The sequence below is a fragment of the Streptosporangium sp. NPDC050284 genome (genome assembly GCF_044459525.1).
Classification (GTDB): domain Bacteria; phylum Actinomycetota; class Actinomycetes; order Streptosporangiales; family Streptosporangiaceae; genus Streptosporangium.
Genome location: NZ_JBITIZ010000020.1, coordinates 1 through 57,671, shown reverse-complemented (window position 1 = coordinate 57,671; position 57,671 = coordinate 1). Strand labels below are relative to the sequence as shown.

The following is a 57,671-nucleotide window of genomic DNA, read 5'->3' as shown; positions in this document are numbered from 1 at the left end:
ATGACCGCGACCCGGTCGGCGATGTGCCGGACCACGGCCAGATCGTGCGCGACGATGAGGTACGACAGGCCCAGGCGATTCCTCAGCTCCTCCAGCAGGTTGAGCACCCCCGCCTGGATGGACACGTCGAGCGCCGAGACCGGCTCGTCCAGCACGACCAGCCGGGGCTGCGGGGCGAGGGCACGTGCGATGCCGATGCGCTGACGCTGGCCCCCGGAGAAGTCCTGCGGGTAGCGGGCGGCGTGGCCGGGTTCCAGGCCGACGAGGTCGAGCAACTCGCCGATCCTCGGCCCCGGGTCCCGTTCGCCGTGCGCGCGCAGCGGCTCGGCGAGAATGTCGTAGACGGTCATCCTCGGATCCAGCGAGGCGAGCGGATCCTGGAAGACGACCTGCATGTCGCGCCGCACGGCCATCCGGTCGCGGGCGCTCATTCCCGTGGTGTCGTGGCCCAGCACCGTGATCCTGCCGCGCTGTGGTGCGGCCAGTTCGAGGATCTCCATCAGGGTGGTCGTCTTACCGCAGCCCGACTCGCCGACCAGGCCGAGCGTCTCGCCCTCGCGGACGTCGAAGTCGACGCCGTCCACCGCGCGGACCGTGCCGACCCTCCGCCGCAGGAGCGTCCCGGTGACCAGGGGGTAGTGCTTGACCAGGTCCTCGACCCGCAGGACCACGGCGCGCTCCTCGCGCGGGCGCGGCGGCTCCTCGACACCGGGAGCGGCGAGGCCGGTGGAGCTCACGGGGCGCCGGACGGGACCGGCGGCGGCACGTGTGGCGGCGCCCGTGGCCGGTCCGCGCACGCCGTAGACCTGGTCCGGCGACCATCCCGCCGCCTCGATCTCGCCGGAGCGCACGCACGCCGCGAGGTGGCCCGGCGAGTCCACGGGCTCCGGCTCCGGCTCGGTCTTCGCGCACACCGGGACGGCGATCGGACAGCGCGGCTCGAAGGGGCAGCCCGGCGGCAGCGCCGCCGGTGACGGCGGGCTGCCCTTGATGGGCACCAGCGGGCGTCCCCGGCCGCGATCGAGACGCGGGACCGAGCCGAGCAGGCCCATGGTGTACGGCATGCGGCTGCGGTAGTAGACCTCGTCCACCGAGCCGACCTCGACGGAGCGCCCGGCGTACATGACGAGGACCCGGTCGGCGAACCCCGCCACCACCCCCAGATCGTGGGTGATGAGGACGATCGCCGCGCCGGTCTCGCGCTGCGCCGTCTTCAGCACCTCCAGCACCTGCGCCTGGATGGTCACGTCGAGCGCGGTGGTCGGCTCGTCGCAGAGGATCACGTCGGGGCCGTTCGCGATCGCCATCGCGATCACCGCGCGCTGGCGCATGCCACCGGAGAACTCGTGCGGGAACGCCCTGGCCCGCTGCGCGGCGTTGGGGATGCCGACCAGGTCGAGCAGCTCGACCGCGCGCCTGGCCGCCTGGGCGGCGCCCACCCGCTGGTGGACGCGGATCGCCTCGGCGACCTGGTCACCGACCCGGTACACGGGGGTGAGCGCGGAGAGCGGATCCTGGAAGACCATCGAGACGGTCTTGCCGCGGAACGCGGTGAGCGTCCTCTCCGGGGCGCCCAGGATCTCCTGCCCGAGCAGCCGGACCGAGCCGGTGACGCGGGCGTGCGCCGGGAGCAGGCCCATCACGGCGAGCGAGGTGACCGACTTGCCGGAGCCGGACTCCCCCACGACACCGAGCACCTCTCCTGGACGGACCGCGTAACCCATGCCCCTGACCGCGCGGACCGCCCCCGGCCCCGAGCCGAAGGTGACGTCGAGGTCACGCACCTCGAGCACGGGGGCGATCGGGTCGGGCACCGGCTTGCGCTCGCCGGTCCTGGACGTCGTGCCCGGGAATCGCTCGCCCGTCACCGGTCACCCGCCCTGTGGGACGTGGGGTCGAAGGCGTCGCGCAGGGAGTCGCCGACCAGGTTCACCGCGAGCACGGTGACGATCAGCAGACCCGCGCAGAACCAGAACGTCCAGGGGGCGTACAGGGCCGTCCGCGCGCCGTCGGCGATGAGGCTGCCCAGCGAGACGTCGGGCGGCTGGATGCCGAAACCGAAGTAGGACAGGGACGTCTCGGTGAGGATCGCGGCGCTGACGTTGAGCGTGGCGTCGACGACCAGCAGCGAGGACATGTTGGGGATCACGTGCCGGAAGATGATCCTCGTCGAGGGCACGCCCATGAACCTGGCCGCGTGGATGAACTCCCGCTCCCTGAGGGAGATGGTCATGCTCCGGACGATCTTCGAGGTGACCATCCAGAGGAAGAGCGCCAGCACCAGCACGAACACCGGCCACTGCCTCCCGGCGAAGAGCGGGGACATGATCGCCAGGACGAGGAAGGCCGGGAGCACGAGCAGCAGGTCGGTCAGCCAGGTCAGCGCCCGGTCGGTCCAGCCTCCGAAGTATCCGGCGAAGGCGCCCACCACGGCCGCGAGCGCGGTGCCGACCACCGCGGCGAGCAGGCCCACGATCAGGGACCTGCGCAGGCCGCGCAGCGTGACCGCGTACACGTCGGCGCCGGTCTGCAGGGTCCCCCACCAGTGATCGGTGGAGGGAGGCGCGAGGAAGGCCGTGTAGTCCTTCGAAACGTACGTCCAGCGGGTGAGGTACGGCCCGGCGAAGGCGAGCAGGAAGATCAGCACGAGCAGAGCTAGGCCGACCCTGCCCCGTCCCGAGCGCAGGAGGCGGCCCGCGACCACTCGCAGCCGCGAGGGTGCCTTGATCCTGTCGACGGACGACTGCTGCTCGGCGAGTTCCTCGTCGGCGATGGCCATCTCGGGCTCACCCCACCCGGACGCGCGGGTCGAGGACGGCGTGGAGCATGTCGGAGGCGAGCGCGGCCAGCAACACGGCCAGTGCGGCGAAGCAGCTGATCGCCGCGACGGTGTTGACGTCGTTGGTGGAGATCGAGTCGACCAGTTGCTCCCCCAGGCCGTGCCAGCCGAAGATCTTCTCGGTGAAGGTGGTGCCGACCAGCAGCGCCCCGAAGGTGAAGGCGAAGTAGGTGACCGCCGGGATGAGCGCGGTGCGCAGCGCGTGCCGGGTCAGCGCGGCCCTGCGGCTCAGCCCCTTGGCCATGGCCGTACGGATGAAGTCGGCGCCGAGCACGTCGAGCATCATGTTGCGCTGGTAACGGCTGTAGACGGCGACGAGTCCGAGCGAGAGCGACAGCGTGGGCAGGACCAGGTGCCGGATCCTGTCGAACACGGCGGCGGCGAGCCCTCCCTGGAGGCCGGGGGTCGCCTCTCCGCTGACGAGGACGATCTGGGTGCCGGCCGCCTCGTTGAGCCGGATGGCGGCGATGATCAGCATGTTGGCCAGCACCACCGTGGGGATCGCGAGCACGACGAAGGACAGGACGGTCGCCGATCGGTCGAAGAGGCCGTACTGCCTGACCGCTGCGTAGGCTCCGATGAGCACACCGGCGACGCTGCCGAGGACGAGTCCGATCGTGATCAGGCGCAGGGTGACGCCGACGCGGCGCCCGAGGTCGTCGTTGACCGACCCTCCCCCCACCGTCTTGCCGAAGTCTCCGCGCACGACACCTCCCGCCCAGGTCAGGTAGCGCTCGAACAGCGGGGTGCGGTCGTTCAGGTTGAGGTCGGTGAGGTGCGCGTCGACGACGGCCGACGGGAGCGGGGGGTTGCGGCCCTCGTAGTTGGATCGCGGGTTGAGCGCGGAGGCGGCGAGCATGTAGGCCAGGCTGGTGGCCACGACGATCAGCACCAGATAGTTGAGCAGCCTGCGGGTAAGGAATCCCGCCATCTTTCCTCCTCCGGAGCCCCGCCGCTGTCGGTGACCATCTTGCTACACTCGGCGACCGACGGGCTGCACAGCGTACCGAATCGGAGGGATCTCGATGGGAGATGGCGGGGCCGAGGTCACTTCCCCGCGAGCTCGTCGACGGCCGCGCGCAGGTCGGCACCGGTGATGGTGGTCAGGTCGGCGGCGCTCGCGGTGGCTCCGCCGAGGGCGGCGAGGCGGACGTCCCTGCGCATCGCGGCGCGCTCGAAGAGCGAGCGCGCGAACCTGCCGTTGCCGAGTCCGTCGATCAGGCCCTCGTCGCAGACCCAGGTGAAGACCTCGGCCAGGTCGCGGCGGGCGTCGTCGTCGAACCGGTCTCCCGACTCGTCGGCGAGCAGCACCGCGATCTCGGTGAGCTCCCCCGGCGAGTACGAGGGAAACTGCACCCGCTGGTTGAACCTGCTGCCCAGGCCCGGGTTGGAGGCCAGGAAGACGTTCATCTCCCGCTCGTATCCGGCCAGGATGATCACCAGCCGGTCGCGGTCGTCCTCGGCTCGCTTGAGCAGTGTCTGCACGGCCTCGGTGCCGAAGGCGTCGCCCCCGCTGTAGCCGGAGTTGACCAGACTGTACGCCTCGTCGACGAACAGCACCCCGCCGAGCGCCCGGTCGACCAGCTCGTTCGTCTTGATCGCGGTGGCGCCGAGGTGCTGGCCGACCAGGTCGGCCCGCTGCGCCTCCACCACGTCGGGCTGGGTGAGCAGGCCGAGCGCGGCGAAGATGCGGCCCAGGATGCGGGCCACGCTGGTCTTACCGGTTCCCGGCGGTCCGGCGAAGACGAAGTGCCGCATCTGCGGCGGGGTCGGCAGCCCTCGCTCCTCGCGCATCTTGGCCACCCTGAGCTGCGCGGCGATCGCGTGCACCTGCCGCTTGACCGGTTCCAGCCCCGCCATGCGGTCGAGGTCGGCGAGCGCCTCCTCAAGGGAGGGGGCCGCCTGGTAACCCCGGTAGCGGGCGGTGAGCTCGTCGAAGGCCTTGACGACGTCGGCCTCGATCGTGGTGACCAGGTCCTCGGTGGTGGGCGCGCCGCCCGCTCCCACCACGCGCACGTCCCTGGCCTGTGCGACGGCCTCCACGAGGCTGCGGACGAACCGGGCGTTGCCCAGGTCGTCGACGATCGCGCGCCGGTGGATGTCCTCGAAGCGGGCGAGCAGGGCGGACGCGGCCTCGGGCGCCATCCGGTCGCCCCTGCGCCGCTGCAGCAGCTCGGTGATGCGGAGCAGCTCGTCGGGGGCGTAGCTGGGAAAGCGGACCCTGCTGGAGAACCGGCTGGACAGGCCGGGGTTGGACGACAGGAAGGTGCCCATCTCCTTCTCGTATCCGGCCAGGATGACGATCAGCCGGTCGCGGTCGTCCTCGGCCCGCTTGAGCAGCGTCTGCACGGCCTCCGTGCCGAACCTGTCGGGCTGGCCGTCACCGGAGTTGATCAGGCTGTACGCCTCGTCGACGAACAGCACCCCGCCGAGCGCCCGGTCGACCAGCTCGTTCGTCTTGATCGCGGTGGCGCCGAGAAACTCCCCCACCAGGTCGGCCCGCTGGGCCTCCACCACGTAGGGGGTCTCCAGCAGGCCGAAGGAGTAGAAGATCTTCGCGACGGTCCTGGCCACGCTGGTCTTGCCGGTGCCCGGAGGGCCGACGAACACGAAGTGCCGCATCGGCGGCTCGGTGGAGTATCCGGCCTCCCTGCGCAGCCTGGCCGCCTCGATCGAGGCGGCGATCGAGCGGACCTGCTCCTTCACCGGGGCCAGGCCGATCATGGCGTCCAGCTCGCCGAGCGCCTCCTCCACCGAGATGGGCGGAGGATCGTCGCGCTCGCCGGCTCCCTGGGCGGGGGCGGGGTGGCCGCCCTCGCGGACCCGGAGCCCGGCTGGGCGCCGCTCCCCCGCCTCCAGCGCGGCCCGCACCCGGCGGGCCTGCAGGAACCGGTGGACCAGCACCCCGGCCGCCACGGCGTACGCGGCCCAGATGGCGACGGCGGGCACGAACCCCGTGATGACCACGCCGAGCAGGAGGGCCGTCAGCCCTGCGGGCACCAGTGCCATGACCGTGGTCACCCACGGTGGGACCCAGCGGATGAGGTGGGCGGCCCCTGCGACCAGGAGGCCGAGGAGCATCAGCGCCGAGGGGATCGGCGAGTGCAGGCCGAAGAGGACGGCCCGGAAGATCAGGACTCCTCCCAGCCAGCCGAGCACCACGAGCAGGGTCGCGGCGGCGCGGGGGAAGTTCAGGGTCAGTGCCGCGAAGCCGAGCAGCACCAGCGTGGAGAAGAACGTGTTGAGGACCGACCAGCCGAGTCCGAACGCCAGCGCGACCGCTCCGACCAGCACCGCGACGTAGATCAGCCTGCGCAGGGGCGGCGAGAGCCGAAAGTAGCCCAGCCGAACCTGCTCGAACAGATCCCGTGCCGCCGCGCGCCCCGCCGGACGGGCCCTGCTGGATTCCCGCATCACGCCTCCCCGGTCCGCCCCTGGTTATACCGCAACAAGGGGGCGTTTGCGCGTGCCTGAGGGTCGCGCCACGCCGTCGTGTGGGCAGGATCAGATATCCGGATGAGAGTGGATGAAACCAACGTTCGAGGTAGCAAGCTCTTTCCGCACCGTCCCTCCGGCCACGCCCCTCCCTGTGCCGCCCCCGCGCCCCGCGCGCGGCGACCCTCGCCCGCGTTCCCCCGAGGCGGTACGGCCCGGTCCCGGCCGCCCCCGCCGCTCGCCCGCCTGGGGAAGCGCGCCGGGGACGGGCAGGGAAATGTCACCGCCCGGCAAGACGGTCCACGGCTCCCCGCCCTGCGGGTCGCGCGGCCCTTGAACGCCCCGGTTCCGGCATGGACGCCGCCCGCGGGTCGCGTTGCGGGCGAGGGCGTCCCGCGCTCCGGGGAGAACCGGATCCCGGCACGTGCCGCGTCGCGCACCGCAGGGCGGTCCCGCGCTCCGGGGAGGACCTCTCAGCCGCGGCGGGCGCGGCCCTGGTGGCGGCCGGGATACTCGCCGACCACGACCTCCTTGGGAGTGATTCTCAGCAGGTCGGCCTCGGTGTCGCCGATGGCGACGCCCCGTACCTCGGCCCAGAACCGGCGGTCGAGCGGGTCGGCGACGAAGACCGCCACCCTGGGATCGCGCTCGGCGGCCTCCCAGGCGTCGGAGGCGGCGATCAGGCGCAGCTCGCCGCTCGGGCCGACCGAGCTGACCGCACCGACGGCGAGCGCGCGCGGACCGCTGGGATCGGCGTACGCGAGCACCACCTCCCGCGCGTAGGTGAAGGCCGCGCGCACCTCCCCGCTGAGACCCACCGGCGCTCCCGCGTCGCCGGGGAGGCGGCTCCCGCAGCCGTCGCACATGACCAGCGAGGCCCGCCACGGCCCCGGCGCGCCGTGCCACCACGCCCGCACCGACCTCGTGGCGAATACCGCCACCGGTCCGGCGAGCAGTGCGATCCCCGCCCACCAGGCCCACTCTCCCAGTGGGTCGAGCCCGAGAGCCGGTGCCGCTCCGGCCACGCCGAGCAGGATCGACGCCGAGGCGGACAGCGCCAGGACCGCCACCAGCGCGCGGTCGGAGGCCGACGCGCGGGCGAGTCCGAGGGGCAGACCCACCCGGACTCTCAGCCGGCCGAGCGCGAGCGGTACCGCGAGGGCGGCCAGTGCCCAGCTCCGCTCGTCCAGGACGATTACCGCCACCGCGACCGCCGCCGGCACCGACCAGACCCTGACCGCGACGAGCCAGAGCGTCACGTTCACGTCGCGTCTGGCCGTGCGATCGTCACCCGCGGCGACGAACTCGGCCAGCGCCCTGAAAGGCCGCCCGCGCCACGCCTCGACGAGGACGCGCAGGACGAGCAGCACCACCCCGTTGAGGAGCACCAGTCCGGCGAGACTCGCCCAGAGCGCACCCGGTACGCCCGGCACCGGGCCGGAAAGGGGTGGCGGGATCTCCGCGGGGAGGATGGCGACGACCGCGACGTACGCGGCCACGGCGACCAGGGTGATCGAGACCGACGTGCTGAGCCACAGGTCGCGGGCGAGCATGCCCGGCACGTACGACCAGAGCCTGACCCGGTGCGCCCGCCTGAGGGTGATCGCCAGGACGGCGAGCAACACCAGCCCGCCGCCGACCCTCGCCACGGAGGCCAGGCCGAACCCGAACTCCGTCGCGCAGACCGCGACGAGGGCGACGGCGAGCAGGGTCCGGATCTGCCGCGACCATGTCGCCAGGGCACGTCTGGCCCGGCCGGTCTCGCGGGGGTCGACCGGCCAGGCGGGGTCGTGGTGGGCGCGCGGGTGCTCCCAGCGCAGCCGGGCCAGGCCGAGGTTCACCCTCGCGCCCGGGTGGCCGGGCAGCAGGCGCAGCGCCTCGCGGTAGGCGGCCTCCGCGGAGGCGTACTCACCCCGCAGCAGCGCGAGGTCACCGGCGAGAACGTGCGGGTCCGGCTCCTCCGGCGCGTAGCGCACGGCCCTCGCCGCCTGCGCCCGCGACTCGCGCCAGCGTCCCGGCACCCTGCGCAGCGCGGCCCCCAGCCGCATTCGCGCGGCCCAGGAGCCCGGTGCGAGGCGTACGGCCTCCTCGGCCGCGGCCACGGCCTCCGCGTCGCGGCCGAGCCGCTCGAACGCGAGGCTCGCGAGGCGGTATCCCCAGTCGGCGCCGGACTCGGACCTGGGGTCGAGGTCCAGCGCCTTGCGTGCGGCCTCCAGCGCGGCCTCGGGCCGGTCATGGCCCAGCCACGCGGCGGCCACCGCGCACCACTGCCGGGGGTCGGCGGGATCCCGGGGCGGCGGCACAGGTCCCGAGGCGAGGTCGTTTCCTGACCGGGAGCCATGGAGGTCCTGCGGCGACACGGGGACCCGGCCGGAGGCGTTCCCTGACCGGGAACCGACGCGATCTTCCGGAGGGACAGGAACCCGGCCGGGGGCGTTCCCTGACCGGGAACCGACGGGGTCCCGCGGTGGCGGGATCGAGGCGGGATCATCCCCACCGGGCCCGCTCACCACGGCGGCTCACGGGCCTCGCGCTGGCTCCCCACGATCGCCATGGTCGGTGCGAGATCACATTTTGCCTAGATGGCGGTATATGCCTGTATCTCTCTAGAGAGGTCGCTCACAGTGGCCCGAGAACCGCCGAACACCGCCCCACCCAGGGCACAAAACGGACATTCCCCTGTGAATCAATCGCCCAATGCAGCCCCGGGCACTGCCCGGCTTCGCCTAAGCTGCGACGCATGTTCGTCCAGGCCGACAGATCCTGAGCGGCTCATGACCACCGTCATGGCCAGGCGCGCGGACGGCGACCCACGGGCATCAGGGGCCGGCCGGTGGTCGGTCCTCGCCATCCTCTGCTTCAGTCTGCTGCTGATCACGGTGGACGCCACGGTGCTGCACATCGCGGTACCGGCGCTGACGGCCGCCCTTGAGCCGTCCTCCGTGGAGCTGTTGTGGATCATCGACGTCTACTCGCTGATGGTCGCGCCACTGCTGCTCACCTTCGGCACGCTCGGTGACCGCTACGGACGCAAGCGCCTGGTGCTCGCCGGATACCTGGTCTTCGGTGTCGCCTCGGCCGCGGCGGCGTTCGCGCCGACCCCGCTCGCGCTGATCTCCGCACGCGCGCTGCTCGGCCTGGGCGGAGCGATGATCATGCCCGCCACCCTCTCCATCATCCGGCAGGTCTTCACCGACCGGCACGAGCGGGCGATCGCGCTGGGCGTGTGGAGCGCGGTGGCCGCTGCCGGGGCCGCGGTCGGCCCGATCATCGGCGGGGTGCTCGTCGAACACTTCTGGTGGGGCGCCGTCTTCCTGATCAACGTCCCCATCCTGCTGGTCCTGCTGCCCGCCGCGGCCAGGATCCTGCCCGAGTCCCGCAGGCGCACCGGTCAGCCGTGGGACACGCTCAGCGCGGCGCTGTCGGTGCTGGGCATCCTCGGGGTGGCCTTCGGCCTGAAGGAGGCGGGGGCCGGGCATCCGGGCGGGGTGGTGGCGTTCCTGGGCGGGGTCTGGCTGCTGGTGTGGTTCGTCCGCAGGCAGCGCTCACTCGCCGTCCCGTTGCTGGACCTGAGCCTGTTCCGGAGGCGGGCCTTCTGCGCGGGGGTGGGCGGCGTGCTGCTCACGGTCTTCGCCCTGGTCGGGCTGCAGCTCATGCTCGCCCAGTATCTCCAGCTGGTCCTGGGTCACAGCCCGATCCAGGCGGCCGTACGGATGCTCCCCCTCATGATCGCCGCGATCGTGGGCGGTCTGGCCGGGGCACGGCTGCTGCGCTGGTTCGGGCTGCGCGCCACGATGGGCGGCGGGCTGGCACTGACCGCCCTCTCCCTCGCCCCCACCCTGACCTGGCACACCGAGGGACATCCGGTGGCCCTCACGCTCTGTTTCATCGGCATCGGCTTCGGCATCCAGGTCACCCTGCTCGCCGCCTCCGACACGATCATGTCCTCCGCCCCCGAATCCCACGCGGGCGGCGCCGCCGCGATCGAGGAGACCGCCTACGAGCTGGGCGCCGGGCTCGGCGTCGCGGTGCTCGGCACGATCACCACGGCCGTGTACGCCCCCTCGCTGCCCCTGGTCCACGGCGTCGCGCCCGCGATGATGGAGCAGGCCCGCCAGTCACTCGCCTCCGCCGCGCACGTGGCGCGGGAGATCGGCGGTGGTGTGGGAGACGCCCTGCTCGACGCGGCCCGTGTCGCGTTCGTCTCCGGCCTGCACACGACGGTGGCGGTGAGCGTGTTCCTGCTCGCCGCCACCGCTCTGGCCGTGACACTCCTGGTGCCCCGCCGCCCTGTCCGCGAAGAGGGGGACGACCTCTCGTGAGGGGTTTGGGCGGCCTCCGCTCGGTCATCTATCGGTCAAGCATGGGCAGGAACGGGGAATCTAACCAGAATGAGGAACCGTGCGACAAACCCTTCATGATCTTGCTTCCCTGGCCGCCAGACTTGGCGTGGGCGGGATCTTCTTCGCCAACGGCTGGCACAAGCTCGAAGCGGGCCTGAACGCCACCGCCGAGCAGTTCACGAGCCTGGGCGCCTCCGGGCCCTACGTGTGGGCCGCGACCACCATGCTCACGGAACTCATCGGCGGCGCGCTGCTGGTCGCAGGGCTCGCCGTGTCCGCCTGCGGGCTGCTGCTGTTCGCCGAGGCTCTCGCCGTGTTCATCCTGGCCAGCGGCGAGGTGGGCCTGCCGCTCACCGGTGGCGACGCCAAGCTGATCGTGGCCCTTGGCGCCGCCTCCATCCTGCTCGCGGTCGGCGGCGCGGGCCGCCTCTCGGTCGACCACATGGTGGTGATCAAGCGCCGTGAGGCCGAGGCCGCCGAGGACTTCGCCGCCGAGAACGAGGCCGACGACGTCATCGCCTCGCTGCGCGAGCCCGAGACCCATGCGGCGCCCGCCCTCGCCCGGCCCACCTCGGGGAAGAAGCCCGACGAGGGATCCCCGCCCGCCTCGGAGCCGGGGGGATCCACCTCGGAGAGCACCACGGAGAGCACCACGGACACCGCGGAGTTTCCCGCCACCCCCCGTCCTCGTACGCGCACCCGCAAGCCTCCGTCCGGCGCCGCGACGTCCACACCCCCGGCGACCCCCACGACCGTGCCCACACCGGCCGGGCCCCCCGCGCCGGGCAAGACCTCCGACACCCTCGTGGCCGGGAAGAAGGAGCGGCCCTCCACGGGGAGCTGAACAACCCGGGCGCCCGGTCACCCGTCCGGACCTCCGAGGTCCTCGGCGATCCTCCATCGGCCGCGGACGTTCCCTGCCGTCATGCCCGGCCGTTCCTCTCGCGCGGACCGTCACAGCGTCACCCGGTGAGACCCTCGGCACGGTCCTGGGCGTCGAGGACCTCGTCGCCGTGCTCGAAGGCCCACTCGCCGAACGCCCCGATCAGCGGAACCAGCGTCCGGCCCAGGTCGGTGAGCTCGTACTCGACCCTGGGCGGCGCCTCGGCGTAGACCCTGCGGGAGACGAGGCCGTTGTACTCCAGCCTGCGCAGGGTCTCGGTGAGCACCTTCGCGCTGATCCCGCCGATCTCCTCGCGCAGCTCGCCGGGACGCCGGGGACCGGCGCGCAGCGCCCAGACGACGACGGCGTTCCAGGTATTGCCGATCAGGTCGAAGGCGAGCCGGGCACGGCAGTCGGCGAGGAACACGCCGGGTCCTCCAGTCTCTCCGAGACGTTACGCACCGAACGGTGCCCGATGAATTCTCTACCTTCGTCCCACACCAGCAGTCGAGCAGGGGAGGACGGATGCGCATCGGCATCCTCGGGGCGGGCCGCATGGCGGATGCGCTCGGAACGCACTGGGTCCGCGAGGGCCACGAACTGACGGTGAGCGGCCGGGACCCGGCCAAGGCCGCCGCCCTGGCGGGCAGGCTCGGGCCCACCGCGCGGGCGGGGACCTGGGAGGAGGCGGCCGTTTTTGGCGAAGTGACGCTGCTCGCCGTTCGAGACTACGCCGTGACCGAGGTCCTGGAGTCCGCAGGAGCCGCACGGGGGACGCTGGACGGACGGGTACTCGCCGACTGCGTCAACCCCGTCGTCCAGGGACGCTTCACCCTCGCCACCGAGGGCGGTCCCTCGATGGCGCGACGTGTCGCGGAAAGCACCGGCGCACACGTCGTCAAGGCGTTCAACCTGTGCCACGAGGACGTCTGGCGGATGACGCCGCCCGCCTTCGACGGCGTCCCGCTCGCGGTGCCTCTCTGCGGCGACGACCCCGCCGCGCTGGCCGCCGTACGCTCCCTCGTCACCGATCTCGGATGCGAGCCCGTCGACGGCGGCGGTCTGGAACGCGCGGGTCTGCTGGAGGCGACCGCGGCGTTCATGATCGGCCTGTGGGTCGGCGGCGCGGACGCCCGGGCGGTGCTGCCACCCCTGAGGTACGCCTTCGGCGACCCCGGCTGACCGCGATCGAACCGATCGCCATCGGGAAGCGCGACATTCCCGCCTGATGGGAAGCACGGTGAGGAGCACGGCGCCCGGGCGACCCGCGTCCCTCGCTCGGCCTCGTCGCGCTCCCCCGCGACCGATTCCGACCGATCAGATCTCGAAACGGGCCACGCGGCGGAGTTTGTTCATGGCGTCCAGTGCGGCGACCTTGTAGGACTCGGCGAGGGTGGGGTAGTTGAAGACGGCGTCGACCAGATAGTCGATGGTGCCACCGCAGCCCATGACGGCCTGGCCGATGTGGATGAGCTCGGTGGCGCCGGTGCCGAAGACGTGCACACCGAGCAGGGCGCGGGTCTCCGGGGAGACCAGGAGCTTCAGCATGCCGTACGTGTCGCCGATGATCTGGCCCCTGGCCAGCTCGCGGTAACGGGCGATGCCGACCTCGAAGGGGACGTGGGAGGCGGTCAGCTCGTCCTCGGTGGGGCCGATGAAGCTGATCTCGGGGATGGTGTAGATGCCGATCGGCTGCAGGTGGTGGATGCCGCCCAGCGGCTCGCCGCAGGCGTGGTGGGCGGCGATGCGGCCCTGCTCCATGGAGGTGGCCGCTAGCGAGGGAAACCCGATGACGTCACCGACGGCGTAGATGTGCGGCACGGCGGTGCGGTAGTGCTCGTCGACCTGGATGCGTCCCCGGGCGTCGGCGGCCAGCTCCGCGGCCCCCAGGGCGAGTTCGTCGGTCATGCCGTGGCGTCCGGCCGAGTACATCACCGTCTCGGCGGGGATCCGCTTGCCGCTCTCCAGCACGGTCAGCGCGCCCCGGGAGCGGCGCTCCACCGCGGCGACGGTCTCGCCGAAGCGGAAGGTCACCGCCAGGTCGCGCAGGTGGTACTTGAGCGCCTCGACGATCTCCAGGTCGCAGAAGTCGAGCATCCGGTCGCGGCGCTCGACCACGGTCACCTTGGTGCCCAGGGCGGCGAACATGGAGGCGTACTCGATGCCGATCACCCCGGCTCCCACGACCACCATCGAGTCCGGGATGTCCTGCAGTTGCAGGATGCCGTCCGAGTCGATGATGGTGTGGCCGTCGAACTCCACGGTGTCGGGACGGGCGGGCCTGGTGCCCGTGGCGATGACGATCTTGTCGGCGGTGACCTTGGTCTCGTGGCCGTGCTCGTCGACGACGCCGACCGTGTGCGGATCCACGAAGTGGCCGTGCCCGTTGAGCATCGTCACGTGGTTGCGCGACAGCTGGCTGCGGATCACGTCGATCTCCCGGCCGATCACGTGCTGGGTGCGGATCCCCAGGTCCGCCGCGGTGATCTCGTCCTTCACCCGGTAGCTCTGGCCGTACATACCCCGCTGGTTGAGACCGGTCAGGTGCAGCACGGCCTCACGCAGCGTCTTGGAGGGGATGGTGCCGGTGTTGATGCACACCCCGCCGAGCATGTTGCGCCGCTCGACGAGCGCGACACGCCGTTCGAGTTTCGCCGCGGCGATCGCGGCTTTCTGTCCACCCGGCCCGGAACCAAGAACAAGGACATCAAAATCCCTCATAGGCCCCAGTGTGCAGGCAGGAGACGGTCTCAGCCAGACTCACGGAATACCAGATCATGGCAGTCTCGTTAATACCGCCTCACACCGCCGTGCGACTGTAATATCCCCAGCGTCCGCGGAGCGGTACGCGCCGTCACCGCGCGCCGGACCGGGACCGCGGCGCGGCGGCGCCCGTCGTCACCCGCCGTCACCGCGCGTCGAACCCGAGCCGCGACGGCACCGTCACCGCGTGGCGCCACGCACCGTCATAGAGCATCACAAACCGTCACGGCACGCCGACCGGGATCGTGACGCGTCGCCGACCTCTCGCGACTCACACCTGCGCGCCGACCCTGTCGACGATCCTGTCCGCCCCCTCCTTGCGCGCGCAGTGGGCGCAGCAGAACCAGCGCCGGTCGGCCTCGACGCCGTGCCCGACGATGCGGACCCCGCAGTGCTCGCAGATCGGCGCCATCCGCTGGATCGCGCACTCGAAGCTGTCGAAGACGTGCACCGTGCCCTGAGCGTGCACCTCGAAGCTCATGTCATAGTCGTTTCCGCACATTTCACAGGTCGCCATGTTTCCCCCCGAAAACTCGTGGCTTTTCCGGTGAGGGTCCTACCCAGGTATCCGCAGGTCAGACAACCCGTGTCGCCGCGACCGTCCTCGCGGGCGAGGCGCGACACCACAGGCATGACAGGCATCGCCGAAACCTCCGCACCGGCCGCCCCGGGCCGCCCACGACCGGCTCCCTACCGATCTCGTACGGTCCGCGACGCGCTCTGAGAAGACCCTCTTCAGGCTTCAGGCGGGACAGACGTCCCGGTAGGCCAGCTCCCCCAGGTAGGTGCGCCACTCCTCGCGCGACAGGGTGCGGCCCGCACGCTCGCAGACCGCCCGCGTCACCGCCTGCGGCTCGACCGGATACTCGCTCAGGGTGCCGGCCTCGTCGACGGCGATCAGCCGGGCACCGTCGGGGCTGAACGTCAGCGCCCGCAGGTCGCCGGTCTGGGCGACGATCGGCTGGCCGAGGCGGCGCCCGGTCTCGACGTCCCATATCCCCACCGACCGCGCGGTCACCGCCGCGGCGATGAGGTCACCGCGGGGCGAGTACGTCAGGTTGGCCCCCGTTCCCGATCCGCCCCGGATCACGGCGCCCACCCGCTTCCTGCCCCGGGTCTCCAGCACCGAGATCCGTCCCACCTGGTCGGCGACGGCGAAGCGGTCACCCTTCCGGTCGAAGGCGAGCGCGATCGCCGGGATGCTCGCGGTGGGCGAGCCGTAGGTGTCTCCGAACGGCTCGCCGGTGCCCGCGTCCAGCAACCGGTGCTCACCGCCCACGACCGCGAGCGCCCTGCCGTCCGGGGTGAACACCAACCCGTCGGCGATGCCCTGGGGCCGCGACCAGCGGAGCCGGCCGCTGGGCACGTCCCAGACGTGGATCTCCCCCTCCGGCTCCACCCCGGAGTCGTAGTAAAGGGTGTACGAGGCCACAGCGGTGCCGTCGGCACTGATCGCCACGGCGGGCACCTGGCCGTCGCGGGCGAGGGTGACGGTGGTGATCCGCTTGAAGGTGGAGGTGTCCCAGACGGTCAGCCGGGAGCTCTCCCCACCGTTGTTGACCACCAGCCGCCCACCGTCGGCGCTGAAGAGCATCGCGAAGTAGTTGTCCGCACCGCCGGGTCCGATCTTCAGCGAGCCCACGCGTGCGCGACGGCGGACGTCCCGGATCACGACCTCGCTCGCCCCGTCCGCCCTGGAGGCGAGGAACCGCCCGCCTGGGCTGAATGCCGCCCAGCGGGTCCCCGGGCCCTTCAGCGTGACGGGCCTGGTCAGCGCGGAGACGTCGAGGCTCGTCACCGAGTCCTCCGCGAGGTAGCGCAGGGTGCGCCCGTCCGGGTCGAAGGCCACCACCGGGTCGTAGGCGTCGATCCTCTGGGTGAGCAGCAGCCTGCCGTCCTCGACCCGCCAGAGCCGCAGGGCCGTGTCGACCGCCGTGGCCAGGAAGCGCCCGTCGGGACTGAAGACGATTTCGCCGGTCGCCCCCTCCTCGAAGAGCCTGTCCAGCTTCACCCCGGTGGACGCGTCGCGTAGCTCGACGGTCCTGCCCTTGGCGAAGGCGATGGTCGCGCCGTCGGGGCTGTAGGCCAAACTTCTCCGCCCGCAGACGTTGCAGCGGCTCCCCAGCGGAACCTTGCGCAGACCGTCGAGGGTGAAGGCCGACACATCGCCGTTGAGGTCGGCGGTCGCGAACCCGCGCCCGTCCGCCGAGATGTCGCTGCCGATGGCTCCCACGACCGGGGAGTGCCTCTGGCCGGTCACGACGTTCCAGACGATGAACCCCTCCCCCTGCCCGACCATGAGCCAGTCCTCCGACTGCCCGAAGGACGCGGTGGTGTCGCCGCCCGCGTTCCTGCCCTGGACCTCCATGGCGGCGCCCGTCGGCCTGCCGGTCCGCATGTCCCAGATCCTCAGCCTCAGGCCGCTGATCACGGCGAGCCGGCCGCCTCGCGGGCTCAACGCGATCCCGCGCAGGTCGCCGCCGATCCCGGCGAAGCCCCCGGCGCGCCTGCCGGTCCGCACGTCCCAGACACGCACCTCGCCGTCGCTCACGCTGACGAGCGTGCGCCCGTCGGCGCTCAGCGCCCTGAGGGTCTGTATCCCCGTGGCCGGGTCGTGGAAGGCGGCGGACTCCCGCTGGGTCAGTGATCCGGTCAGGCTCGCCCTCGCCTCGGTCACCGGGGCCAGCCTCCAGGCGGCCACGCTGAGCAGCATCGCCGTGACCGGCTCCGAGCTGCGGAGCGTGTCGGCCGTCGCGGCGAGCCTGGCGGCCGTCGCCTGGTCGCGCTGGGAGGCGATGACGGCGCTGCGCGCGTCGGCCACCCTGCCCTGCCACACGGCGAACGCCCCGGCGGCCAGCGCGACGACGAGCAGCACGGCCAGCGTGCCGGAGAGCACCCTGCCCCTGCGTGCCCGGTGCCGGGTGAGAGCGGCACCGGCCTCCAGGAAGTCACGCTCGACCGGGCTGAGCGTGATGTTGCGGCGCCCGGTGGCCGCCCAGCGCATCGCGTTCTCCAGGCTGCCGCCCTGGAACAGGTCTCCGTCCCTGCGTCCCTGAACCTGCCAGCGCCGTGCGGCGGTGAGGATGCCCCGGTGCACGGCCAGGCCGTCCAGGTTGGCCTGGACCCACCCGCGCAGCCTGGGCCAGGCCTGCGGCAGCGCGGGCCGCGACAGCCAGATCTCCCGGTCGTCGTGAGCCAGCAGGTACGCGAAGACCTCCACCAGGCGCCGTACGGCGGCGGCCTCCCCCTCCTCGCGCCCGTCGAGAAGCTCGCCCCACTGCGCACGGCGTACGACGAGCTGGTCGTCGTCGGTCACGGTGACCAGCCGCAGGAAGATCTCGGGGGCGAGCTCCCGCTCGGCGGGGCCGAGCGCGGCGTAGGCGTCCTCGGCGAGGGTGCCGAGCGCGGGGTCCGTCGAGGTCGCACGGATCTGGGACCCGGCGTCGCTGCCCACCGCGAGCAGCCTCGGGGTGTCGAAGGCCCTGTCGCCGCTGACCAGGGCGAGCAGCAGGTCCCTCGCGGTTGGCCTGGACTCGGGGTCCTTGGCGAGCGAGGCCGCGACGAACGGCCGCAGGTGCTCGGGAAGCATGTCCAGCTGGGGCTGCACCGACAGCACGCGGTGCATGACCCCGCCCAAACTCTCCGCCCGGAACGGGTCGGCGCCCGTCGCGGCGAAGACCATGATCCCGCCCCAGGCGAAGACGTCGACGGCCGCGGTCGCGCGCAGGCCCATGAAGATCTCGGGGGCCATGTAGGTCGGGGTGCCCGCCACCATGCCGGTCGCGGTCAGCGACATGTCCTCGGTGCGGGCGACGCCGAAGTCGATCACCCGCGGGCCGTCTGGGCCGAGCAGCACGTTGTCGGGTTTCAGGTCGCGGTGGACGACCCCCGCCTCGTGGACGGCGGTGAGCGCGGTGGCGATCGCGGTCGCGAGACGGTGCAGGTCACCCCCGGTGAAGCGGCGCCCCTCGGCGACGGCCCTGCGCAGGCTGGGCCCTTCCACGTACTCGCTGACGATGTACGGCCTGGGCCCGTCGAGATCGGCGTCCAGCACGCCCGCCGTGCAGAAGGAGGCCACCCGGCGGGCGGCGGCGGCCTCGCGGCCGAACCGGTCGCGCAGCTCGGGGTCGGTCCCCGCGTCACCGTGCAGGACCTTCACCGCGACGCGCGTGCCCTCGGCGTCGTACGCCTCGTAGACCACGCCCTGGCCGCCCGCGCCCAGCCGCCCGGCCAGCCAGTAGCCGCCCAGCCGCTGCGGGTCACCGTCGATAAGTGCCGTACTCAACTCACGCTCCGTTCTCCGGTGGATTGGACGCCCCGGAGGACGGCGAGATTCGGGCGATGTCACAGACTCGGGACATGTCTCGTCCTCCTTACGTGAACGGTGACGAAGCTCTCGCGGCAGAGTTCGATGCCATCCGGCCACGGCTGGTCGGCGTGGCCTACGGCCTGCTCGGCAGCGTCGACGAGGCCGAGGACGTGGTCCAGGATGCCTGGTTCCGGCTGGGCAGGGCGGAGCGTTCGGAGATCGGCGACGTGACGGGCTGGCTGGTGGTCACAGTATCGAGACTCGCGCTGGACGTACTGCGTTCGGCGCGCGTACGGCGCGAGGAGTATGTCGGGCCGTGGCTGCCGGAGCCGGTGGTCGGCGAGGGCGACCCCGCCGACAGGGTGACCCTGGACGAGTCGATGAGCATGGCGATGCTGGTGGTGCTGGAGTCGCTCAGCCCCGCCGAACGCACCGCCTTCGTCCTGCACGACGTGTTCGGGCTGCCGTTCGGGGAGGTCGCGCGCGCGGTCGGGCGCTCGGCCGCCGCGTGCCGGCAACTCGCCGCCCGCGCCCGGGGGCACGTCGCGGCGCGGGCGCCCCGCTTCGAGGTCGACGAGGCCGAGCACCGCAGGGTGGTCGAGGCGTTCGCGCAGGTCATCCGAGGCGGGGACGGCGACGGTGACATCGACACGCTGATGACGCTGCTCGATCCCGACGTGGTGCTGCGCAGCGACGGCGGCGGGGTGGTGGGGGCGGCGAGGCGTCCTGTCCACGGCTCCGAGCGGGTCGCCCGCTTCCTGCTCGGCATCGCCAGGAGGATCGGCCGCGCCGACAGGCTGGCCGTGACCACGGTCAACGGCCGGGCCGGGCTGTTGCGAACGTCGGAGGGCGGGCTCGCCGTCTACGGGCTGACCGTCTCCGAGGGCCGGATCACCGGGATCGACATCGTGAGAAACCCGGAGAAACTAAGGAGCGTCCGATGAAGCAGCGGATGAACATCAGCGAACTCGCCCCCGATGCCTACCGGGCCATGCAGGGGCTGGAGAAATACCTGGCCGGCAGCGGGCTGCCCTACGCCACGAAGGAACTGGTCAAGATACGGGTCAGCCAGATCAACGGCTGCGCCTTCTGCGTCGACATGCACGCCCACGACGCCAAGGCGGCCGGGGAGAGTGACGAGCGGCTGTTCTCCGTGGTGGCCTGGCGGGAGGCGCCCTTCTTCAGTGACGCCGAGCGGGCGGCCCTCGCCCTGGCCGAGGAGGCCACCCTGCTCGCCGTCCACGGTGAGAGGGTGCCGGACGCTGTGTGGGAGGAGGCCGCCAGGCACTACGAGCCCGAGGTACTGGCCGCGCTGGTCGTGACGATCTCGACGATCAACGCGTGGAACCGGATCGTCGTCACCACCCGCGCCGTTCCGGGGACTCTGCGTAGCCAAAGCGGTTGATCGGGAGGGGTGGGGCGCACTAGGTTTGGCTCGCACGGTTGCCCGTGCGAGCCGGACGCGTGAGCGTCCGGCGGATCGGTGTCACAGGACGCGGAGCACGGCGAGCCAGGGAAGGGGACGGATCATGCGGCGACCCACTCGGATCATCCGGTGCCGCCCCGCCCGCACCCCGGGCCTGGATCCGCGACCTCCCTCAGGGCACCCCTGTTGACCTGGTCTTTACGGCAGCCTTATGCGGCGATCTGTAGATACTTCTCATAACGGAACCATCACGCCGGGGGGCTCAATGAAGAGACTTGTGGTCGTGCCACCATATGTCGCGCGGCTGAAGATCAGGGACATTCGTTCCGTGACACGCCGTGGCGCGACCGGTGACGCCAAGGTCGTCGACCTCAGCGCCTACACGGGCCGCAACGTCCTGCGTTTTCCGCGGACGAGCGGTCCCACGTCCGCCGCCTGACCCCCATCGACGACGGACGACCCCACGTCCGGCCTCCTCGCGAAAGACCCGCCACGGCGGGTCTTTCTTCGTTTCCCCCGTTCGGACCGGTCGGCACCTTCGCCCTGGACGAGGGCTTTCCCCGCGCGTCCGCCCGCACGGGGAAAGGCCTTTCGCCGGGAAGTTGCCCGGAGGTGGTCTCCGGGAAGCCTCGATCACTACTTCCCTTCGGGGTCCTCCGGCGTCTGCGACAGCGCGCTCGCCGCGGCGGACTTCTCCGCGTCGCCCCGCTCAGGGTCCGACAGCGTTCTGGACGAGGCCGACGCCGCCTCGGAACCGGTCTCCCCCTGGCTCTCCGGGGCCTGCGACAGCGCGCTGGCGGCAGCGGCCTTCTCCTCCTCGGTCGCGTTGGGATCGGTCAGCGTCCTGGCCGCGGCCGACGCCGCCTCGGAGCCGGTCTGTCCGGAGTTGCTCGTCACGATCTCACCTTTCCTCGAACCGTATCCGCGTCCCTCGCATCCCGGCCCCGGCGGTGGGGTCGAGCGGCTCAACGCACCGCGTGCGACCTCGCCGTTCGTCCGCGACGGGCGCCGACCTCTCACAAGGGTCGGGTTCCTGCCGTTCCGGCCGGTGATGACGACAGCCCAGCCCGGCTACCCCGGTCGCCGGGTTCCAACCGTGCACGCCTCGAACGCGCGGGGACTCAGCCGGCGGCGGTGTCGCGGACCCGGCCGTGGGCGTCGTGCGGGAGGTCGGCGTAGTGCCACTGGTGGTCGCGGGCGTGTTTGCAGGCCGTCTCCAGGTCGCCGCGCTCGATCACCGCGAGCAGCTCGGCGTGGTCGCGGGCGATCTCGTCGAGGTTCACGCCGGTCGCGAGCATCGTGACCGAGGTGCGCGCCTCGATCTGCAGCCCCTCCCAGGAGAGCCTGAGCAGCTCGTTGCGAGAGGCCTCGACGATGCGCCGGTGGAAGGACACGCTCGCTCGCATGGACGTCTCGCCGTCACCTTCCGCGGCGGCGGCGCGCATCGCCTCCACGTCCGATGTGAGCGCCTCCAGCGGGACGGTCCCGGCGAGCAGGGCCAGGCGGATCGCCGTCTCCTCCAGCGCGGCCCGCACGACGTAGCTCTCCCTGAGCGTCTCGTGGACGAAGGGCCGCACGAAGGTGCCCCTTCGTGGCTGGGTCTCCACCAGCCGCATGACCTCCAGCTCGCGCAGCGCCTCGCGGACGGGGGCCTGGCTCGTGCCGTACGTCGCCGCGAGGCGCGTCTCCACCAGCCGCTCACCGGGTCCGAGCCGGCCGGAGACGATCCGGCTGACCAGTGAGTCGCGGATCTGCCGCGACAACGTCAGCCTCGGCAGCTTGGAGGGCTCCTCGGTCATGGAGCGCATCCTACCGAGCATCGATTCTCGCTCATCGATCTCCTCTTGACTCCGGGACGACACCCAGCTTACGGTGCCGATAATCAATTATCGATAATTAACCCATTCGTAACGCAGGGGGCCGGACATGATGATCCAGGCAGTCCACGTGCCCGAGTCCGCGGAGGCCGTGGCGGTCCACTCGGCGAGGGGCGGCCAGATCATGGGCGGCGGCACCGTCGTGATGCCGTTGGTCAGCGGCGGAGCCGCGCCCGGGAGCGAGCTGATCAGCCTGCGCCGGGCCGGACTCGCGGGGATCGAGGTCCGCGACGGCCTGGCCAGGATCGGCGCGGCGGCCCCCCTGTCCTCCGTCGAGGAGCATCCCGGCCTCGGTTTCCTGCGCCCGGCGATGCGCAGCATCGCCTCCCCCACGATCCGCAACCTGGCGACCGTGGGCGGCAACCTGTTCGTCGCGCAGCCGTACGGCGACCTCGCCGTCTGCCTGCTCGCCCTCGACGCGGTGTGCGAGATCGCAGGTCCCGGCGGGCGGCGCGAGGCCCCGGTGGCCGACGTGCTCACCTCGGGAGTCGGCCACGGCGAGTTCGTCACGGCGGTGGTGACGGCACTGCCGGAACCGGGAACCTGGTACTACCACAAGGCCATGCGCCGCAGGCTGAACTCGGCCTCCATCGTGACCGTCGCGTCCGTGACCCGGACCGAGGACGGCGTGGTGACCTCGACCACGATCGCCCTCGGCGGCGTCGCCCCGCGCCCGGTACGCGCGGTCTCGGCCGAGCGGCTGCTGCTGGGCCGCCCGCTGAGCCCCGAGGTCCTGACCGAGGCCGGAGAGGCCGCCCGCTCCGACGTGGCCCCCTTCGACGACGCCTACGCCAGTGCCTGGTACCGGGCGCGTGTCCTGCCCGTGCACCTGCGCCGGGCCTTCACCGGCTAGCGGTCCCACCGCGTCCACCAGTACCCCTCACCTCCTGAAAAGCCCGCCCACCCCCAGAAAGGGCCGGACAATGTCGTCACAGATCGTCTCGCTCGTCGTCAACGGCGAGTCCCGGGAGTTCATCGCCAAACCGGGCACCACACTCCTGGCGGTCCTGCGCGACTCGCTGGGGCTCACCGCGGCCAAGCGCGGCTGCGCGCAGGGAAGCTGCGGCACCTGCACCGTGCTCGTCGACGACCGGCCGGTGACGGCGTGCCTGATCGCCGTGGAAACGGTCTCGGGAGCCTCGGTCCGCACCCTTGAGGGGGTGGCCGCGGGCGGAGACCTCGACGAGGTGCAGAGCGCCTTCGTCGACAACTTCGCCACCCAGTGCGGCTTCTGCACAGCGGGCATGATCATGGTCGCCGAGGCCCTGCTGGACCGCGACCCGGATCCGAGCCAGGAGGACGTGGCCGAGGCGATCTCGGGCAACGTCTGCAGGTGCACCGGCTACCAGCCCATCATGATCGCCATCCTGGACGCGGCCAGACGCAGGCGCGGGGAGTCCCAGAAGCCGGTACCGGCCTCGGAAGAGACGGTGTCGCGATGACCTACCGGCTCGCCCCCATCGACAAGGGCTCATTCGCCGCCGAGCGCGAGGACGACTTCACCGTCATCGGCTCGGTCGTCCAGCGCTCCGACGCGCTGGGGCACGTCACCGGCAGGACCGAGTTCTTCGAGGACGTCGCCCCGCCGGGGATGCTGCACCTGAAGATGCACCGTTCGGCCCGCCACCACGCCAGGATCAGGGGCGTCGACCTGACCGGCGCCCTCGAAGTGCCCGGCGTCACCCGGATCCTCACCCACGCCGACATCCCGAACAACCTCTACACCCCGCTGAAGCTGATCGGCGTCGGGCCGGACGACGAGCCGATCCTCGCCGTGGACAAGGTCCGCTACCTCGGCGAGCCGATCTGCGCGGTGGTCGCCGAGTCCGAGGCCGCGGCCCTGGAGGGCGTGGCCAGGATCAGGGTCGACTACGAGGACCTGCCCGCGGTCTTCGACGTCGAGGAGGCCCTGGCGGAGGGGGCGCCACTGGTCAACGAGTACCACGGCCGCAACTTCTTCACGTACGAGGGACACCACTGCCGGCGGATCCGGTTCGGCGACGTGGAGAGGGCGTTCGCGCAGGCCGACCACGTCTTCGAGTGGCGCTACGAGTCCGCGCCGATCGAGCAGGCTCCCGCCGAGACCACCGGCTGCGTGGTGGTCCCGCAGGCGGACGGCCGGTTGCGCATCCACTCCGACACCCAGGCGTGCTTCTTCACCCTCGACAACACCGCGCTCATCCTCCAGACCCCGTTCAACAAGCTGCGCATCGTCGGCGGGACGGTCGGCGGAGGCTTCGGCGGCAAGGTCGACGTCGTCGTCGAGCCGGTCGCGTGCGTGGCCGCCATGACGACCGGTCGCCCGGTCAAGTTCGTCTACGGCAGGTACGAGGAGATGCAGGTCTCCTCGCCGCGCGCCGCCGAGCGCATCTACATCAAGGACGCCGTGATGGGCGACGGCCGGATCATCGGCCGCAAGGTCACGCTGTACGTCGACTCAGGCGCCTACGCACGGCACACCCCGTACGGCACCACCAAGGCCGCGGCCCACCTGCCGGGACCGTACTCGATCCCGAACGTGTGGGCCGACTGCCACTGCGTGTTCACCAACCGCACGCCCTCCAGCGCGATGCGCGGGTTCGGCGTGACCATCGGCGACTTCGCGCTGGAGTCGCAGATGGACCGGATCGCGAGGGCCCTTTCGATGGACCCGCTGCGGCTGCGCCTGCTCAACGCCTATCGCGACGGCGACCTCAAGGCCCACCGCAAGGTCGCCGAGGGCACGGCACTGGTCGAAGTGATCCAGAAGGCCGCGGAGATGTCCGGGCACGAACTGCCCGAGGCGTACCGCCGGATGTCCTCGACGACACGAGAGGGGCTGTAGGCCATGGCCAGGCTGCGCGGGCGCGGATACGCGTCGGTGAACTACCCGACCGGCATGAACCTCGGCGGCGACCCCTCACAGGCGCTGATCCACTCCACGACCACGGGCACCTTCGTGATCACGCTCTCCTCGGTGGACCTCGGCCAGGGCATCAAGACGATCGCCGCGCAGTGCGCGGCCGAGACGCTCGGCCTGCCGATCGAGAACGTCCTGGTCAACACCGCCGACACCGACACGGGCCCGCACTGCATGGGCACCTTCGCCAGCCGGGGCACCCACCGCGTCGGCAACGCCGTCATCATGGCGGCGGCCGAGGCGCGCGGCGTGATGCTGGAGGTCGCCGCCGAGGAGCTGGAGGTCGACGCCGGGGACCTGGAGACCGACGGCAGCGGCGTCATCAAGCTCAAGGGCTCCGACGAGCCGAGCATCCACATCACCGACCTGGCCATGGCCGCGCACTTCAAGCACGGCCGTACGATCTCCGGACGCGGCATCTTCCTCAAGGAGCCGAGCGTGCCGGTGCCCGAGACGGGAGAGATGGACCCCGACTCGTGCCAGGCGCACGCGTGCACGGTCGCCGTCGTCGAGGTGGACGACGAGACCGGGGTGGTCGAGGTGCTGGAGTTGTACAACGCCTACGAGATCGGCCGCGCGCTCAACCCCGCCATGGCGACCCAGCAGGTCGAGGGCGGTGCCTGGATGGGCGTGTCGCACGCCCTGTTCGAGACCACCGAGCCCTACTACCCGCGGCGCGACCACGGGCCCCGCGACTTCGCCGACTATCTCATGCCGGGCCCGGCCGACATCCCCGTACAGCACAGCCTGTTCCTGGAACGTCCCGCGGGCAACGGCCCCTACGGCGCCAAGGGCATCGGCGAGATGACCGCCAACGCGCCGATCCCCGCCATCGCCAACGCCATCTACGACGCCTGCGGTGTACGTATCACGGCGATGCCCTTCACCCCCGAACGCGTCCTGCGCGGGCTGGACGCCCTCGCGCGAGACGCCCCGCACGAGGTGTCCTCGCGCGAGGACACCTGAACACCCGGCACACCCACCCGATCCGAAGGAACCGATAACCATGCTGAAAGTCGTCTCGCTGCTCAAGCGCGCGGAGAACATGTCCCACGAGGAGTTCGCGAAGTGGGTCGTGGAGGACCACGTCGAGTTCGCCAAGAAGCTTCCCGGGCTGCGCAAGTACACGGTGAGCGTCAGCAACGGCGATGACGCGCCGTTCGACTCGGTGAACGAGCTCTACTTCGACGACGAGGACGCCCGCGCCGCCGCGTTCGGCTCCGAGCACGGCAAGGCCGCCGCGGCCGACGCCGCCGCGCACACCACCCAGCGGGTCCACCTGCTCACGACCGAGCACGCCCAGCTGTGACGCCCGGCGGGGCGTCCCCGGTGTCCGGCGGGTTCCCCTCCGCGCCCGGCGGGTCCTTCCCGGCGGCCGACGGGGCCTTCCCCGCCGACGGGTCCTCCTCGGCGGCCGGGTCCTCCCCGGCGGCCGGCGGAGGGCCGGCGCTCGGCGGAGAGTCGGCGGCCGGCGGAGAGTCGGCGGTGGCCTGCCCGCCGGACGAGCACGCGCTCGCCGCCGCGCTCGAACGGGAAGGGTACTTCGCCGACGAGGGCCTTCGCACAGCCGTCCACCTGGCGCTGCGGCTGGACCGGCCGCTGCTGCTCGAGGGGGAACCGGGAGTCGGGAAGACCGAGGTCGCCGCGGTGCTCTCGCGCGTCGTCGGCCGGGAGCTCATCCGGCTCCAGTGCTTCGAGGGGCTGGACGCCGGACAGGCACTGTACGAATGGGACTATCCCAAGCAACTCCTGCATGTCCGGGTGGCGGAAAGTCGCGGCCAGGAGGTCGGCGACCTCTACCGCGAGGAGTTCCTGCTGCGACGGCCACTGCTGCGCGCCCTGGAGTCCGATCGCGGCGCGGTCCTGCTCATCGACGAGATCGACCGCGCCGACAGCGAGTTCGAGGCGTTCCTGCTGGAGTTCCTGGGCGACTTCCAGATCACCGTCCCCGAGTTGGGAACCATCGGGGCTCGCACGCCCCCGATCGTGGTGCTCACCTCCAACCGGACCCGCGAGCTGCACGACGCCCTTAAACGGCGATGCCTCTACCACTGGATCGCCTTCCCCGAGGTCGACCGCGAGCGGGCGATCCTGCGTGCGGCCGTACCCGGCCTGGAGGAGACGGCGGCCGAAGGGCTGGTACGCGCCGTCCAGCGGGTACGCGAGCTGCCGCTGCTCAAACGGCCCGGTATCGCCGAGTCCGTGGAGTGGGCCAGGGGGGCGGTGACCCTCGCCGAGGGCGGCAGCCCGTGGCCCGTGGCGCTGCGCCGTGCCCTCGGCCTGCTCATCAAGGACGAGGAGGACACCCGGCTGCTCGCCGGGCACGCGGAGGAGCTGTTCGGCGATGTCTGAGCCCGCCGCCGTCGCGGGAGGCCCGTCCCTCGGCTCCGAACCCGTGGTTCTCCCTGAAGAGCCGTCCCCCACAGCCGCTGTCCCCGCGAGGGAGCCGCACGACGATTTCGAGCCCGCCGCCCTCGCCGCGCGTCATCTGTGGGGGTTCCTGTCCGCGCTGCGCGCCGCCGGCGTGACCACCGCGCTGCCGAAACAGGCCGACCTGCTGCGGACGGTCGGCGCGTCACCACCGCGTGACCTGACCGCTTTGTACTGGTACGCCCGGATCACCCTGCTGCACGACATCGGCGAGCTCGCCGCCTTCGACCGGGTCTTCACCGCATGGTTCCGGCAGGGCAGCCCTCCGGACGCCGTACCGCCACCCCCGGCGGGGGAGAGCGAGGCCCCCTCCCCCCAGGGGCCGGGCGAGGACGACCCCGCCCCGCGAGAGGTGCTGCCCGGCGACGGCGTCGAGGCCAGCACGCTCAGCACGTACGGCAGGCGGGACTTCGACGCGGCCGACGACCGGTGGCGCCCGGTCATCCGCGCGCTGGAGGCCGCCTGGCCCGCCGCATTGCCCCCGACCCCGTCCAGGCGGCGGCGCCCGGCGCGTTCCGGCGACCGGCTGGACATGCGGCACACCTGGCGTCGGACGCGCCGCCACGACGGGGAGATCATCGAGCTGCGCCTGCGCGCCCGGCCCCCGCGCCCGCGCCGCCTGCTCATCCTGGTCGACGTCTCGGGCTCGCTGCGGCGGCACACCCCCGACCTGCTCCGCCTGGCGCACACGGCACTGCGCGCGGCGCCGGCCCGCACCGAGGTCTTCACCTTCGGCACCCGGCTCACCCGGATCACCTCCGTGCTGTCGCACCCCCACCCCGGCCGGGCGCTGCGCGCGGTGTCCGAGCTGGTCACGGACGCCGACGGCGGTACCGCGATCGGGGCGGCGCTGCACGAGTTCCTGGGCGTCCCCCGGTTCGTGGCGCTCGCGAGGGGCGCGCTCGTGATCGTGCTCTCCGACGGGCTCGAACGCGGCGACCACGTCCCCATGGTCCGCGCGACCGCCCGCCTGTCCCGCCTGGGCCACCGGCTCGTCTGGTGGTCACCGCTGGCGTGCTCCCCCGACTACAGCCCGGTTACGCGCGCCATGGCCGCCCAGCTCCCCCACCTGGACCACCTCGGCGGCGTGCGCGACCTGCCCACCGCCCTCGCGGAGGTCCGCCGCCTCCCCGCGGTCCTGTCCGGCCCTCGGGGCGCGGCGGCCAGGCGGTGGCCCATCCCACGCCCCACGGGGACCCGCCCATGACATCCCTCACGGTCCCGCGTCCCCGCCCAGGGGCCGGAGGGCTCCACGCCGGAGGTATTCGATGAACGACACCACCGCCCGTCCGGCTCCCGCCGGGATCGTCGACGCGCACCACCACATCTGGCGCGCCACCGACCTGCCCTGGCTCCAGGGAGAGATGATCCCGCGCATCTTCGGCCCCTACGAACCGATCCGCCGCGACTACCCGGTGTCGGAGTACGTCGAGGAGGCCACCGCCTGCGGCATCACCTCCTCGGTCTACGTCCAGGCCAACTGGTCTCTCGACCGCTGCCTGGACGAGGTGCGCTGGCTGCGCGACACCCACGCGGAGACCGGCTGGCCGATGGCCGTGATCGGCTCGGCGGACCTCTTCGACGAGGGCGCGGCCGACGTGATGCGCCGCCAGGCCGCGCTCACCCCGCTCATGAGGGGAACCCGCCTGCAACTGCACTGGCACGAGCGGCCCGAGTTCCGTTTCGCCTCGGCCCCCGACCGCATGAAGGATCCCGTCTTCCGGCGCAACATCGCCTCGCTCGCCGACCTCGGCTGGCTGTTCGAGCTCCAGGTGTTCACCGACCAGATGGCCGACGCCGCGAGTTTCGTGGACGACTTCCCCGACGTCACGTTCGTGCTGGTCCACGCGGGGATGCTCGAAGAGTCCGGGGCGTCCCGGGTGGCGGAGTGGAAACGCGGCCTGAGGCTGCTGGCCGAGCGGCCCAACGTCGTGGTGAAGCTCACCGGCCAGGGCACGTTCGTGCACCGCGTGGACCGCTCGCTGATCGAGATGGTCGCGGACACCTGCCTGGAGGCCTTCGGTTCCCACCGCTGCATGTGGGGCAGCAACTTCCCGATCGAGAAGATCTGGACCGACCTTCCCACCCTGGTCTCCACCTGGCAGGAGGTTCTCGCCCGCCGGTCCCCCCAGACCGTCCAGAACGTGTTCGCCGCCACCGCCCGCCGGGTCTATCGCCTGTGAGAGGCCGCCGGGAGTGAAGGCCGATGTCGTCACCCGGCCGTCGGCGGTGAGGACTCGGCTCAGACGTACGCGCCACCGGCCGCCCCTGGTCCGTGTTGTCGGAGTACGCCGCGCGTGACGAAGCTCTACAGCCCGAAGGCGCCGCCCTCGATCAGGATGAGCAGGCCGACGCCGACCAGCACGATCGGCAGCAGAATGTGTCCCCACCGGCTCAGTGCCCTGGCGACGATCGGCCGAGTGGCGAAGAACCGCCCGGCAACGCACCACACGGCCACCAAGGCCAGAAAGACGGTGACGTAGACGGCCATCGATCCGATGCCGGCGGTGGCGAAGACGGGGACGTACACGCCGATGTTGTCGCCGCCGTTCGCGAAGGTGACCGCGGCCACCTCCAGGACCTTGGGCCCACCGGCATGCTCCTCCGCCGTCTGCCCGGCTCCGTTGCGCCCGTCGCGGTGGGCCTTCCACGCCTGCCGGCCCGCCTTGATGCCCAAGGCCAGCGGGAGCAGGCCCAGGTAGGGCAGGACCGGCTCGGGGAGGAAGGTGGCGCCGAAAGCCGCGGCCACCGCCACAGCCAAGATGCCCAGGAAGCCGAGATACTGACCGGCCACCACCCGCGCGGCGGCTCCGCGATGTCCGGTGCCCTGGTCGAAGAACAACGCCAAGATCAAAATATCGTCGATGTTGGTTACAGCGAACAATCCCACCGCCTGCCCGATGATGCCCGCATTCACGATGAGACGTTCCCCTCAACCCCAAGATGTCCCCGGCGACCCTACCGGCCGCGAAAACGACGGGCGATCACGGTGTTCTCGCTGCACAGCCCCAGAACGTCCAGGAGCCGAGAAGGGGGCCGGAGTCAACTCCGGCCCCCTTTTCTGGCGAGCGTTATGCGGGTTCGGCTTTCGTACCCAACGCTGCTTCTCTGCTCTGAATCAGCTCGGAATCAGCTGCAGCCGCTGGTGGAGCCGCAACCCTCGCAGACGTAGCAGCTGCCGGCGGGACGCATCTTGGTTCCGCAGGTCATGCAGAGAGGCGCGTCGGCGGTGCGGCCCTGGTGGGACTCCAGGGAGCCGGTGCGGCTCGAGGTCTTTGCGGGTGCCGCCTCGGGGCGGGACTGCGGCTCCTCGATGGGAGCCGAGGTGGCGAGCTCGGCGATGACCTCGTCGGTGTGGATCGGGGCCGGGTCCTCACCGCGCTGCTGGGCGGCACGCTCGGAGGCGGAGAAGATCCCGAGGGCGGCGCGGTCGTCGTAGGGCAGGTGGTCCAGGGCCAGACGGCGGAAGATGTAGTCCATCACCGAGGCGGCGATGCGGACGTCCGGGTCGTCGGTCATACCGGCCGGGTCGAAGCGCATGTTGACGAACTTGCCGACGTACGTCTCCAGCGGCACCCCGTACTGCAGGCCGATGGAGATCGCCACCGAGAACGCGTCCATGACGCCCGCGAGGGTCGACCCCTGCTTGGACATCTTCAGGAAGACCTCACCGAGGCCGTCGTCGGGGTAGGACGAGGCGGTCATGTAGCCCTTGGCACCTCCCACGGTGAAGCGGGTGGTGGTGCTGGGGCGCTGGTTCGGCATCCGGCGGCGGGTCGGGCGGCTGATCTCCACGACCTGGATCGCCGGCTCGGCGGGCTTCTCCTTCTCCTCGGTCTTCTTGCCCGAGGCCGAGAGGGGCTGGCCGACCTTGCAGTTGTCGCGGTAGACCGCCAGGGCCTTCAGGCCGAGCTTCCAGCCCTCCATGTAGACCTGCTCGATGTCCTCGATCGTCGCGGACTCGGGAAGGTTGACCGTCTTGGAGATGGCTCCGGACAGGAACGGCTGGGCCGCGGCCATCATGCGCACGTGGCCCATGGGGGCGATCGCGCGCTCGCCCATCGCGCAGTCGAACACCTCGTAGTGCTCGCGCCGCAGGCCGGGGGCGTCGACGACATGGCCGTGCTCGGCGATGAACTCGACGATCGCCTCGACCTGCTCCTCCTGGTAGCCGAGCCGCCGCAGCGCGCGGGGAATCGTCTGGTTGACGATCTGCATGGAGCCGCCGCCGACGAGCTTCTTGAACTTGACCAGGGCCAGGTCGGGCTCGATGCCGGTGGTGTCGCAGTCCATCATCAGGCCGATGGTCCCGGTTGGGGCGAGGAGCGAGGCCTGGGCGTTGCGGTAACCGTTCTTCTCACCGAGCCTGAGGCACTCGCTCCACTGGCTGGAGGCCTCGCGGTGGATGGCACCGTCGATCTCGTCGAACGTGCGCAGGGCCTCGTTCGCGTCGTTGTGCTTGCGCATGACCCGCTTGTGCGCGTCGGCGTTGCGGGCGTAGCCGTCGTAGGGGCCCACGACCGCGGCGAGTTCGGCGCTGCGGCGGTAGGAGACGCCGGTCATCAGCGAGGTGATGGCCCCGGCGACCGCCCGGCCGCCGTCGGAGTCGTAGGCGTGGCCGGTGGCCATGAGCAGCGCGCCGAGGTTGGCGTAGCCGATGCCCAGCTGGCGGTAGGCGCGGGTGGTCTGGTCGATCTTCTCGGTCGGGAAGTCGGCGAAGGTGATGGAGACGTCCATCGCGGTGATGATCAGCTCGGTGATCATCACGAAGTTCGCGATGTCGAAGGTGTCGTCGTCCTTCAGGAACTTCAGCAGGTTGATGCTCGCCAGGTTGCACGAGGAGTTGTCCAGGTGCAGGTATTCCGAGCAGGGGTTGCTGGCGGTGATGCGACCCGTCTCCGGACTGGTGTGCCAGTCGTTGATCGTGTCGTCGTACTGGACCCCGGGGTCGGCGCACTCCCAGGCGGCCTTGCCCATCTTGCGGAACAGCTCTCTGGCGTCGATCTTCTCGATGACCTCGCCGGTGAGGCGGGCGCGCAGGCCGAACTCCTCACCGTTCTCCACCGCGCGCATGAACTCGTCGGAGACGCGCACGGAGTTGTTGGCGTTCTGGTACTGGACGGAGACGATGTCCTTGCCGCCCAGGTCCATGTCGAACCCGGCGTCACGGAGGGCGCGGATCTTGTCCTCCTCGCGCGCCTTGGTCTCGACGAACTCCTCGATGTCGGGGTGGTCGACGTCGAGGACGACCATCTTGGCGGCGCGGCGGGTGGCGCCCCCGGACTTGATGGTGCCCGCTGAGGCGTCCGCGCCGCGCATGAAGGAGACCGGGCCGCTGGCGGTGCCCCCGCTGGAGAGCAACTCCTTGGAGGAACGGATCCTGGAGAGGTTGACGCCGGAGCCGGAACCCCCCTTGAAGATCACCCCCTCTTCCTTGTACCAGTCGAGGATCGACTCCATCTGGTCGTCGACGGCCAGGATGAAGCACGCGCTGACCTGCTGCGGCGACGCGGTGCCGACGTTGAACCAGACGGGCGAGTTGAAGCTGAAGACCTGGTTGACCAGGGCGTGCTTGAGCTCGTGGTCGAAGATCTCGGCGTCCTCGTCGGTGGCGAAGTAACCGTGCTCGACCGCCGTACGCGTGTAGACGCCCACCACCCGGTCGATCAGCTGCTTGAGGCTCCACTCCCGCTGCGGGGTGCCGACCGCCCCGCGGAAGTACTTGGTGGTCACGATGTTGGCGGCGTTGACCGACCACGACCGGGGGAACTCGACACCGCGCTGCTCGAAGTTGATCGAGCCGTCGCGCCAGTTGGTCATGACGACGTCGCGGCGCTCCCAGACCAGCTCGTCATAGGGATGCACACCTGGCGTGGTGAAGATGCGCTTCATCTTCAGGCCCTTACGCGGCCTCTTGCCTCCACGTGTCACCGCACCGGCGGTCTCCGTCATGACTTCCCCCTTCTGGGGCTCCGTGGAACCCTCGAATCGGACCACACCAACGCGCCGCATCACCCCCGACGCCCGGGGTCTGTATCAGTCCTGCTTGGTGGAGCGCTCCGCCCGGAGCCGCTCGATCTCCGCCTCGAAGTCGGCCAGTGTCTCGAAACCGCGATAGACGGAGGCGAACCGCAGGTACGCCACCTCGTCCAGTTCGCGGAGCGGGCCCAGGATGGCCAGCCCGACCTCGTGGGCCGCGATCTCGGCGCATCCGGTGGCCCGGATGCTCTCCTCGACCCGCTGGCCCAGCTGCGCCAGGGAATCCTCGCTGACGGACCGCCCCTGGCACGCCCGCCGGACCCCGGCGATCACCTTGTCCCTGAAAAACGGCTCCGTCACACCGCTGCGCTTGCTCACCATGAGCAGAACGGTCTCCTGCGTGGTGAACCTGCGCCCGCATTCCGAGCACGTGCGCCTGCGGCGGATCGCCCCGCCGTCCTCGGTGGCCCGGCTGTCGATGACTCGCGTGTCTAGATGGCGACAGAACGGACAATGCACGCGTGTCGCCTCCTTGACCTACCGAAGCGGCCGGCCCACCTCACCTACCCACGACACGCACGGCCAGACGCCCGCGCACACATCTTGAATAGTCGAGATGCGGTAATGGAAACACAAGCTGTGGTGAAGTGTTGCGATGCAGCCACTAGATGTTGTGGTCCAACCGTAGAAGTGCTCGACCATGAACGCAAGTTGAAACGACCTTGCGGCACGAAGTCGCTGATCAGCCCTCACGTCCCGGCGTGTCGCCACCCGCGCAAGACCCATCTCACCCCGGGCGCCTCTTCCCTCACAGTCGTCCCAGGCGACCCGTCAGACGAGACCCTCGCACCCCCTCTACACCCCTCGCCCCATCCGCGCCGCCGACCGACCCCATCCCGCTGAAACGAGGCCCACCCCTCTCGCCGACCGTCCCGACGGAGCTCGACCGGGCGCCGTAGCGGTCGCACGAGCCCCGGCCCGATCGCCGGAGCTCGGACCGGCCTCATCTCACGGAGACGAGGCCCTCGGGGAGATAGAGCCGGGCCCCCGGCCGGACCTCCGAGCCGGACAGCCCGTTGAGGTCCATGATGCGACGCACCGTCGAGCCGGTGTCCGCCTCCTTCGTCAGCGCGTCCGCGATCTCCCACAGCGTGTCGTCCGCGTGCACCGTGATCCGCGGCAGCCCCTCAAGGCCCGCCCACTCGTCCGCCGCGACCATGTCGATGCGCCCGCCGACCCAGAGCACCGCCAGGCTGAACAGTGCGAGCAACACCACCACGACGATCCTTCCACGGCGGGTGAGCCGAAGGGGCCGCCGGGTCGCCCCCTTCCGGCCGGCACCCGGCCGGCGTGCGCCCACCGAGGATGCCGTCGCCGGTCGCGGCGCCCTCCTCGGCCCGGCCCCGCGTCCGGCTCCCCGCTCCGGATCACGCCCGGACCACCGTCCTCGCTCACGGCCGGGGCTCCACCCCCGCTCACGCCCGAGCGACCGCCTCGCCTCGCGGCCAGGACTCCGCCCAGGCTCACGCCCGGAGGCCCCGCCGGGCTTTCGCTCAGGCTCACGCGAGGCACGCCCCCGCTTTCGCCCGGATTCCCGCCTCGCCTCACGGCCGGACCCTCGCGCCGCCTCACGGCCGGATCCCCGCCCGGGCTCACGCTCGAAGGCCCGCTCGGGCTCCCTGCCGGACCTTCGCCCCGGCTCGCGGCCGAGGCGCGCCCCCGGCACCGAGTCCCAGGCGGCCTCCCACCCCTGCTTCGCCTCGGACCTCCGCCCGGACTCCGGCGCGGAACCGGGCTCCGGCCTCGGGGGCGGCACGAGCCGCAGGTGCGGCGCCCCCGGTGATCGCTGCGCCGCCCGGGACCTCGGCGCGATCCTGGATCGTGGTGTCGTCGCGGTCGGTTTCACGGTGGCCCCCCATCCCCTCGACCTGGCCGAACACATGTCGAAGAAAGATCGGTGAATCGAACACGATGTCGATCGAACTCCCGTACGATGTTGTACACCACGGCGTCGCCGATTTCGAGGACATTCGAACAATTGTTTGAGTATGATCTTCGGCCGAGGTATGGTCGCTGTGTGCGACGTGTTAAATACAGACCGGGAGGCGAGGAGTTCGTATGAGCCAGCACAACGAGAACGGTTCGGCCGCCAGCGATCTGGCGGTGCGAAGGCGTGACTCCCTTGGCCTCACCCCCAGGCAGCGGAAGATCCTTGAGGTGATCCGTGATTCCGTGCAGCAGCGCGGCTATCCGCCGTCCATGCGGGAGATCGGCGAAGCGGTGCAGCTCACCAGCACCTCCAGCGTGTCGCACCAGTTGACGGCTTTGCAGCGCAAGGGCTACCTGCGGCGTGATCCGCACCGCCCCCGTGCCTTGGAGGTACGCCTTCCCGGCGAGCCCGTGCTGTGGGTTGATCCCGACTCCGGTGAGGACGAGACTCCGGTCAGCCGTCCGACCGCCGCCTATGTGCCCCTCGTCGGTCAGATCGCCGCCGGTGGCCCCATCCTCGCCGAGGAGAGCATCGAAGACGTCTTCGCCCTGCCCAGGCAGCTTGTCGGTGAGGGCACGCTCTTCCTCCTCCAGGTGACCGGCGACTCGATGATCGAGGCCGCCATCGCCAACGGTGACTGGGTGGTCGTGCGCCAGCAGCCGGTCGCCGACAACGGCGACGTGGTCGCCGCGATGATCGACGGCGAAGCCACGGTCAAGACCTTCAAGCGCAGAGACGGCCACGTCTGGCTGGTCCCGCACAACCCCAACTACGACCCGATCCCCGGCGACGAGGCCACCGTGCTCGGCAAGGTCGTCGCGGTCCTCCGCAAGCTCTGACGCGAGCGTCCCACGCAGGCTCCTCAGCGCTCTCCACAGGCTCCGGCCCGTGGAGGCATCGCCGCTCGAGAACGTCGCACGGCACGCGGGTCCGGACCGAGCCACACCGTGGCCACGCGAGCTCAGCATCACGCGCCTCCAGCTTTCTGTGCGACACGCCATAGAACGACATGCCGGATGGGGCTCGACATCATATGTCGAGCCCCATCCGGCGTTCTCAGGTGATGGGACATCCCCGGGAAGCTCTCTCGTCGGCGGGCACGGGAACCCACCCGGCGAGGCCGAGATGGAGGCCCGCCGCTTGAAGCGGTGCGGATTCTCCCCTGAAGTGGTCACGGGGACACACCGGCCGAGCTGACGCGCGCCCCCCGGGATGCCCTCGCAAAGGCACCCCGAGTTCGTAGCGACCCCGTGAGCACGCGGGACGGCCGCGGCCATGACAGTCACTCAGCCGTCCGTCGTCAGCGGCCCGAGAGCACGCGGGACGACTACGGCACGATGTTGACCAGCTTGGGTGCGCGGACGATCACCTTGCGCGGCGTGCCGGAGAGGAAGGGCTGAACCTTCTCCGACCGCAGGGCCAGCGACTCCAGGTCCGCCTCGGAGATCTCCGGGGAGACCTCCAGCCGGTCGCGCACCTTGCCCGCGACCTGGACGACGCAGGTGACCGACTCCTGGACCAGCAGCGCCGGGTCGGCCACCGGCCAGCCCGCGGTGGCGACCGAGGCGGCGTGTCCCAGCCGCTCCCAGCCCTCCTCCGCCGCGTACGGCGCGACCAGGGACAGCATGACCGCTAGGGTCTCGGCGGCCTCCCTGACCGCCGGGTCGGCGGCACCGGGGCCGGAGTCGATGGCCTTGCGTGCTGCGCTCGTCAGCTCCATCATGCGGGCCACCGCGACGTTGAAGCGGTGGGACTCGACCAGCTTGGTGACCTCGTCGATGGTGTGGTGGACGACCTTGCGCAGGTTCAGGTCTCCCGCGGTGACGTCGACGCCGGGCGCGGAGGCCGCGCCGGCTTCGGCCATGACGCGGAACGCGCGGGCGAGGAACTTCTGCGAGGCCGCCGGGGAGACGTCGGACCAGTCGATGTCGTCCTCGGGCGGTCCGGCGAAGACGACGGTCAGCCTGACCGCGTCGACACCGTGGGCGTCGATCTGCTGGCCCAGGTCGACGCCGTTGCCCAGCGACTTGGACATCGCCTTGCCCTGGTTGATGACCTGCCCCTGGTTCAGCAGGCGGGTGAAGGGCTCGACGAAGTCGATCATTCCCATGTCGTGCAGGACCTTGGTGAAGAACCTGGCGTACAGCAGGTGCAGCACGGCGTGCTCGACGCCGCCGATGTACTGGTCGATCGGACCCCACCTGCGCACGCGCTCGACGTCGAACGGCCCCTCGTCGTAGGCCGGGTCGACGTAGCGCAGGAAGTACCACGAGGAGTCGACGAAGGTGTCCATCGTGTCGGTGTCGCGCTTCGCCGGGCCGCCGCACTTGGGGCAGGAGACGTTGACCCAGTCTTCGGCCGAGGCGAGCGGAGAGATGCCCTTGGGCGCCAGGGCCTCGCCACGCATGTCGGGCAGCGTGACGGGCAGCTGGTCGTCGGGGACGGGGACCTCGCCGCAGTCGGCGCAGTGGATGATCGGGATCGGGCAGCCCCAGAAGCGCTGGCGGGACAGCAACCAGTCACGCAGCCGGAAGTTGACCGTGAAGTGACCGGTGCCCCGCTCGCTCAGCACCTCGATGATCTTCCGGATCGCCTCGGCCTTGGCCAGGCCGTCCAGCGGGCCGGAGTTGACCATCGCGCCGTCACCGGTGGTGGCGACACCGGTCTCGCCGGGATCGGCCAGGCCGGTGTGCACGACCACCCGTACCGGCAGGTCGAAGGTACGGGCGAAGTCCAGGTCGCGCTGGTCGTGGGCGGGCACGGCCATGATGGCGCCGTGGCCGTAGTCGGACAGCACGTAGTCGGCCGCCCAGACCGGCATGCGCTCACCGTTGACCGGGTTGATCGCGTGCCGGCCCAGGAAGACGCCGGTCTTCTCCTTCTCGGTGGACAGCCGGTCGATGTCGGACAGCTTGGACACCTCGCCCCGGTATGCCTCGAATGCCTCGCGCCGGTCGTCGGTGACGATCTCCTCGGCCAGCGGCGCGTCCGGGGCGACCACGAAGAAGGTGGCGCCGTACAGGGTGTCGGGACGGGTGGTGTAGACGGTGACCGGCTCGTCCCGGCCCTCGATCACGAAGTCGACGTCGGCACCCTCGGAGCGGCCGATCCAGTTGCGCTGCATCGTCAGCACACGCTCGGACCAGCCGCCTTCCAGCAGGGACATGTCGTCCAGCAGCCGGTCGGCGTAATCAGTGATCTTGAAATACCACTGGGTCAGCTCGCGACGGACGATCTCGGCGCCACAGCGTTCGCACCTGCCGTCCTTGACCTGCTCGTTGGCGAGCACGGTCTGGTCGTTCGGGCACCAGTTGACCAGGCCGCCCTTGCGGTAGGCCAGACCACGCTCGAAGAAGCGGTTGAAGAGCCACTGGGTCCATTTGTAGTACGAGGTGTCGCTGGTGTGCAGACGGCGGGACCAGTCGAAGGAGATCGCGTAGCGCCTGTAGGAGTTGGCCTGGGTCTCGATGTTGGCGTAGGTCCACTCCGCCGGGTGCGCGTTGTGCTTGATCGCGGCGTTCTCGGCGGGCAGGCCGAAGGAGTCCCAGCCGACGGGGTGCAGCACGTTGTAGCCGCGCTGGACCCAGTAGCGGGAGATGACGTCGCCCAGGGCGAACACCTCGGCGTGCCCCATGTGCAGGTCGCCCGAGGGATAGGAGAACATGTCGAGCATGTAGCGCCGCTCGCGCGGGTCGGCGGGGTCGTCGGAGGCCCGGAAGGGATCCAGTTCCTCCCACCTGCGCTGCCACTTGACCTGCAGGGCCTGCGGGTCATAGTGCTGCTCGTCGCTCTGCATGTCGGCTCGCTCGCTCACGTCGATCTTCCTCGGGGTATGCCTGCGTGGATGGTCTGACCCGTCCGGCCCAATGCAAAAACCCCCCGCTCACGCGGAGGGCAGCCGCATCGGCAGGGCGCTCAGGGACGGGAAGGCCGATGCGGCCCGATAAGCAGGGTCGCGGCACGCATAGGGCAAGACTATCGCAGCCCGCAAGGCGTATTCGTGGCCAGCGAAAACAGGGCCGATCACGGCAAACAGGAGACAGGATCCGGCCAGGTCAGCAGAATGGAGGCTCCCGTTCTCCCCGGGGCAACGAGACCCGATGGCTATACGCCTGTTGTGACCTCGTATGTCTCTCGCGTTTACTCTTCTAACCGTGGCACATTCAGCAGAGCCGGGGCAGGGCCCGGATCCGATGGAGGTCGGCCTGCCCATGCAGGATCCACCGACCGATCCCACCGGACTCCAGTTCAGGGGAGCGTTCTCCAGTTTCCCTGCGAACCCCCCCGTCTCACGTGAGACCATGCCCAATACGCCTAATTCGGGCACCCGCGCGGGAGGTAAGGAAAGCATGGCCTCGGAGCAGTCCAGCCAGTCCCACCTGCCTTCGGCATGGCCGGAGGCTGCCGAGCCGTCGCCCTCGTGGTCGAACGATTCGCTTGGCACCGGACCCCGGCTGCCCCTCCCGCAAGATGAACAACAAAGCGGCAACGGCTCCTCCTGGCAGACCTCACCCGGCGGAGGACAGCGCGCCTCCACCCCTCAGGCCGACATCCCCGGCGGCGGCCGGTCCCAGAACACCCCGCCCCAGAGCGACGGTCGCCCGCAGAGCCCGCAGGCAGACAGCTGGGCGCAAGCCTCAGCCCCGCAGAACGACGGCTGGGCACAGGCGACCACCCCTCAGGTCAGCAGCTGGCCGGATGCCTTCAGCCCGCGCAACGACGGATGGGCGCAGGCGTCGGCCCCGCAGAACAACGACGGCTGGGCACAGGCGACCACACCTCAGGCTGACGGCTGGGCACAGGCGTCAGCCCCGCAGAACAACGACGGCTGGGCGCAGGGATCCGGTTCACAGGCCGACAGCTGGGCACGGGCGACCAGCCCGCAAGCAGACGGCTGGGCACAGGCCTCGGCTCCCCAGACCGACAGCCGACCCCAGGGTTCCGGCTCTCAAGCAGACGGCTGGGAGCAAGGATCCGGTTCGCAGGCCGACAGCTGGGCACAGGCGTCAGCCCCGCAGAACAACGACGGCTGGGCGCAGGGATCCGGTTCACAGGCCGACAGCTGGACGCAGGCATCGGGCCCGCAGGGCACCGACAACCCGCACCAGACCCCACCCGGGAACGGCAACGGATGGCCGCAGCCCACCTCCCCCCAGTCCCACAACGGCGACCAACGCCAGACTCCCCCGGCAGACTCCTCCGGCGGCTGGCCCCAAGCAGGCACCCCCAACGACACCTGGCCCCCCACCCCACCCCACAGCGACGGCCGCACACAAAACCCGCAGGCCGACAGCTGGGCACAGGCGACCGGCCCGCAGGGGAACGCCCAGCGGCAGGGCTCCGGCGCGGCGGGGGAGACGTGGCAGGCCACCGCACCGGGGCACGAGCCCTCCGGTCGCCCCTCGGCGGAGAACAACGCGTGGCCGCCGGCGCAGGCGGAGAACGCCCCCTGGCCGCCCGCCTCTCCGGCGGGCGGTGACACCTGGCCCCCGGCCTCCCCGGGAAACGCGGGGTTCGCCGAGGCCCCCACCTCGACGTTCTCCCCCGCTTGGGCGAACGGTGACGCTCCGGCCGCTCGCTCCGGCGGCGCCCTACCCGGCACCGCTCAGGGTTCCCACCCCGGCGCCACCCCCTTCGGCGGCACCTCACCCGATGGCGGCCACCCGAACGGTGTCCAGAACGGCGGCGACTCCGGCGGCGAAAACGCCCGGCGCGGTTACGGCGTGCCCGACAACCCCGCCATGTGGGCCCTGGCCGCGGCGAACGCGGAGGCTCCCAACGCGTCCTCGGCTCTGGGAGCACCCCCTGTTCACCCCGGAGCCGACCCTCGACAGGGCGGCCCCCAGCAGGGTCAGCCTCAGCCTGGTCAGGTGAACCACCCTGGCCAGCCTGGTCATCACCTGAGCCGCGACCCGTCCGACCCGAACAAGCCGTTCGTCACCGCGGGTCAGATCAGCGGCCCGAAGACGCCTCCGCCGGAGCGCCAGCAGGAGTTGTGGAACACGGTCTTCGGCGACAACTACCAGGCCATCGAGGACGAGGAGGACGGGGAGCGGGGCCGACCGGTCTGGATCTTCGCGCTCGCCGGATCCGTGGCCATCGCGCTGCTCGGCGCGGTGCTCTGGGCCTTCCTGGCCGGGCCGCTTGCCTCGGCCGACGAGGAGATCCCCTCCGACCCCAAGCCCGCGGCGACCCAGAAGTCGACCAAGCCCGCCGCCATCGGCCGTCTGCCGCGCTTCACCGGCGACGCCTCACCGGTGGCAGGTACGCTCACCGACCAGCAGGCGGGGATCACCCTGGCCCAGCTCGGCGCCCCCTGGCGGCAGGACCAGCGTCCCGGCATGCCCGCCAGCTACGGCTTCACGACCCGCCAGTATCTCCCGGCGGGCGCGGACTCCACGGGCAAGACCCAGTTCGCCCAGCTGATGTCGGGCCCCCTCTCACCGCGTTTGAAGGCGAAGTACACCTCGCCCGAGAACCTCGCACCGGTGATCAACGCGGTCGCCTCCAGCGGGCGCAACAAGTTCTTCCCCGAGGGAAACACCGCCCGCAAGACCGCCCAGCAGACCCTGTCGGTGAACGGCCTGCCCGGCCAGCTCGCCGCGTATGAGATCACCGCGGGCGACTCGAAGACGACCATGGTCGTGGCCGCCGTGAGCACCGGCGCCGACCTGCCCGCGATCGTCTACATGTCGGTGCCGGACAGCAAGAAGGAGTTGCTCCCCGACATCAACACCGTCTTCAAGTCGATCCGCGCGCTGGAGCGGTGAGCACCGCGCCCGTCCCGAAGGTCGAGGAGCGCCGGAAAGTCACGGAAGGCTAGAAGGTGCACCTCATGCGCTTGATGCCGTTGATGAAGCTGGAGCGCAGACGGTCGGGCTCCCCTTCGGAACGGATGTCGGGCAGGCGGGTGAACAGCTCGCGGAACATCACGGTGATCTCGCGGCGGGCCAGGTGGGCGCCGAGGCAGAAGTGCGGCCCTGGCCCGCCGAAGCCGATGTGCGGGCCCTCGGTGCGCTGGATGTCGAAGCGGTGCGGGTCGGTGAAGACGCTCTCGTCGCGGTTGGCGGCCCAGTAGTACAGCAGGACCTTCTCACCTTCGCGGTAGAGGTGGCCGTTCATCTCGTAGTCGCGGGTGAGGCTGCGGCGCATCCAGGCGACGGGCGAGGCGAGGCGGACGATCTCCTCGACGGCACCGGGCAGGCGCCCTTCGAAGTCTTCGAGCAGCAGTGCCCGCTGGTCGGGGTTCTCGCTGAACAGGTGCAGACCGTGCGAGATGGCGTTGCGGGTGGTCTCGTTGCCCGCCACCACCAGCAGGATGAAGAACGAGCCGAGCTCCTGCATCGTCAGCTTCTCACCGTCGATGTTGGCGCTGGTCAGTGCGGTGGTGAGGTTGTCTCCGCCCTCGGCGGCCAGGGAGACGACGAGGTCCTGGAGCCCCTGTCCCGCGCCGAGGAGCAGCTCGGCGGCGCGGCTGACATCGGCGATGAACTCGGGGTCGCCGCCCGACAGGATGATGCTCGTGGCGTCGAAGACCGCCTGGTAGTGCTCGGGGCCGATGCCCATCATGTCGCAGATGATCTTCAAGGGCAGCTTCGCCGCCACCTCGGTCACGAAGTCACAGCCGGGACCCTTCGCGATCAGATCGTCCACGATCCGCACGGCGGCGGCCTCGACGTCGACCTCGAACTGCTTGATCATCTTTGGCGTGAACGCCCTGGAGACGATCCTGCGCAGCCTCGCGTGCCGGGGGTCGTCCATATTGATCATCGAGCCGAAGTACTCGCCGAAGTCGGGGCCGAGGTCCTGGATGGACGTCGCCCCCCGGCCCGAGGAGAAGACGTCGGGGTGGCGGCTCGCCTCGATGATGTCCGCGTGCCGCACGAGGGCGTAGTAGCCGGGGCCCGGCGGGGCGAAGGGGATCTCGGGCTCGGCGAAGAGGACGGGGCCCGGCTGCGCGCGAAGCACCGCGAAGGCGGCCTCCCGCTCCGCCATCGGCCGCTCCCAGAAGGAGATGTCCGACAGGTCGATGTCCGCGAGTGAAACCGTCACGCCAGCCTCCACTAGAACCGCGTTCTGTTTCTTGGATCCTGCCACAGGACCCTCACCTCAACCAGCACAGAACGAGGTCGTCGCCTTTCCCGGAGCACTCCTGATGCGGGAAGCGCCCGGCCTGGAGAACATGCTCCCCCCTGCGACCCTGCGAAAGGAAGGCCGGAGCCCGGCCAAGCCGGTCCTCCCGCGCGACCGGTACGCGGGAGGCGTCCGGTGACCGACGTCACAACGCACAGCGCCCCGGCACCTCGCGCCTCAACGCCTCAACGCCTCAACGAGTCCCCGGCGACGAGGTCGGCGGCTCTTTCGGCGATCATCACGGTGGGCGCGTGGGTGTGCCCCCGGGGGATGACCGGCATGATCGAGGCGTCGACCACCCTCAGACCGGCGATCCCCCTCACCCTCAGGGCGGAATCCACCACCGATCCGGGATCCTCACCCATCCGGCAGGTGCCGACCGGATGGTAGAGGGTCTCGCTGCGTTCGCGGATCCAGCGAACGAGCCCCTCCTCGGTCCTCGGACCCCAGTACGGGTCCATCGGGGGTCCCGCGAGTGGCCGGAGCGCCTCGGTGGCGAACAGTTCCCCGGCCTTGCGCAGCCCGGCTACCTGACGGCGGACGTCGGCCCGCGCCGTCAGGTAGCCGGGGTCGATCACGACGTCCTCGCCGTCCAGCGAGAGGCGGCCTCGACTCTCCGGCCGGAGCAGGACCGAGGCGATGGTCAGGCCGTGCCCGGGCGGCGGGGTGAGGCCGTGGCCGATGAACGACCCGGGAGCGAAGATCAGCTCGATGTCGGGGGCGGGCTCCTCGTCCGAGGTGCGGATGAACGCCACGGCCTCGCCGACGTTGGAGGTGAGCATGCCCCGGCCTTGGGCCAGGAAGCGGAACAGGTTGCCGGGCGCCTCGGCACCGGCGAGGGTGATCGGCTTGAGGCAGTGCAGGAAGACGCCCGAGGCGAGATGGTCCTGGAGGTTGGCTCCGACCTCGGGCAGTTCGTGGACCGGCTCGACGCCCGCGGCCAGCAACTCGTCCACCGGGCCGATGCCCGACAGCATCAGCAGGTGCGGTGAGCCGATCGCCCCGGCCGACAGGATGACCTCTCCGCGCGCCCGCGCCACCGCTGCGTCGCCGTCGCCGTACTCCACCCCGGTCGCCCGCCCGTCCTCGACGAGCACCCGGCGTACGCGCGAGGAGGTCAGCACGGTGAGGTTGGGGCGCCCGGCCGCAGGGGCGAGGTAGGCGTCGACGGAGCTCCAGCGGCGGCCCCTGTGCTGGGTGACGGGTGTCGGCGAGCAGCCCTCGTTGGAGGGGCCGTTGAGCTCGTCCAGGCGCGTGATGCCCAACTCCTCGCAGGCCCGCAGGAAGAGCGCGGTGGCGGGGTTCGGGGAGCGCAGCTCCGAGATGTGGATCGGGCCCTTCGTGCCGTACACGTCTCCACGGTTGGAGCCCGTGCGGCGCTCGGCCCTGCGGAAGTACGGAAGGACCTCCTCGTAGGACCAGCCTGGCACGTTCCATCCGTCGTAGTCGGCGCGATGCCCGCGCACCCACATCTGGGCGTTCATCGAGGAGGACCCGCCGAGCATCCGGCCGCGCGGCCAGTAGAGTTCCCTGCCGGACAGCTCGGGTTGCCCGACGGTGGTGAAGTCCCAGTCGCACTCGGTCTTGAACAGCTTGGCGAAGGCGGCGGGCATCCGGACCTCGAGTCTCCGGTCGGAACCACCCGCCTCGATGAGGGCGACCCTCGCGTGAGGGTCGGCGGAAAGACGGTTGGCCAGCACGCATCCGGCCGACCCCGCGCCCACGATGACGTAGTCGTACTCCACGCTCAATGACCTCTCATCACACAGACGACCGGCTCATCTCCCCGTAAGCGCGCTCTCATCTGCTTACTCCCCCACGCTTTGCCAGTCAATTCGTGGCCGCGCTACCTACCGGTCGGTATCTCTGACTGCCAGTATGAGCAAAGTCAGAGCCCGCTTGGAGGAGGACGCACGATGCTCAACCTGTCGATCGCCCTGGAGGACAGCGCCCGGGAGGCCCCCGACCGCACCGCACTGGTCTTCGGTGACCTGCGGCTGCCGTACTCCCTGGTCAACACCATCGCGAACCAGGTTGCCAACCTACTGGTCTCCCGGGGGATCGGTAAGGGCGACAAGGTGGCGCTGGCCTGCCCCAACCTGCCCTACTTCCCCTTCGTCTACTACGGGATCCTCAAGACCGGCGCGACGGTCGTGCCGCTCAACGTGCTGCTGCAGTCCAGAGAGATCGCCTACCACCTGGAGGACTCGCAGGCCAAGGCGCTGTTCTGCTTCGAGGGCACCCCCGAGTTGCCGCTGGGCGAGCGAGGGAGGGCGGGCTTCGAGGAGTCATCGGCGGAACACTTCCTCGTCCTGCCCGCCACCGCGTTCGCCACCGAGTCCGAGTACGGGGAGACGTTGTGGGCGGCGCTGGACGGCGTGTCCGGCGAGTTCGAGACCGTGCAGACCTCGCCCGACGACACCGCGGTGATCCTGTACACCAGCGGCACGACGGGCCAGCCCAAGGGCGCCGAGCTCAGCCACCAGAACATGCTGCTCAACGCCATGGTCTCCGATGAGATGTTCCCTCGGACCGAGGGCGGCGACGCCTACCTGGCGGTGCTGCCGCTCTTCCACTCCTTCGGGCAGACCGTCGTCATGAACGCCGGGTTCCGGCGCCAGGCGACCATCGTGCTCCTGCCGCGCTTCGAGCCGGGCCCGGCCCTGGAGCTGATGCGCGCCGAGAACGTCACGCTGTTCGCGGGCGTGCCGACCATGTACTGGGCCATGCTGTCGAAGATCCACGCGGACGGCGACGAGGTGCCCACCTCGCTCAAGGTCGCGGCCGCCGGTGGCGCCTCCTCCCCCGTCGAGGTGCTGAAGGACTTCGAGAGGACCTTCGGGATCGGGATCCTGGAGGGCTACGGCCTGTCGGAGACCTCCCCGGTGGCCAGCTTCAACCAGCCGGGCAGGCCCAGCAAGCCCGGCTCGATCGGCACCCCGATCTGGGGGGTGGAGATGAAGCTGATCGACGCCGACTGGAAGACGATCGAGGGTGAGGGGCCCGGCGAGATCGCGATCCGCGGTCACAACGTCATGAAGGGCTACTACAACCGGCCCGAGGCGACCGCCGAGGTCATGAGGGACGGCTGGTTCCGCACCGGCGACATCGCCACCCGCGACGCCGACGGCTACTACGCCATCATCGACCGGGTGAAGGACATGATCATCCGGGGTGGTTTCAACGTCTACCCGCGCGAGCTGGAGGAGGTCCTGATCACCCATCCCGAGGTCTCCCTCGCGGCGGTGGTCGGGGTCGCCCACGACTCGCACGGCGAGGAGGTCAAGGCGTACGTCATCCGCACCCCCGGCGCGACGATCACCGAGGACGAGCTCGTCGCCTGGAGCAGGGAGAACATGGCCGCGTACAAGTATCCGCGGATCATCGAGTTCCGTGACGCCCTGCCGATGACCGCGACCGGGAAGATCCTCAAGCGCGAGCTCCGCTGAGAGGTGAGAGGCCTGCGGCCGATGAGAGCACGGCGGCGGCGCCGGTTCCGGGAGGCACGCGACGTGCCTCCCGGAACCCGCGCGTGAGCGGGTGTCCCGGAGATCAGGGCCAGTCGGTCGAGGGGCGGAGCGGGACGCCGGCCCTGCCGTCGTCGTGGAGCTTCACTCCGAGGATCTGGTGAAGCTGAATCTTGTTGCGTTCGAAGCCGACCACGCAGGCCGCCATGTAGAGGCGCCAGACCCGTGCCGTGCCCTCGCCGACCTCCTGGACCGCCTCGTCCCAGTGGTCGTCGAGGTTGGAGCACCAGAAGCGGAGGGTCTGCGCGTAGTGCTCGCGCAGGTTCTCCTCGTGGCGGATCTCGAAGCCGGTGTCCTCGATCTGGCGGGCCAGGTAGCCGACCGACTCCAGCTCTCCGTCGGGGAAGACGTAGCGGTTGATGAACCCACCGGCGTTGAGCGTCTTCTCCGTTCCCGTCGGGCGGGTGATGCAGTGGTTGAGCAGCCGGCCGCCGGGGACGAGCTTGTCGTAAAGGAAACGGAAGTAGAAGGGCAACTGGTCCTTGCCGATGTGCTCGGTCAGGCCGATCGAGCTGACGGCGTCGAAGCCGGTCTCCGGCACGTCGCGGTAGTCCATGTGGCGGACCTCGGCGAGCTCACCGAGACCGGCCTCGGCGATGGCCTTCTGCGCCCACTCGGCCTGCTGGCGCGAGAGCGTGACACCCAGCGCCTTCACACCGTACTCGCGGGCGGCGTGGATGACCATGCCGCCCCAGCCGCAGCCGACGTCCAGCAGCCTCATGCCGGGCTTGAGTGCCAGCTTGCGGGCGACGAGCTCGAACTTGGCGAGCTGCGCCTCCTCCAGCGTGGAGTCCTGTTCGGGGAAGACCGCGCAGGTGTAGGCCATGGAAGGGCCGAGCACCCACGAGTAGAACTTGTTGGAGACGTCGTAGTGGTGGTGGATGGCTTCGGCGTCACGCTGCTTGGCGTGCCTGCTGCCCATCCGGGCGAGCACGCTGCGCCGCACCTCCTGCGGAGGCGGCGGCATTCGCGTCAGCAGCGGGCGGACCCCGATGGCTCGAACGGCCGAGAGCTTCTGCCCGACCGGGATGTCGTTGACGGTGAGCGACCACATGCGGGACAGCAGGGTGTACATGTCACCGTGGACGTCGAGATGTCCTGACACGTACGCCCTCGCCAGACCCAGCTCTCCGGGTGCCTGCGCCAGGTAGGCGACGGCCGCCGGGGTTTTCACCTCGACGCTGATGTCGGCACCGTCCGGTCCGGCCTTGCTTCCGTCGTAGGCGACGAAGCGCACGTCCGCCTCGGGCCCCATGACCTTCTCGAAGATCTCTGCGAGCGACACAGAAACAACCTCTCCTACTAACGCCCCCGAACACACTTGTCGTAGAGATCGAGCAACCGGCCACCCCCGTCGTATGCCCGCTTGACCGGCCAGTAGGCAGTTCCGTTATAAAACCGCCAAAATTCATCTTCTGGGTAAAACGAAGTGGAGTACAGCGATTTATGCCCCTCCAGCTCGTGGACCCGATTCTCGATCAGACGGTTGTGATAGCCGTCGAACTGCCCCCTGGGGAGCGGCACCGTTCCCCAGAAGCCGAAGTTGACGTAAAGCCGTCCCGGCTCCAGCGGGTAGAGCGGCCACTCGCCCGTGGACCTCAGCGGGCACATCCAGACCGGCGCCATCCCGACCTTGGTGTGGAAGAACTCCAGGAACTCGGCACCGCGCTCGACGGGAACCTCGATGTCCTGGATGACCGACTCCTGCACGGGCAGGTCGCGCCAGCGGTCGACCTTGGCGATCACTCCGTACTTGCGGTCGAGACCGACGAGCCTGCGGTAGACGTCCGAGCGCATCCACTTGCGCGGCATCAGGGACCGCACCAGCGCGGTCTGCACGCCGAAGGCACGCGAGCACCAGAACCAGTCGGTGTCCCAGCGCCACAGGTAGTCGCGCACGGTGAGCCAGTCACGGGTCCTGGTCTGGATCGACCGGTAGTAGATGCGCATCCCGGTGTAGTCGGAGAGGTACGGGGCACGCTCGGCGAAGCGGCCCACCGTGATGTAGAGCTCGCCGGGTTCGAAGAACGTGCCGTCCACGAAGTCGACGCGCTCGCCCTCGTACTCGCCGCGCTCGCAGATCTCCCGCATCGCGAGCATGCACTTGTCGGCGTCGCCGAACGGGATGTGGGTCAGCCTGACGTAGGGCTGAACGCGCTTGAGTTTGATCCGGATCCGCAGGGCGTAGCCGAGCGTGCCGTAGGAGTTGGGAAACGCGCGGAACAGGTCGCGGTGCTCGTTGTCGTCACGGGCCACGACGATCCGTCCGTCACCGGTGAGGATCTCCAGCTCCTCCACCGACTCGTGCGGCAGCCCGTCCCTGAAGCTGGTGGACTCGATGCCGAGCCCCGTCACCGCCCCGCCCAGCGTGATCGTCTTCAACTGCGGCACGACGTGCGGCATGAACCCGTGGGCGAGCGTGGCGTCCACCAGGTTCTCGTAGGTGGTCATCCCCTGGACCTCGGCGGTCATCGCCACCGGGTCGACCTCGATCACCTGGTCCAGGTCTTTGGCCGACAGCTTCGCCGAGCGGGCGCCGTCCCTGAACCGGAACAGGTTCGTGGTGGCCTTGGAGAGCCGGGGCGCCGCGTCCTGCGGGATGGCGGCGTAGGACGCCCTGATCTGTTCCACCGCCTGCCGGTGCGCCGGCATTCCTGTCGTCTGTCGCACGGTAATCACCCCCATGACCTCATCAGAAAGATCGCCCCTAGGCACGCTATATCTCGGATGTCTCCGGAACCAGGTGGGACGCGTTAAACACGAGAAAACTCTACGACCGCTCTTCCAGTGATCTTCGACCGACCACCGCATCAACCCCGTTGACCACATTCGTCACCGGACGGCCCTCGATCGCGGCCTCCAGGTTGTCCAGCACGCACCGGATCAGGCGGCCGGTCGACTGAGGGGTCACCCCGGCCACGTGCGGCGAGAGCAGGACCCGGGGAGCGGTGCGCAGCGGGTCGTCCGGCGGCAGCGGCTCGGTGTCGAACACGTCGAGCGCGGCGCCACCCAGGTGCCCGGACTCCAGGGCCGCCAGCAGCGCCGCCGAGTCGACCACCTGTCCCCTCGCCGCGTTCACGAGCAGCGAGCCCGAGGGCATCAGGGAGGGGTCGATCATCCCCCTGGTCTCCTCCGTCAGCGGGATGACCAGAACGAGCACGTGGGAGCTCGCGACGAGATCACCGAGCTCTCTGTAGGTGTAGGGCACCTCGCGCGGCGTACGGGTCCAGTAGGAGACCTCGCATCCGTGGGCGGCGAACATCCGGGCGGCGGCCTCGCCGATCGGGCCGAACCCGACGATGCCGACGCGCGACCCGTACAGCTCGGCGGGGCCGAGGTCCAGCTGTGGCCAGCGTCCCGCGCGGACCGCCGCGTCGGCGTCGAGCAGCCGCCGCGACAGCGCGAGGGCGGCGGCGAGGCACCACTCGGCCACCCCGATCGCGCTCACCCCCGCGGTGTTGGCCAGCGGCACGCCCGCCGCGGCGAGCGCGGCGAGATCGTGGCCGTCCACCCCCACGGAGGGCTGCTGCACGAACGCCAGGTCCGGCGCGGCCCGGACGGCCTCGGCGTCCAGGGTGAGCCCGCCGCTCCAGTCGCCGACCACGATCTCGGCGTCGCCGAGTGCGGCGAGCAGCGACTTTCTGTCTCGGGTCGCGGGAACCGAGACGGCGATCCGGTCGCCGAGCGAGCCGAGCAGGTTGCGCACCGCCTCCTCGGGGAGCGGCGGCAGCGCGAGCACCTTCCAGGGCATGTCACTCACCTCCACGGGGGTGGAAGCTGTTGAACACGCGGGTCATGAGGGCACGCTGGGTGTCCCAGTCGGCCTCGTGGGTGGTCCAGCTGAGCACCAGCACCGAGTTGCCCACCGCGACGAACCGCCGCACCTCGTGATAGGTCACCCCGGACCTGGCCCAGGGTGCTCCCCCGCCGTCCTTCATGCTCCAGGTGAACTCCCACTGGAGCCCGGCCCCGTAGGCGAGGGGGATGCTGACCGTGTCCTCGGAGTGGATCTCGCTCCACTGGGCCGCGTTCTCCCTCACGACCTCCTGGAGTGCCTCCAGTCCGTCGGCGTCTCCCTCCAGCGGCTCCACCGACATGTGGGCTGCCCCGTCGCGACGCAGCCACTGGGTGTATCCCGTCTCGGCCGCCCAGTCACCGCTCCATCCGGCCGGGTAGCTAATCGACCAGTTCTCCGGGGGACGTGCCCGCCACACCTTCAGCCCTCCGGCGGGCGCCGTCGTTCTGGTCGGGGTCGGAGTCGGGGTGGCAGTCGGGGTCGGGGTGGGCGTCGGCGACGTGGTCTGCTCCACCGGCGTCGGCTCGGTCTGGGCGACCGTGGGCACGGAACGCGCCACCGGCTGCTGGTCGGACCGCGACATCGCCACGGCCGCCGCGGCGCCCCCCGCGGCCAGGGCCACGACGGCCCCCAGGATGAGGGGGAGCCGCCCTCCCCCTCGACGCCCGGAGGCAGCCGAGATCCCGGTCTCGTGCCTGTTCTGGGAGGTCCTGCCGGCGTGGCCGAAGCTCTCCTCCGTACGGTGCCCCCTGCCTCCTGCCGCGGGGCGGACGACGGTCTCCCCGGTGCGGCGGGCCGCGGCCGACGGGTTGTCGATCACCTCCGCCAGCATCGCGTCGGCCTGCCGCACGGTCAGCCTGTGGGCGGGCTCCCGCTGGAGCATGCCGGTGAGCACCGCTCGCATCTCCGGAGGTACCGGACCGAAGTCGGGCTCCTCGGTGAGGAGCGCGCTGAGGGTGGAGATGGCGTCGCGGCGCTCGAAGGGCCCCCTGCCGACCAGCGCCGCGTAAAGGGTGGCGCCGAGTGCCCACAGGTCCGACCAGGGGCCGGCGTCGACGCCGGTGGCGCGCTCGGGCGGCAGGAAGCTGGGCGAGCCCGTCACCATGCCCGTCTGGGTGAGCGAGGTGTCGCCCTCGACGGTGGCGATGCCGAAGTCGGAGAGCACCGCGCGTCCCTCGGTGTCCAGCAGGATGTTGCTCGGCTTGACGTCGCGGTGCAGGATCCCCGCCTCGTGGGCCGCGCGCAGGGCCGACAGGACCTGGCGGCCGATGTCGGCGACCTGGCGCACCGGCAGCCGGCCGACCTCGTCCAGCCCGCGCGCCCTGACCAGCTCCATCACGATCCAGGGGCGGCCGTCCTGCTCCGCCACGTCGTAGATCGCCACGATGCCCCGGTGGTTGAGCCTCGCCGCGGTCCTGGCCTCGCGGGAGGTGCGGGTCAGCTGGACCTGGTGCTCGGCCGGGGAGAGGTTGGGCGGCAGGAGCACCTCCTTGACGGCGACCGAGCGGCCGAGGAGGGTGTCGTGGCCTTCCCACACCACGCCCATCCCGCCCCGGCCGAGCTCTCGCAGCAATCGATAGCGCCCAGCGACCACCCGTTCACTGTGCGGATATGTCATCGTAAGACCCCTAGGTACCATTCGGAGAGGGCGCAAGTTTCCCATACACGCGCGGGCCTCACGCGGCTCCTGGCGATGTGTCTTGCCATCGAAAGTCGAATGTTGTTCTACTGTGGCGAGAGGGACGGCAGTGTTCACGACCAAGTGATTGCTCGTCAACGCCGTACCCGCAGAGAACCGGCGACCCCCGAGGAGAATGTCGATGGAGCGCGTGACCAGGAAGGGCCCGCTGGCCGGAGTCCGCGTGCTCGAACTGGCGGGACTGGCCCCCGGGCCGTTCGCCGGGATGATGCTTGCCGACCACGGGGCCGAGGTGCTGCGCGTCGATCGCGTGAGCGTCGTCGCCAAGGCCGGGGACAGGCCGCGCGCCGACGTGATGGACCGGGGCAAGCGGACGGTCGGCCTGGATCTCAAGTCCCCCCAGGGGGTCGCCGCGTTCAAGGAGCTGGCCCGCCGGGCCGACGTGGTCGTCGACGTCTTCCGGCCGGGAGTCGCCGAACGCCTCGGCATCGGCCCGGCCGACCTGCACGCGGTCAACCCGCGCCTGATCTACGGGCGGATGACCGGCTGGGGCCAGGACGGCCCGCTCGCCCCGACCGCGGGGCACGACATCGACTACATCGCCGTCTCCGGCGCGCTGTCGATGCTGGGCCGCGCGGGCGAGCGCCCCACCCCGCCGATCAACATCCTCGGCGACTTCGCGGGAGGCGGCCTCATGCTCGCGTACGGCGTGCTGCTGGCGCTGATCGAACGCGAGCGGACCGGCGTGGGACAGGTGATCGACGCCGCCATGGTGGACGGCGCGGCGACGCTGTTCGCGATGTTCTGCCACGGCGTGCAGACCGGCGGCTGGGGCCCGCGCGGCACGAACCTGCTGGACACCGGCGCGCCGATGTACGACACCTACGAGACCGCCGACGGCGGATACATGGCCGTCGGCGCGCTGGAGCCGCAGTTCTGGACGGAGATGATCACCCTGATGGGCCTGGAGGACCTGCCCGACCGAGACGACAGGTCGCGGTGGCCCGCGCTCCGCGAGCGACTCGCCGAGGCGTTCCGATCCAGAACCCGCGCCGAGTGGGAGGCGGTTTTCGACGGTACGGACGCCTGTGTCTCCCCCGTGCTGGAGATGGGCGAGGCCGCGGATCACCCGCACAACAAGGCGAGGGGCACCTTCGTCGAGATCGGCGGGATCAGACAGCCCGCGCCCACGCCACGCCTGCTCGGCGCGCCCGAGCAGGACCTCTCCCCCTCCACCCGGCTGGACGACCTCTCCTCCTGGGGCCTGGCCGACGAGACCGCGACACGGCTGCGCGAAGCGGGGGTGCTGGCCTGATGGACGTTTTCGAGGCCCTCTACACCACCAGGGCGATGCGCAGGGTCAGGCCGGACCCGATCCCCGAGGAGGTCCAGCGAAGCATCCTGGACGCCGCGGTCCGCGCGCCCAGCGGCGGCAACGTGCAGAGCTGGCGCTTCCTGCTCGTCGACGACCTCGCGGTGAAGGAACGGCTCGGCCCTCTCTACAGGGACGCGCTCGGACAGCTCTTCGAGGGCCACTACCGGCCGATGCGCGAGAAGGCCGAGGCCGAGGGCGACACCCGGACGCTCAGCGTCCTGAAGTCGGCCCAGTACCTGGCCGACCACTTCGAGGGCTATCCGCTGCTGCTGTTCGCGTTCGTCCGCAACGACCCGTCCGGCGGCTCGATCTTCCCCTCGGTGTGGAGCGCGCAGCTCGCCGCCCGCGCCCACGGGGTGGGCAGCGCGCTGACCAGCGTGCTCGGCATCTTCCACGCCGAGGAGACGCTGCGGGTGCTCGGCGTGCCCGAGGGCAAGGGCTGGACCCTGGCCTGCACGGTCACCTTCGGCTACCCCACCGGACGCTGGGGCGTCGCACCCCGCCGCCCCGCGCACGAGGTGAGCTACCGCAACCGGTGGGGCCAGGACGTGGGCTTCGAGATCCCCGAGCCCCTGTGGGGGCAGGAGGGCTGACCGCCGGCGGCCTGGACCGCCCCGCCTGGCAGCGGAACGGCCTCTCCCGAGGCTTGAACGGAACGACCCCCACCCGAGACACGGGCGGCCCATCGCCGTTCCGGGGCCCGCTCCGCTCCACCGGTCCGGTCGGCTTCCGCGCCCCAGGCACCCTCCTCACAATCCGAGCGCGACCTGGACGAGCGCCAGGTGGGCGAGCGCCTGCGGACCGTCGCCATCGCCCACCGGCTCACGACGGGCATCCTGGCCGCCGTCTTCGTCATGGCCCTCGCCCTGGGCGTCGCACTGGGTCGCGAACACTCCATGCCGGGGGACGCGTCCTTCGCGCTGACGCTCGCCCTGGCCCTGACGCACTTCGTGCTCCCGCTGGTCGTCTCCGGCTGGCGGCTGCCCGACCCGCCCGGTGACGAGGACTGAGCCCGTCCCCGCAAATGGCCCCGACCGGGAGAAACCGGCACGAGGGAACACGAGGGAAGGACCCGGAGCGGCCGCGGGGACCCCTGCCACTCCGCCCGGCGTGCCGGGAACGGCCCCGCTCAGCGCATCGGGGACAGGACCGCCGCGTAGATGTCGGCTCCCCCCGGGTGGTGCACCTCCAGGTCGGTGGTGAAGGCCCTCGGCGGGGTGCCTCCCGACTCGGTGTGCTTCCACAGCTGCTGCCACCCCTCCAGCAGGACACCCGGCATCGGCCCGCGGACCTCGACCTTCAGCGACGGCACCCCCGGCACCCGTACCGCCACCATCCCCTCGGGCAGCGCCGCGGCACTGCGCACGGCGACCCCGACGATCTGGGTGTAGGCACCGTGGTGGTCACTCTCGTAGTCGGTGAGCACCGCGTAGATGTTCTCGTCGACCCGTCCCGGCACATGGGCGAACGCCCCCGGGGACCCCGCCCGCGCCCAGAGCACGCCGAGCCTCCCCCGGCCAGGCTCCGTCTCGTCGGCGTTCGACGTCCGTACGGCATGACCTACGACGAGCATCTCGGGCCGATCAACCACGATCACAATGCCTCCTCATGGCCATCCACTTATTCACGCAAATCGGATCCTAGTCCCCGCTCCGAGCTGCCAGTCCTCTTCGAAGGCCGGGAAAAGGGGAACGCTCATATCCGGCAATTCACGGCATAAGGTGGAGCAACGTGAGATTCCTCAATGAGATGGCACCGGCCTACGACCTGACCTACAGCGACGTCTTCATGGTTCCGTCGCTCTCCTCCGTCGGCTCGCGGCTCGCCGTCGACCTCTCCAGCCAGGACGGCACCGGAACCACCATCCCCGTCGTGGTCGCCAACATGACGGCGGTGGCGGGGCGGCGGATGGCGGAGACCATCGCGCGGCGGGGCGGGATCACCGTGATCCCGCAGGACATCCCGATCGACGTGGTCACCGACGTCGTCGACTGGGTCAAGAAACGCGACCTCGTCCACGACACACCGCTCACGCTCACCCCGCACGACACCGTCGGAGAGGCGCTCAACCTGCTGCCCAAGCGGGCCCACGGCGCGATCATCATCGTCGACTGGGACAACCGCCCGGCCGGCGTGGTCACCGAGAGCGACTGCTCGGGCGTGGACATGTACACCCAGCTCTCCCAGGTGATGTCCGACCACCTGCTCACGCTGCCCGCAGGGCTCGACCCGCGCGAGGCCTTCGACCGCCTCCACGAGGGCCGTCACCGGCTCGCCCCCGTCGTGGACGCGGACGGCCGGCTGGTCGGCATCCTGACCAGGACGGGCGCGCTGCGCGCCACCCTGTACCGGCCTGCCGTCGACGACTCGGGCAGGCTCCGCGTCGCGGCGGCCGTCGGAGTCAACGGCGACGTGGCCGCCAAGGCCAAGGAGATCCTCGACGCCGGGGTGGACTGCCTGGTCGTGGACACCGCCCACGGCCACCAGGAGAAGATGATCAGCGCCCTGAGGGCGGTCCGCGCGCTCGGCCCCGACGTGCCCGTCGCGGCGGGCAACGTCGTCACCGCCGCGGGCGTGCGGGATCTCGTCGAGGCGGGGGCGGACATCGTGAAGGTCGGCGTCGGCCCCGGGGCGATGTGCACCACCCGGATGATGACCGGCGTGGGCCGCCCGCAGTTCTCCGCCGTGCTGGAGTGCTCCGCCGAGGCCCGCGGGCTGGGCCGCCACGTGTGGGCCGACGGCGGCGTCCGCCATCCCCGCGACGTCGCCCTCGCCCTGGCCGCGGGGGCGTCCAACGTGATGATCGGCTCGTGGTTCGCGGGCACCTACGAGTCGCCGGGCGACACCCGTACCGCCGCCGACGGGCGCAAGTACAAAGAGAACTTCGGCATGGCCTCGGCCCGGGCGGTGAGACTCCGCACGGCGGAGGACTCCCCCTTCGACCGGGCGCGCAAGGCCCTGTTCGAGGAGGGAATCTCGACCTCCAGAATGTATCTCGACCCGGCCATGCCCAGCGTCGAGGACCAGATCGACGCCATCGTGGCCGGTCTGCGTTCCTCGTGCACCTACGCGGGGGCCTCCACCCTGGAGGAGTTCCACCAGCGCGCGGTGATCGGCGTCCAGAGCTCGTCCGGCTACACCGAGGGAATGCCGCTCCACCAGAGTTGGTGATCCACCCGACGGCGCGGGACACCGTTTTCCCGGGATCTCGCCGTAGAGGTCGAGATCCCGGGAAAGGACACGCATCCTCCTACCGCCACGGGGTAGTCGGCTCGTCGAGCCATCTTCCACCACCGAAAGGCGAGCGGACATGAATGGAACGCCCACCGGCCTGGACACGCAGGTCGTCGTGGACCGGAGGGTCCTGGCAGGCTACGACAACTACCTCGCGGCACAGCGAACCGTGGACGGGCTATCCGACGCGGGCTTCCCCGTAGAGAACGTGGCGATCGTCGGCAGCGACCTGAAACTCGAGGAGACCGTCACCGGCAGGATGACCAACGGGCGGGCCGCGCTCACCGGAGCCGGAAGCGGCGCGGCCTTCGGCGCCGTGGTGGGAATGTTCCTCGGCCTGTTCACCTCGACCACGATGTCGTTTTTCGTCCTCGTGCTCTGGGCGGCCCTGTGGGGGGCCGTGATGGGAGCCGCGTTCGGGTTCATCAACCACCTTTTCACCGGCGGCAAGCGGGACTTCGCCTCGCGCAGCGCGATCGTCGCCGGCCGCTACGACGTGCTGGTCGCGGCCTCCCACATGGACCACGCGCGGGCCGTCCTGGAGTCGACCCCCGGCCCTGCCGACACCATGGTGGTGGAGGTTCCCCCCTCCGCCGGCATGTACGACCCGGCCGCCACCGGGGCCACCTCCCCCCCCCCCCCCCCCCCCCCCCCCCCCCGCGGCCCCCCCCCCCCCCCCCCCCCCCCCCCCCCCCGCCCCACGCCGCCCGCCAAGCCTCCCCCTCGTGTACGAGCGCGGCCGACCTGCAGACGCGCCACCGCCTCCTAACCGGCTCGACGTCCTTCGCCAAGGT

The 57,671-nt window shown here is 70.8% G+C and carries 45 protein-coding genes (1 of these 45 running past the window's edge); 22 read left to right on the top strand and 23 right to left on the bottom strand.

From position 1 onward, the window contains the following. The 5 genes from ACIBH4_RS33995 to ACIBH4_RS33975 all read right to left on the bottom strand — a co-directional run. On the bottom strand, nucleotides 1-1,868 hold the 5' portion of the coding sequence (locus tag ACIBH4_RS33995) for a dipeptide ABC transporter ATP-binding protein (RefSeq protein ID WP_399173505.1). The gene continues 325 nt to the left of window position 1, outside the view; the window shows 1,868 of its 2,193 coding nt (coding positions 1-1,868); the start codon lies at nucleotides 1,866-1,868; its stop codon lies off the left edge, out of view. Further along, nucleotides 1,865-2,779: an ABC transporter permease gene (locus tag ACIBH4_RS33990; RefSeq protein WP_362768992.1), complete on the bottom strand. Its 915-nt coding sequence runs from the start codon at nucleotides 2,777-2,779 to the stop codon at nucleotides 1,865-1,867. Before ACIBH4_RS33990 ends, ACIBH4_RS33995 begins: the two co-directional genes overlap by 4 nt. A 7-nt stretch (nucleotides 2,780-2,786) precedes the next feature. Continuing rightward, nucleotides 2,787-3,770 (bottom strand): ABC transporter permease, encoded by a 984-nt coding sequence (locus tag ACIBH4_RS33985; RefSeq protein WP_362518818.1) that lies wholly within the window; start codon nucleotides 3,768-3,770, stop codon nucleotides 2,787-2,789. 116 nt (nucleotides 3,771-3,886) lie between these two features. Then, nucleotides 3,887-6,253 (bottom strand): AAA family ATPase, encoded by a 2,367-nt coding sequence (locus ACIBH4_RS33980; RefSeq protein WP_362518815.1) that lies wholly within the window; start codon nucleotides 6,251-6,253, stop codon nucleotides 3,887-3,889. A 494-nt stretch (nucleotides 6,254-6,747) separates the two neighbouring features. Next, nucleotides 6,748-8,577, bottom strand: coding sequence for a tetratricopeptide repeat protein (locus tag ACIBH4_RS33975; RefSeq protein ID WP_362518812.1), 1,830 nt, complete (start codon nucleotides 8,575-8,577; stop codon nucleotides 6,748-6,750). A 471-nt stretch (nucleotides 8,578-9,048) separates the two neighbouring features. On the opposite strand from ACIBH4_RS33975, the gene ACIBH4_RS33970 reads away from it, so the two are divergent. Next, complete coding sequence (locus tag ACIBH4_RS33970) at nucleotides 9,049-10,596, top strand: MFS transporter (RefSeq protein ID WP_362518809.1); 1,548 nt, start codon at nucleotides 9,049-9,051, stop codon at nucleotides 10,594-10,596. Between the two features lie 79 nt (nucleotides 10,597-10,675). Then, nucleotides 10,676-11,461 (top strand): DoxX family protein, encoded by a 786-nt coding sequence (locus ACIBH4_RS33965; protein WP_362518806.1) that lies wholly within the window; start codon nucleotides 10,676-10,678, stop codon nucleotides 11,459-11,461. 118 nt (nucleotides 11,462-11,579) lie between these two features. On the opposite strand, the gene ACIBH4_RS33960 is transcribed toward ACIBH4_RS33965, so the two are convergent. Continuing rightward, nucleotides 11,580-11,927 carry a helix-turn-helix domain-containing protein gene (locus ACIBH4_RS33960; protein ID WP_362518802.1) on the bottom strand — a complete coding sequence of 116 codons (348 nt, stop codon included), beginning with the start codon at nucleotides 11,925-11,927 and terminating at the stop codon, nucleotides 11,580-11,582. A gap of 41 nt (nucleotides 11,928-11,968) precedes the next feature. On the opposite strand from ACIBH4_RS33960, the gene ACIBH4_RS33955 reads away from it, so the two are divergent. Beyond that, nucleotides 11,969-12,682: an NAD(P)-binding domain-containing protein gene (locus ACIBH4_RS33955; RefSeq protein ID WP_362518797.1), complete on the top strand. Its 714-nt coding sequence runs from the start codon at nucleotides 11,969-11,971 to the stop codon at nucleotides 12,680-12,682. 135 nt (nucleotides 12,683-12,817) lie between these two features. Here the strand turns inward: ACIBH4_RS33955 and sthA are convergent, their stop codons facing one another. The 3 genes from sthA to ACIBH4_RS33940 all read right to left on the bottom strand — a co-directional run bounded on the left by sthA (nucleotide 12,818) and on the right by ACIBH4_RS33940 (nucleotide 18,548). Next, a complete protein-coding gene (sthA, locus tag ACIBH4_RS33950) occupies nucleotides 12,818-14,221 on the bottom strand; it encodes a Si-specific NAD(P)(+) transhydrogenase (protein WP_362518792.1) in 1,404 nt (467 codons plus the stop codon). A gap of 313 nt (nucleotides 14,222-14,534) precedes the next feature. Next, nucleotides 14,535-14,780 carry a hypothetical protein gene (locus ACIBH4_RS33945; RefSeq protein WP_362518789.1) on the bottom strand — a complete coding sequence of 82 codons (246 nt, stop codon included), beginning with the start codon at nucleotides 14,778-14,780 and terminating at the stop codon, nucleotides 14,535-14,537. Nucleotides 14,781-15,005: 225 nt separating this feature from the next. Beyond that, nucleotides 15,006-18,548: a serine/threonine-protein kinase gene (locus ACIBH4_RS33940; RefSeq protein ID WP_362768989.1), complete on the bottom strand. Its 3,543-nt coding sequence runs from the start codon at nucleotides 18,546-18,548 to the stop codon at nucleotides 15,006-15,008. A 74-nt stretch (nucleotides 18,549-18,622) separates the two neighbouring features. Between ACIBH4_RS33940 and sigJ the strand changes: the two genes are divergently transcribed. From sigJ to ACIBH4_RS33925, 3 genes are all read left to right on the top strand, one after another. Next, nucleotides 18,623-19,516: an RNA polymerase sigma factor SigJ gene (gene sigJ, locus ACIBH4_RS33935; RefSeq protein ID WP_362768987.1), complete on the top strand. Its 894-nt coding sequence runs from the start codon at nucleotides 18,623-18,625 to the stop codon at nucleotides 19,514-19,516. Continuing rightward, on the top strand, nucleotides 19,513-19,977 hold the full coding sequence (locus ACIBH4_RS33930) for a carboxymuconolactone decarboxylase family protein (protein ID WP_362518775.1): 465 nt from the start codon (nucleotides 19,513-19,515) through the stop codon (nucleotides 19,975-19,977). The genes sigJ and ACIBH4_RS33930 overlap by 4 nt, the downstream gene beginning before the upstream one ends. A gap of 304 nt (nucleotides 19,978-20,281) precedes the next feature. After that, nucleotides 20,282-20,437, top strand: a complete 156-nt coding sequence (locus ACIBH4_RS33925) for a hypothetical protein (RefSeq protein WP_362518772.1) — start codon at nucleotides 20,282-20,284, stop codon at nucleotides 20,435-20,437. Nucleotides 20,438-20,634: 197 nt separating this feature from the next. Here the strand turns inward: ACIBH4_RS33925 and ACIBH4_RS33920 are convergent, their stop codons facing one another. Both ACIBH4_RS33920 and ACIBH4_RS33915 read right to left on the bottom strand, forming a co-directional pair. After that, entirely contained in the window at nucleotides 20,635-20,895 is a 261-nt protein-coding gene (locus ACIBH4_RS33920) for a hypothetical protein (RefSeq protein ID WP_362518767.1), read from the bottom strand. A gap of 224 nt (nucleotides 20,896-21,119) precedes the next feature. After that, complete coding sequence (locus ACIBH4_RS33915; protein WP_362518763.1) at nucleotides 21,120-21,797, bottom strand: GntR family transcriptional regulator; 678 nt, start codon at nucleotides 21,795-21,797, stop codon at nucleotides 21,120-21,122. A gap of 127 nt (nucleotides 21,798-21,924) precedes the next feature. On the opposite strand from ACIBH4_RS33915, the gene ACIBH4_RS33910 reads away from it, so the two are divergent. The 8 genes from ACIBH4_RS33910 to ACIBH4_RS33875 all read left to right on the top strand — a co-directional run bounded on the left by ACIBH4_RS33910 (nucleotide 21,925) and on the right by ACIBH4_RS33875 (nucleotide 29,387). Beyond that, nucleotides 21,925-22,728, top strand: coding sequence for an FAD binding domain-containing protein (locus tag ACIBH4_RS33910; protein WP_362518759.1), 804 nt, complete (start codon nucleotides 21,925-21,927; stop codon nucleotides 22,726-22,728). Nucleotides 22,729-22,798: 70 nt separating this feature from the next. Next, the gene (locus ACIBH4_RS33905) at nucleotides 22,799-23,317 is read left to right on the top strand and encodes a (2Fe-2S)-binding protein (RefSeq protein ID WP_362518756.1); all 519 of its coding nucleotides are present in this window, start codon (nucleotides 22,799-22,801) and stop codon (nucleotides 23,315-23,317) included. Next, the gene (locus ACIBH4_RS33900; RefSeq protein ID WP_362518751.1) at nucleotides 23,314-24,699 is read left to right on the top strand and encodes a molybdopterin cofactor-binding domain-containing protein; all 1,386 of its coding nucleotides are present in this window, start codon (nucleotides 23,314-23,316) and stop codon (nucleotides 24,697-24,699) included. Before ACIBH4_RS33905 ends, ACIBH4_RS33900 begins: the two co-directional genes overlap by 4 nt. Nucleotides 24,700-24,702: 3 nt before the next feature. After that, complete coding sequence (locus tag ACIBH4_RS33895; protein WP_362518748.1) at nucleotides 24,703-25,740, top strand: molybdopterin cofactor-binding domain-containing protein; 1,038 nt, start codon at nucleotides 24,703-24,705, stop codon at nucleotides 25,738-25,740. 40 nt (nucleotides 25,741-25,780) lie between these two features. Further along, nucleotides 25,781-26,083: an EthD family reductase gene (locus ACIBH4_RS33890; protein ID WP_362518745.1), complete on the top strand. Its 303-nt coding sequence runs from the start codon at nucleotides 25,781-25,783 to the stop codon at nucleotides 26,081-26,083. 20 nt (nucleotides 26,084-26,103) lie between these two features. After that, complete coding sequence (locus ACIBH4_RS33885; RefSeq protein WP_362768984.1) at nucleotides 26,104-27,126, top strand: MoxR family ATPase; 1,023 nt, start codon at nucleotides 26,104-26,106, stop codon at nucleotides 27,124-27,126. Further along, nucleotides 27,119-28,411: a VWA domain-containing protein gene (locus tag ACIBH4_RS33880; protein WP_362768981.1), complete on the top strand. Its 1,293-nt coding sequence runs from the start codon at nucleotides 27,119-27,121 to the stop codon at nucleotides 28,409-28,411. Before ACIBH4_RS33885 ends, ACIBH4_RS33880 begins: the two co-directional genes overlap by 8 nt. A gap of 61 nt (nucleotides 28,412-28,472) precedes the next feature. After that, nucleotides 28,473-29,387 carry an amidohydrolase family protein gene (locus tag ACIBH4_RS33875; protein WP_362518732.1) on the top strand — a complete coding sequence of 305 codons (915 nt, stop codon included), beginning with the start codon at nucleotides 28,473-28,475 and terminating at the stop codon, nucleotides 29,385-29,387. 125 nt (nucleotides 29,388-29,512) lie between these two features. Here ACIBH4_RS33875 and ACIBH4_RS33870 read toward each other — a convergent pair whose 3' ends face one another. From ACIBH4_RS33870 to ACIBH4_RS33855, 4 genes are all read right to left on the bottom strand, one after another. Next, a complete protein-coding gene (locus ACIBH4_RS33870; RefSeq protein ID WP_362768979.1) occupies nucleotides 29,513-30,121 on the bottom strand; it encodes a cadmium resistance transporter in 609 nt (202 codons plus the stop codon). A gap of 212 nt (nucleotides 30,122-30,333) precedes the next feature. Continuing rightward, nucleotides 30,334-33,156, bottom strand: coding sequence for a vitamin B12-dependent ribonucleotide reductase (locus ACIBH4_RS33865; RefSeq protein ID WP_362518704.1), 2,823 nt, complete (start codon nucleotides 33,154-33,156; stop codon nucleotides 30,334-30,336). A gap of 84 nt (nucleotides 33,157-33,240) precedes the next feature. Further along, nucleotides 33,241-33,702 carry a transcriptional regulator NrdR gene (gene nrdR, locus ACIBH4_RS33860; RefSeq protein ID WP_350945916.1) on the bottom strand — a complete coding sequence of 154 codons (462 nt, stop codon included), beginning with the start codon at nucleotides 33,700-33,702 and terminating at the stop codon, nucleotides 33,241-33,243. 484 nt (nucleotides 33,703-34,186) lie between these two features. Beyond that, nucleotides 34,187-34,462, bottom strand: a complete 276-nt coding sequence (locus tag ACIBH4_RS33855) for a LysM peptidoglycan-binding domain-containing protein (RefSeq protein ID WP_362768976.1) — start codon at nucleotides 34,460-34,462, stop codon at nucleotides 34,187-34,189. Nucleotides 34,463-35,301: 839 nt separating this feature from the next. On the opposite strand from ACIBH4_RS33855, the gene lexA reads away from it, so the two are divergent. Further along, nucleotides 35,302-36,012: a transcriptional repressor LexA gene (gene lexA, locus ACIBH4_RS33850; protein WP_350945914.1), complete on the top strand. Its 711-nt coding sequence runs from the start codon at nucleotides 35,302-35,304 to the stop codon at nucleotides 36,010-36,012. A gap of 488 nt (nucleotides 36,013-36,500) precedes the next feature. Here lexA and leuS read toward each other — a convergent pair whose 3' ends face one another. Beyond that, nucleotides 36,501-38,969 (bottom strand): leucine--tRNA ligase, encoded by a 2,469-nt coding sequence (leuS, locus tag ACIBH4_RS33845; RefSeq protein ID WP_362518892.1) that lies wholly within the window; start codon nucleotides 38,967-38,969, stop codon nucleotides 36,501-36,503. A gap of 553 nt (nucleotides 38,970-39,522) precedes the next feature. Here leuS and ACIBH4_RS33840 point away from each other — a divergent pair. Continuing rightward, entirely contained in the window at nucleotides 39,523-41,943 is a 2,421-nt protein-coding gene (locus ACIBH4_RS33840; RefSeq protein ID WP_362768973.1) for a hypothetical protein, read from the top strand. Between the two features lie 49 nt (nucleotides 41,944-41,992). Here ACIBH4_RS33840 and ACIBH4_RS33835 read toward each other — a convergent pair whose 3' ends face one another. Continuing rightward, a complete protein-coding gene (locus ACIBH4_RS33835) occupies nucleotides 41,993-43,168 on the bottom strand; it encodes a cytochrome P450 (RefSeq protein ID WP_362518887.1) in 1,176 nt (391 codons plus the stop codon). Between the two features lie 323 nt (nucleotides 43,169-43,491). Next, a complete protein-coding gene (locus tag ACIBH4_RS33830; RefSeq protein WP_362518883.1) occupies nucleotides 43,492-45,051 on the bottom strand; it encodes a GMC family oxidoreductase N-terminal domain-containing protein in 1,560 nt (519 codons plus the stop codon). Nucleotides 45,052-45,222: 171 nt separating this feature from the next. Between ACIBH4_RS33830 and ACIBH4_RS33825 the strand changes: the two genes are divergently transcribed. Further along, complete coding sequence (locus ACIBH4_RS33825) at nucleotides 45,223-46,755, top strand: long-chain fatty acid--CoA ligase (protein ID WP_362518692.1); 1,533 nt, start codon at nucleotides 45,223-45,225, stop codon at nucleotides 46,753-46,755. 103 nt (nucleotides 46,756-46,858) lie between these two features. Here the strand turns inward: ACIBH4_RS33825 and ACIBH4_RS33820 are convergent, their stop codons facing one another. The 4 genes from ACIBH4_RS33820 to ACIBH4_RS33805 all read right to left on the bottom strand — a co-directional run bounded on the left by ACIBH4_RS33820 (nucleotide 46,859) and on the right by ACIBH4_RS33805 (nucleotide 52,247). Further along, on the bottom strand, nucleotides 46,859-48,118 hold the full coding sequence (locus tag ACIBH4_RS33820) for a class I SAM-dependent methyltransferase (protein ID WP_362518689.1): 1,260 nt from the start codon (nucleotides 48,116-48,118) through the stop codon (nucleotides 46,859-46,861). Nucleotides 48,119-48,135: 17 nt separating this feature from the next. After that, the gene (locus ACIBH4_RS33815; RefSeq protein ID WP_362518879.1) at nucleotides 48,136-49,485 is read right to left on the bottom strand and encodes an FAD-binding oxidoreductase; all 1,350 of its coding nucleotides are present in this window, start codon (nucleotides 49,483-49,485) and stop codon (nucleotides 48,136-48,138) included. 118 nt (nucleotides 49,486-49,603) lie between these two features. Continuing rightward, on the bottom strand, nucleotides 49,604-50,584 hold the full coding sequence (locus ACIBH4_RS33810; protein ID WP_362518686.1) for a 2-hydroxyacid dehydrogenase: 981 nt from the start codon (nucleotides 50,582-50,584) through the stop codon (nucleotides 49,604-49,606). Between the two features lies 1 nt (nucleotide 50,585). After that, entirely contained in the window at nucleotides 50,586-52,247 is a 1,662-nt protein-coding gene (locus ACIBH4_RS33805) for a serine/threonine-protein kinase (protein ID WP_362518683.1), read from the bottom strand. Nucleotides 52,248-52,449: 202 nt separating this feature from the next. Between ACIBH4_RS33805 and ACIBH4_RS33800 the strand changes: the two genes are divergently transcribed. From ACIBH4_RS33800 to ACIBH4_RS33790, 3 genes are all read left to right on the top strand, one after another. Continuing rightward, the gene (locus ACIBH4_RS33800) at nucleotides 52,450-53,583 is read left to right on the top strand and encodes a CaiB/BaiF CoA-transferase family protein (protein ID WP_362518681.1); all 1,134 of its coding nucleotides are present in this window, start codon (nucleotides 52,450-52,452) and stop codon (nucleotides 53,581-53,583) included. Then, nucleotides 53,583-54,236 carry a nitroreductase family protein gene (locus ACIBH4_RS33795; RefSeq protein WP_362518679.1) on the top strand — a complete coding sequence of 218 codons (654 nt, stop codon included), beginning with the start codon at nucleotides 53,583-53,585 and terminating at the stop codon, nucleotides 54,234-54,236. The genes ACIBH4_RS33800 and ACIBH4_RS33795 overlap by 1 nt, the downstream gene beginning before the upstream one ends. A 189-nt stretch (nucleotides 54,237-54,425) precedes the next feature. Further along, nucleotides 54,426-54,653, top strand: a complete 228-nt coding sequence (locus ACIBH4_RS33790) for a hypothetical protein (RefSeq protein ID WP_362768970.1) — start codon at nucleotides 54,426-54,428, stop codon at nucleotides 54,651-54,653. Nucleotides 54,654-54,772: 119 nt separating this feature from the next. Here ACIBH4_RS33790 and ACIBH4_RS33785 read toward each other — a convergent pair whose 3' ends face one another. Continuing rightward, complete coding sequence (locus ACIBH4_RS33785; protein WP_362518673.1) at nucleotides 54,773-55,240, bottom strand: GyrI-like domain-containing protein; 468 nt, start codon at nucleotides 55,238-55,240, stop codon at nucleotides 54,773-54,775. A 134-nt stretch (nucleotides 55,241-55,374) separates the two neighbouring features. Here ACIBH4_RS33785 and ACIBH4_RS33780 point away from each other — a divergent pair, with 134 nt between their 5' ends. Together ACIBH4_RS33780 and ACIBH4_RS33775 are read left to right on the top strand one after the other, a co-directional pair. Beyond that, on the top strand, nucleotides 55,375-56,814 hold the full coding sequence (locus ACIBH4_RS33780) for a GuaB1 family IMP dehydrogenase-related protein (RefSeq protein ID WP_362518670.1): 1,440 nt from the start codon (nucleotides 55,375-55,377) through the stop codon (nucleotides 56,812-56,814). A 139-nt stretch (nucleotides 56,815-56,953) separates the two neighbouring features. Then, nucleotides 56,954-57,646 carry a general stress protein gene (locus tag ACIBH4_RS33775; RefSeq protein WP_399173491.1) on the top strand — a complete coding sequence of 231 codons (693 nt, stop codon included), beginning with the start codon at nucleotides 56,954-56,956 and terminating at the stop codon, nucleotides 57,644-57,646. The last annotated feature ends 25 nt before the right edge of the window (nucleotides 57,647-57,671 follow it).

Coding starts and splice junctions, on each gene's coding strand:
- leuS (WP_362518892.1), bottom strand. CDS start 38,969: ATGCAGAGCGACGAGCAGCACTATGACCCGCAGGCCCTGCAGGTCAAG.
- ACIBH4_RS33815 (WP_362518879.1), bottom strand. CDS start 49,485: ATGCCGGCGCACCGGCAGGCGGTGGAACAGATCAGGGCGTCCTACGCC.
- ACIBH4_RS33805 (WP_362518683.1), bottom strand. CDS start 52,247: ATGACATATCCGCACAGTGAACGGGTGGTCGCTGGGCGCTATCGATTG.
- ACIBH4_RS33775 (WP_399173491.1), top strand. CDS start 56,954: ATGAATGGAACGCCCACCGGCCTGGACACGCAGGTCGTCGTGGACCGG.
- sigJ (WP_362768987.1), top strand. CDS start 18,623: ATGTCTCGTCCTCCTTACGTGAACGGTGACGAAGCTCTCGCGGCAGAG.
- ACIBH4_RS33865 (WP_362518704.1), bottom strand. CDS start 33,156: ATGACGGAGACCGCCGGTGCGGTGACACGTGGAGGCAAGAGGCCGCGT.
- ACIBH4_RS33930 (WP_362518775.1), top strand. CDS start 19,513: ATGAAGCAGCGGATGAACATCAGCGAACTCGCCCCCGATGCCTACCGG.
- ACIBH4_RS33880 (WP_362768981.1), top strand. CDS start 27,119: ATGTCTGAGCCCGCCGCCGTCGCGGGAGGCCCGTCCCTCGGCTCCGAA.
- ACIBH4_RS33900 (WP_362518751.1), top strand. CDS start 23,314: ATGACCTACCGGCTCGCCCCCATCGACAAGGGCTCATTCGCCGCCGAG.
- ACIBH4_RS33875 (WP_362518732.1), top strand. CDS start 28,473: ATGAACGACACCACCGCCCGTCCGGCTCCCGCCGGGATCGTCGACGCG.
- ACIBH4_RS33980 (WP_362518815.1), bottom strand. CDS start 6,253: ATGCGGGAATCCAGCAGGGCCCGTCCGGCGGGGCGCGCGGCGGCACGG.
- ACIBH4_RS33895 (WP_362518748.1), top strand. CDS start 24,703: ATGGCCAGGCTGCGCGGGCGCGGATACGCGTCGGTGAACTACCCGACC.
- ACIBH4_RS33800 (WP_362518681.1), top strand. CDS start 52,450: ATGGAGCGCGTGACCAGGAAGGGCCCGCTGGCCGGAGTCCGCGTGCTC.
- ACIBH4_RS33985 (WP_362518818.1), bottom strand. CDS start 3,770: ATGGCGGGATTCCTTACCCGCAGGCTGCTCAACTATCTGGTGCTGATC.
- ACIBH4_RS33840 (WP_362768973.1), top strand. CDS start 39,523: ATGGCCTCGGAGCAGTCCAGCCAGTCCCACCTGCCTTCGGCATGGCCG.
- lexA (WP_350945914.1), top strand. CDS start 35,302: ATGAGCCAGCACAACGAGAACGGTTCGGCCGCCAGCGATCTGGCGGTG.
- ACIBH4_RS33945 (WP_362518789.1), bottom strand. CDS start 14,780: ATGGCGACCTGTGAAATGTGCGGAAACGACTATGACATGAGCTTCGAG.
- ACIBH4_RS33905 (WP_362518756.1), top strand. CDS start 22,799: ATGTCGTCACAGATCGTCTCGCTCGTCGTCAACGGCGAGTCCCGGGAG.
- ACIBH4_RS33990 (WP_362768992.1), bottom strand. CDS start 2,779: ATGGCCATCGCCGACGAGGAACTCGCCGAGCAGCAGTCGTCCGTCGAC.
- ACIBH4_RS33835 (WP_362518887.1), bottom strand. CDS start 43,168: ATGGCGGAGCGGGAGGCCGCCTTCGCGGTGCTTCGCGCGCAGCCGGGC.
- ACIBH4_RS33970 (WP_362518809.1), top strand. CDS start 9,049: ATGACCACCGTCATGGCCAGGCGCGCGGACGGCGACCCACGGGCATCA.
- ACIBH4_RS33890 (WP_362518745.1), top strand. CDS start 25,781: ATGCTGAAAGTCGTCTCGCTGCTCAAGCGCGCGGAGAACATGTCCCAC.
- ACIBH4_RS33795 (WP_362518679.1), top strand. CDS start 53,583: ATGGACGTTTTCGAGGCCCTCTACACCACCAGGGCGATGCGCAGGGTC.
- ACIBH4_RS33825 (WP_362518692.1), top strand. CDS start 45,223: ATGCTCAACCTGTCGATCGCCCTGGAGGACAGCGCCCGGGAGGCCCCC.
- ACIBH4_RS33915 (WP_362518763.1), bottom strand. CDS start 21,797: ATGACCGAGGAGCCCTCCAAGCTGCCGAGGCTGACGTTGTCGCGGCAG.
- ACIBH4_RS33910 (WP_362518759.1), top strand. CDS start 21,925: ATGATGATCCAGGCAGTCCACGTGCCCGAGTCCGCGGAGGCCGTGGCG.
- sthA (WP_362518792.1), bottom strand. CDS start 14,221: ATGAGGGATTTTGATGTCCTTGTTCTTGGTTCCGGGCCGGGTGGACAG.
- ACIBH4_RS33810 (WP_362518686.1), bottom strand. CDS start 50,584: ATGCCCTGGAAGGTGCTCGCGCTGCCGCCGCTCCCCGAGGAGGCGGTG.